The following is a 55987-nucleotide window of genomic DNA, read 5'->3' as shown; positions in this document are numbered from 1 at the left end:
TCTGCTTTGCGGCGCTGTAGATCTGTGCCAGGAGTTGCGCCGGCCCGGGATGCCTGGGCAGCAGGATGCGCAGGCGTTCATAATATGGCGCAACGGAGAGGTCCGGCGCCCCGGCGGCCAGATGGTCTGCGAGAAAGGCCAGGGCGGAGGCGTTCGCAGGCTGGCGCAGCAGGGCCTTCCGCCAGGCGGATTCTGCGCTCCCGGGATGACCGAGGCGCGCCTCTATCTGACCGAGATGGATCAGCGATGCCGTGTCGGTTTCGGCCTTTTCGGAGACCAGGCGAAACAGCTGCGCGGCATCTGCCAGATTCCCGTCTGCAAGCGCCGCCTGCGCCCGTTGGAACGCTTCGGCGGCGCCAAGCATGTGCTTACCCGGCGGCCGGTTTCGGCGGAAGGGCGAGGCGGACGCTGAGTTCCTTCAGATGCTCCGGCGCGGCTTCGCTCGGGGCGCCCATCATCAGATCCTCCGCCCGCTGGTTCAGCGGGAACAGGATGACCTCGCGAATGTTCGGCTCGTTCGCCAGCATCATCACGATGCGGTCGATGCCCGGTGCGATGCCTCCATGCGGCGGGGCGCCGTACTTGAACGCGTTCAGCATGCCGCGGAACTTGTCCTCCAGAACCTCCGGCTCGTAGCCGGCGATATTGAAGGCCTTGTACATGACGTCCGGCAGATGGTTCCGGATGGCACCGGAGCTGAGCTCGATACCGTTGCAGACGATGTCGTACTGGTAGGCGAGGATGTCCAGCGGCTCCTGGGTTTCCAGCGCCTCAAGCCCGCCCTGCGGCATGGAGAACGGGTTGTGCGAGAAGTCCATCTTGCCGGTCGCCTCGTCCAGCTCGAACATCGGGTAATCGACGATCCAGCAGAGCCGGAAGGTGTTCTTCTCGACGATGTCGAGATCGTTGCCGAGTTTCACCCGGGCGGTACCGGCCAGCTTGGCGGCATCGCTTTCCTTGCCGGCGGAGAAGAAGATGGCATCGCCGTCGCCCATGCCGGTCTGTGCTTTCAGTTCTGCGATCTTTTCCGGCGTCAGGCGGTTCGCGATCGGGCCGCGGGCCTCGCCATCACCGAAGATGATGTAGCCCATGCCCGGCGCGCCTTCGCCCTGGGCCCAGGAATTCATCCGGTCGCAGATCGCCCGGCTGCCGCATTTCGGACCCGGCACGGCGCGGACCACGCCGCCACCGGCGATCACCTTGGCGAAGACGGCGAAATCGCTGTCCCGGAAGATCTCGGTCACGTCGGAGATCTCGAACGGAATGCGCAGGTCCGGCTTGTCGTTACCGTATTTGAGCATCGACTCCTTGTAGGGGATGCGCGGGAACGGACCCGGCACCTTCCAGTCGGAGAATTCCTCGAACACGCCCGCCATGACCGGCTCGATCGCCTGGAAGACGTCCTCCTGCTCGACGAAACTCATCTCGACATCGAGCTGATAGAACTCGCCCGGCGAGCGGTCGGCCCGGCTGTCCTCGTCGCGGAAGCAGGGCGCGATCTGGAAATACCGGTCGAAGCCGGAAACCATGATCAGCTGCTTGAATTGCTGCGGCGCCTGCGGCAGGGCGTAGAACTTGCCCGGATGCTGGCGCGACGGCACCAGGAAGTCGCGCGCGCCCTCTGGTGAGGAGGCTGTCAGGATCGGAGTCTGGAACTCCATGAAATTCTGGTCGGTCATGCGCCTGCGGATCGAGGAGATCACCTTGCTGCGCAGCATGATGTTGTTGTGGATGCGCTCGCGGCGCAGGTCCAGGAAACGGTAGCGCAGGCGGGTGTCTTCGCCGGCATCCTCGTCCGCGTTGACCTGCAGCGGCAGCACGTCGGCGGTGGACTGGACCTCGATCTCGTCGATCCGGAGTTCGATATGGCCGGTCGGCAGCCTGTCGTTGATCGTCTCGTCGGTGCGCTTGACCACGCGGCCGGTGATCGTCACCACGCTCTCGACCCGCAGCTTCTCGACTGTCTTGAAGGTCTCGTCCTCGATATCGACGACGCACTGGGTCAGGCCGTAATGGTCGCGCAAATCGATGAAGACCAGCTGACCATGATCGCGGCGGCGATGGATCCAGCCGGAGAGGCGGACCGTTTCACCGACATGATCGATGCGGAGATCGTGACAGGTATGGCTGCGATAACGGTGCATGAGTGATCAATCTTTTCGGAATTGCGCGCGCGGCATCTCCTAACGCGCGCGAGGGCGGCCCGCAAAGAAAAAATGCACGAATACGGGCTGGCAGGAGCTTACACGACCTCGAAAGTTACACTGCTCGAGTCTGAATATCCGATCAGGTCGATCCGGGTTCCGCTGCTGAGATTGATCACGGTGTCGCCGAAGCTGTCCACGGAAACGCTCGTCGCGGTGACGCCGCCCGAGAGCTGGATGGCGTCTTCCGACGCGTAGCCATAGATGTAGTCCCAGCCTTCGTTGCTCGTCGTGTAGAGAAACCTGTCGGCGCCGAGATTGCCGTAGAGGTTGTCGTAGCCGGCGCCACCATGGATCGTGTCGCCGTCCTGGCCGCCGAAAATGGTGTCCGCGCCGGCATCCCCGGCAATGATATCGGCGCCGTGATTGCCGTACAGAATGTCGTTGCCGTCGCCGCCGTAAACCGTGTCGGAACCTTCGCGCAGGGCGAGCGGTGAGCCGCTTTCGGGGCCGTTGTTCTGGCCGCCGAAAATCGTGTCGTTGCCACTGCCGCCGACGATGAAGTCGGTTTGCTTGTTGCCATAGATGAGATCGTTGCCCGCGCCGCCGGAGATGGTGTCGCTGCCGTCAGCACCGCTGATGATATCCGCTGCCGAGCTGCCGAACAGGCTGTCTGCATCGGCGGTGCCGACCGTCGCCGTACTGCTCGCGCCCGATGCCCCGTAGAGCGACTGGATGACTTCGATATCGTAGCTGGTAATGGTCGTCAGTGACGTGTCGAGGAATGTCGACATGATCGAGGGTGTGTGATCGATGTGATTGATGCCCAGGCCATGTCCGGCCTCGTGGATCGCGGTTGTGAAGAAATAGTCCGTATCCGCCTGGTCCATGACGATGAGCACGGAATCCGTTCCGGACACCAATTGGCCATCGGCGCCGACATCGGTGTAATAGGCCGTTCCGAGGACACCACCCGCGCCGTCGGAGTTTGGCTCCCAGCCGATCAGCCAGTCAGCCGTCGCCGCGCTGGTCTCGGTAAAGGTGATGTCTGCGACATTTACCCAGGTTGCTATCGCGGACCGGAAGAGCGCCTGGTAACTGGCATCGAAACCGGCATAGCCGAGGGACGAGGTATCGAAGGAATAGTTGATCGACGTTGTCCAGGAGACACCGGTCAGGTCCGAGGAAAGCACGCTCAACCCGCCCTGGCTGGCACGCTGCAGGTCGATTTGGCGCGTTTCGTCTGCGCCATGGCTGGGCGTGTATTGTCCTTCGAGGCCAACGCTGTGGCCTTCGGTATGGTGTTGATGACCGTTTTCGACACTTGCCATATGCGTGCCCTGAAGCTGTCCGCGTTTCTCGTCAGGCCAGTTTGCCTGAGTATTACTAAAAAAGGCCTGACGGGCCAGAGGCTGTGAGGCGAGCGGGTTTCGCCGGCACGGGCCTGCCGTGTCCTAGAATGCAGGTGTGGGGCGAATGAAACCGACCAGGCTCCCCGCCCAGTTCCGGACTTCCGAAGAACAGGCGGCCTCGATACGGGATTTCTGTTCCTCGTCGATCACGCCAAGCCGGATGAGGATTGCGAGAACGGCGGCATGGGACGCCCGGCTCGCCCCGTCATCCACCTTGATGGCGACGCCGAGCCCTTTTTCCGGCAATGCCGCCGTGTAATAGCCTTCGGCCCCGCCCTTGAGCAGGCAGGTCTGGCCGGTTTCGGCCAGTACCACGGAATTGAAGGCGCCGGTGCCGGACAGCATCAGTGGATTATTTGCACAGGCCTTGACGATGCGGCGGCAGGCAGCGGCGCGATCGGCGGAGAGCCCGTCCGGCGCGGCGAGGCGCGCCATGGCATAGGCAACGCCGCGCAGCGGGGCACCGAAGACCGGGATGCCGCAGCCATCGACACCGCGGGCGGTCCGGGAGAGGTCCATCTCGCCCATCTCCCCGATCAGGTCGATCAGTCTTGTCTGCACCGGGTGGTCGGCTTCCGTATAGCCTTTGACCGGCTCGCCCAGATGGAGCGCGGTGGTCAGCATGCCGGAATGTTTGCCGGAACAGTTATTGTGCGCCCGGGTCGGCTCGATGCCGGCCTTGATGAGGGCGTGTGCGGCGGCCACGCTGGAGGGCAGCTGCGGGCCGCATTCCAGATTGTCGACGCCGAGGCCGAGCCGGGCGAGCCAGGGGATAACCCTTTCCGTGTGGATCGGCTCGCCGTTATGGGAGGCGCAGCACAGCGCGATTTCCGTCTCGCTCAGATTGAAGGCATCGGCGGCGCCGCTTTCGATCACCGGCAGGGTCTGCAGCGGCTTGATCGCGGAGCGCGGATAGGTCGGCCGTTCGACATCGCCGAGGGACAGCACATCCTTGCCCTGCGCATCGACGACGGAAACGATCCCGCGATGCACGGATTCCACCATGTCGCCGCGGGTGACTTCGACGAGCAGCGGAGCCGCATCGGCCTCCGAGATATGGGTGCGCACGATAGGGTCATCAGCGGGAAGGCTGTCCGGGCTCATGGGGCGTCTCCTGGTTGACATGGCTTTTTCCGGCTCTCGCGGCCGATGAATGGGCTTTCAAGGCAACTTGCCTTGGAGCACGGGTTTGTGCAACAGAGACGCCATGCGAGGATATTTCGGAATGGGCGTCGAGGGGATCAGCAAATCCCGCAATGTCGGCGCAATCTACAGAACGGCGCACGCCTTCGGCGCCAGTTTTGTCTTCAGCGTGCAGGCGGCGCTGTCGCTGCACGAGCTCAAACAGACGGACACGTCCGGGACGGCAGGCAGTTTGCCGTTCTACGAGTTCGACACGGTCGGCAACATGTTGCTCCCAAAGGGCTGCGCCCTGGTCGGCATTGAGATCACCGAGGATGCGGTCGAGCTGCCGAGCTTTCATCACCCGAAGATAGCGGCCTATGTGCTCGGCCCGGAGCGCGGTGGTCTCTCCGAAGAGATGGTGGCGCGCTGCGATCACATCGTGAAGATCCCGACCAAGTTCTCGCTCAATGTCGGGCTGGCGGGTGCCCTGGTGATGTATGACAGGCTCCAGTCTCTCGGCAATTTCGCCCGTCGTCCAGTCATGCCAGGCGGGCCGACCGAGCCGCAGCCGGAAAAAGTGCCAAGCTTCGGGCCGCCGCTCTGGGTGAAGAAAGCGCGGAAACGCCGCGCCACCGCTGCGAATGCGGACGAGAGCGCCGGCTAACCCCGGGTCATCCGGTCGAACAGCCGAACCAGCGGGTTGCTGAAGCGCAGCGGGCCGCCGGTGATGGCCAGGCAGAGACAGCCTTCCTTCGGATCGGCCCGTGGCGCGTGCAGGTCCTCCTCGCCATTCACCGCAAGATCGCCGCGCGCGTAGCGGCCAGCGTCATCGCTGAAGGCGCCATCGAGAACGAGCGTCAGCTCGCTGCCTTCGTGGCTGTGGCTCGGCACGCTCCGGCCCGGGCCGAGACGCAGGACCGACATCTCGAAACGGGCGTCCGTCACTGGCAGGCGGTATTCCTCGATACCCGGACCGCGCTTGCGCCAGGCCAGCCCGGACAGCGGTGCTCCGAGATAGGAGCGCAACGGCTCGGGTACGGCCGCGATCGTCTCGGCGTCGGATGTCCTGACAGCGCCGTCGTCGTTCGCGGCGGCCTCGACCGGCGGGCCGGCGGTGTCGATCCGGGTCAGAACGGCATCAAAGGCGCCGTCCGACAGGGCGGCTGGTTCGATTTCCTCAAGCAGATAGCCGCCGACGGCTTCCATCCCGGAGACCGTCCGGCGCAGGTCAGGACGCAGCGCGAGCAGGGTTGCCACCAGCACGGATACCGGCTCCGGCAGGGCGCCGCTGGCATAGTCGAGCAGCAAGTCCTCGCCGGGCATTGTGCCGGCGTCTGGTTTTGCTTCAGCCATGGCTACTCATAATCCTTCATCTCGTGCCTGAGCCGGGTCAGGGCCAGGCGGATGCGTGACTTGACGGTTCCCAGCGGCAGGCCGCGTTCCTCGGCGATCCGGCTGTGGGACTCGTCATCGAAAAAGGCCCGGCGGACCAGGTCTGCCTGTTCGTCCGGCAGGGCCCGCATGGCCGCCGCAATGCGCGTGCGCGCCTCGTCATCCTGCAACTGCCGGTCCGGCGCCGGTTCGGCCGCCGGGACCAGCCCGGGATCATCCGGGTCCAGCTCCGGGCGCCGCTCCCGGCGCAACCGGTCGATGCGCTTGTTCCGGGCGATGGTGAAGATCCATGTGCTGGCGCCGGCCTGACGGCGGTCGAAACTCGCGGCCTTGCGCCAGACTATGACCATCGCTTCCTGCGCGACGTCTTCTGCCATGGCCGGATCGGCACCGAGCCTGAGAAGGTACGATTTCAGTCTCGGCGCAAAATGGTCGAAGAGCTGCCGGAAAGCCGTCCTGTCCTGCGTCCCGGCAATCGCCTCGATCAGATCCTCATGCGTCATGTTCAAATCAAGCCGGTCCATTCCCAAGCGTGCCCGAACCGGTTGTACCGTTTCAGAGCGCACGGACTCAAGGGCGCGGTCGGGGATTTTCAGGCTGACTTGCTCAAACATCTCGGTGACGATACGGTTGGGCCACAGGGACGGATCATTCGGCCGGGATATTTCTCGATTTCGGGCCGGCTTCTCAATCCCGCCACATTCTTTGCATTGAATATTGACCGCCGGGATGGCATCCAAAACATCAGACATGAAAACCGGAATGGCTGGCTCAATCACCATGACGCACTTCCGCTCGCTTTTACTCGGTCTCGCCCTCGTTGTCGGCGCGACCAGCATTGCCGTTGCCCAGGAACCGCAAACCATTGGCCGCAACAGCGACTGGATTGCCTACACCTACGAGAGTGCCGGCAAGACGGTCTGCTACATGGCCAGCACGCCGACCAAGGCGGAAGGCAACTATTCCAAGCGCGGCCACATCTACGCGCTGGTCACCCATCATCCCGACGCGGACAGCCAGGGCGAGTTCAGCATCGTCACCGGCTATACCTACAAGCCGGACAGCGAGGTCGATGTCGAGATCGGCGGGCAGAAATTCTCGCTCTTCACCGACAAGGACCGGGCCTGGGCGCCCGATGCGAAAACCGATGCCTCCATCGTCACGGCGATGATCAAGGGCAGCAAGATGACGGTCAGCGGCATGTCCACGCGCGGCACCAAGACAGAGGATACCTATTCCCTGCGCGGATTCACCGCGACCAAAAAGCTGATCGACGGCAAATGCGGGAAATAGCCGCCGGCCCGGATTAGAGCGACGGCGGCCACGGCGCCTGTGATCCCGGCTCCCGCGATCACGGCCCTTGGCGATGCAGTCATTGCCGGTCTTTCCTCGTCTCTTCCCGGGTCCCCGAGATACGCGCCTCCGGCATGGCTGCTTTCCGCCGATTCGGCTTGCCTTTACAGGTCCGTGCCCGCATTTTACGGCCCATGTCGACACATGCTTTATCCGCTTCCGCCGCCTCCGACCAGCCGGCGATGAAAGATCTTGCCACCAAAGACCTGGTGGGCCTTGACCGCGAGCAGCTCGCGGCCGAACTGGCGACGCTTGGCCTGCCGAAATTCCGTGCGGGTCAGATCTGGCACTGGATCTACCACAAGGGTGTGACCGATTTTGCCGCGATGACGACGCTGGCGAAACCGCTGCGTGAGGAGCTGACCCAGCACTACAAGGTCGGCCGCCCGGAGATCACCCGCGAGCAGTGGAGCGAGGACGGCACTGCCAAGTGGCTGCTGAAATTCGACGACGGGAACGAGGCCGAGGCCGTGTTCATCCCGGACGACGACCGGGGCACGCTCTGTATCTCCTCCCAGGTCGGCTGCACGCTGACCTGCTCCTTCTGCCATACCGGCACCCAGCGCCTTGTCCGCAACCTGACCTCAGGCGAGATGGTCGGCCAGATCCTGGTCGCGCTCGACCGGCTCGGCGGCTTTCCGACGGCGCAGAGCGACCGCAAGCTGACCAACATCGTGCTGATGGGCATGGGCGAGCCGCTGTATAATTTCGACAACGTGAAGCGCGCCATGATGGTCGCCATGGATGGCGAGGGCCTCGGCCTGTCCAAGCGCCGCATCACCCTGTCGACCTCCGGCATCGTTCCCGAGATGGAGCGCTGCGGCGCCGAGATCGGCGTGAACCTCGCGGTCTCGCTGCATGCGGTGACCGACGAGATCCGCAACAAGCTGGTGCCGATCAACAAGAAATACCCGATCAAGGACCTGCTCGACGCCTGCCGGACCTATCCCGGCGTCAACAACGCCCGCCGCATCACCTTCGAATATGTGATGCTGAAGGGCGTGAATGACAGCCTGGAAGATGCGCGCGCTCTGGTGAAGCTGATCGAGGACATCCCGGCCAAGATCAACCTGATCCCGTTCAATCCGTGGCCCGGCGTGGAGTATGAATGCTCCGACGACGAGACCATCGAAAAGTTCGCCCAGGTGGTCCTGAAGGCGGGCTACGCCTCACCGGTGCGAACCCCGCGCGGCCGGGACATCCTGGCGGCCTGCGGGCAGCTGAAGTCCGCGAGCGAGCGGCTCAGGAAGAAAGACCGGATCGCGGCGATTGCGGCGGCGAGCGCCGGGTAGAGACGTCATCATTCGGCTAACGCCGCGCTGATCTCGTTTCAGCTTTCGACCGGCATTTCCCCGAAGAGCGATTGACTTAGTCGCGCCGGCTGCCGCGACTCTTGAACCTGAACGGCAAGTCAAAAGCAGGTATTCCCATGACCGAAACAGCGATGGTTCTTTTCTCCGGCGGGCAGGATTCGGCCACCTGCCTTGCCTGGGCGCTGGACCGGTTCGATCATGTCGAGACCATTGCCTTCGATTACGGCCAGACCCATGCGGTCGAGCTTGAGGTGCGCGAGACTTTCCTCGCGGCACTGCGGGAGCGGTTTCCGGACTGGGGGGCGAAGCTCGGGGAGGATCATTTTATTGATCTCTCGCTGCTCGGCGCGATCAGCGATACCGCGCTGACCCGGGACAAGGAGATCGAGATGAATGAGGCCGGGCTGCCGAACACCTTCGTTCCGGGCCGCAACCTGCTGTTCCTGACCATTGCGGCGGCGGTCGGCTACCGGCGGGACACGAAGCATGTTATCGCCGGGATGTGCGAGACCGATTATTCCGGCTATCCCGATTGCCGGGATGACACCATCAAGGCGTTGCAGGTCGCGCTTACCCTCGGCATGGACAAGCGCTATGTGCTGCACACGCCGCTGATGTGGCTGGACAAGGCCGCGACCTGGGAGATGGCCGAGGGGCTCGGCGGCGCGAATCTCGTGGAGCTGGTCCGGCGGGAGAGCCATACCTGCTATCGCGGCGACCGGACCGTGCTGCACGCCTGGGGCTACGGCTGCGACGATTGCCCGGCCTGCGCTCTGCGGCGGACGGGCTGGGCCGGGTACACCGGAATACGCGCCTCTTAATCCGGCGCACCTCCGCACCGTCGAAACAGATCCAGAAACGCGTTCAGCGCGCCGCTGCGGCTGCGGATCGCCCAGGCCGGGCGCCAGGAAAGGCGCGTTATTGCCGCGCGCCGGGCGTCGCCGTCCGCATCGACAAGCTGCCGGACCTCGGGTTTCGAGAGGTGCGGGCTGCCGTCCCGTGCCATCTCAGTCACCGGCCGGGCGCAAGGCATCCAGCTTTGCTTCCATCCCGGCTTCCATCGAGAACAGCGTGTCGTAATCCCGCAGCAGGTACAGCGCCGCGATCGCCGCCAGCATCGGCCAGGCGGCATAGAACAGCAGGTTCGGCACGGTCCAGGGATCGAGATAATTCGCGACCGGCGCCAGGGTCGAGGCGAGATGCATGAGGAAGACCAGCGCGGTCGCCACGCGTTTGCGGGAGCCGATCAGGAAGGCCAGCACGATCATCCCCTGCACCGTGCCCAGCGCGTAGGAGACCGCCACGCCGATCTCCGGGCTGCCGTAATAATGCTGCAGCACGCCGGAGGTGCCGGCCGGGTTCACGAACTTGTTCAGCACCCACATGCCGAGCACGAGACCGACACCCAGGCGCAGGCCGAACAGGGAGCGGGTGAGGGCGGCTTTCGGTACGGCGACTGTCTGCACGGGCGGGTATCCCTTGTTCCGGCATGAATGACGATGCCGGCCGCGCATGTGGCGCGGCGGCTATGTTCAGATCAGTTATGCCGGAATAAAGCGGATGGCGCGCCTGTCGCAAGATGCGGGCGCGGGAATCACCGGGATGTGTCGGGGATTTATCGGCTGTCGGGGGCTTTGATTTGCGGCGCGAGGTCCGCGGCGGCGTCCCTGGCGATCGCGGCATCGAGGTCCGCGGGATCAATCCAGGCGCTTTCCGAAACACCGGGGCGGGCGTCGGAGGGCTGGAGATGCAGAAGGGCGCGTGTCCGGCGATAGGCGGAGAAGGAAACGCCTTGCAGCAATTCTTCGTCGAATTCCACCTTGTAGGCCCCGGCCGGCTGTTCGTCCTGCAGCCCGGCAAGATGGAACGGGTGCCGGAATGTCACGGTCTGCGTGCTTGTCCTGATTGTCACGGCGCTTCTCCCGGGCCCGCCTCGACGGGATCGGGCGAGGGGAGCCGTTGACGAGGCAATGGATGACGGAGGGGGGGCTACCCCCTCCGCCCTGACGATTAGGACTTGATGGCTGCCTTGACCGCTTCCACAGGCTTGGCAGCGGTGCCGCCGGCCGGTGCCGTGGACGAGACTTTCGCCTTGTCGTCGGACTTCGGGGCGTTCGGTGCCGTATTCTTGTGATCGGTTGACATAATATTTATACCTTTAAGTATTTACGGAATTATATCCGTTCAACACAAATGGTATGGAATCGTTATGGATACAATGGGGTGTGTTTTATTATTAGCAATTTAAAAAATATTCTGTATATCAGTAATTTCCTGAGAGAAAAACTTTACTATGAGAATAATAGTATTTTATTTTTGAATAAATAATTGAAAATTAGAAATAATTATTTAATTTTTATTAGGGAAAAGGTAATCGAAACGCGCGGTTATTCTGAATAATAACCCGTCCGGCGGGTCCGCCGTTCAGGTTTTGGTTTCAGGGCCCGGCTCTCGCCCGGCGTCTCTTCAGTGCGCCGGGATTGCGGTCGTCTTCCGTGCCCCAGCCGAGCGACAGGTCGAGGATGGCGTGGATCAGGGTGGCGTGGGCGGTTTCGACGAAACCGTATTCATCCCCGGCAACATGGAAATTGAGGTCGCCGGAGAGCCGCAGGGGATTGTCCGGTGCGAAGCCCGAGAAGGTGATGACAGTGCAGCCGACTTCCCGCGCTCGGGCGACGCCTTGCAGGATGTTCGGCGAGGTGCCGCTGCTGCTGATGGCGACCAGGATGTCACCGGAGCGGGCATGATAGCCGATCTGCTCGGAGAAAATGGCGTCGCCGCCAATATCATTGACCAGTGCTGTCAGCATGGCGGCGTCGCTGAAGGCAAGGGAGCGCATGCCGCCGTTCTTGCTGAAATCCAGCGCGTAATGCGAGGCCATGGAGGCGCTGGCGCCATTGCCGATGAAGATCAGCTTGTTTCCGGCCTGATGTGCGGCCCGGCCGCGGGCAAGAAAATCGTCGATACCGTCGCCCGGCGTCATTGCCCGGCCCGTGCCGTCGGTCACGCCGGCTTCGCGTGTCAGGCGCGCCAGGGTCTCGAAATAGTTCGTGGTCCGTTCCGCCAGGCTGCTCACAGGTCGTCTTCCTCGGGCTCGATGGGGTGTGCCTGGTCGTCGGTACCAGTTGCTGCTTCCCCAATGTCCGCCTTGCCGGTCGTCACGATCCGGAAACCGATCGTGTCTTCCGGCGGCAGCGTCGACATCTGCTCAAGGATACCCTCTTTGCGCGCGTCGAGCAGCAATCGTCCGAGCGGCTGGAAATGGCTGGTGCCGCCCGCGCCGTCCGGGGCGTCGATCAGGATGCGCACCGAGCGCGGTGCCCGGAACCGGCTGCGTTCCAGCAGTCGCTCCACGGATGCCACCGAATGGGGCTGATCGAGGCCGCGCAGATCCAGCTCGTATTCTGCATCGCTGCTGGCGCGAAAGAGTGGCTTGAGCTCTCCCAGATCGACCATGGCCGGACTCTCTTCAGGTTTCACACAGGTTGATAAAAAGATGTAACGCTATCAGGTCATTTGGGCCATCGTGAAAAGAACTGCAAGTCTTGCGGTTTTGGCTCCGGATTAGGTTGAAAAGTCCGCTGCCCCTCATTATTTCTTCTTTGACCTGTTTTTTGACCTTCGGCTCATTGGGAGTGAGACATGGACTTGGATCGCAAACACATGACTGCCGCCGAGGCGGAGGCCGCACAAATCGACGTCGGCCTACGTTCATATATGCTCGGCGTCTACAATCACATGACTATCGGCCTGGCGCTGACCGGCTTCTTCGCGCTCGGAACGAACCTCCTGGCGATGAATTCGCCGGCCTTCGCGCAGCTCGTTTTCTTCTCGCCGCTGAAGTGGGTGATCATGCTCGCTCCGCTCGGCATGGTGTTCTTCCTCGCTGCCCGCATCCAGTCGATGGCGGCTTCCACCGCGCGTACGACCTTCTACATTTATGCCGGTGCGATGGGCCTTTCGCTCGCCAGCATCTTCCTGGTCTTCACGGGCGAGAGCATCGTGCGGGTGTTCTTCATCACCGCAGCCGCCTTCGCCGGTCTCAGCCTGTACGGCTACACCACGAAGAAAAGCCTCAGCGGCATGGGCTCGTTCCTGTTCATGGGCCTGATCGGGATCCTGATCGCAAGCGTGGTGAACATTTTCTTGGCCTCGACGATGCTGCAGTTCATGATTTCCGTCGGCGGCGTGCTGGTCTTCGCGGGCCTGACCGCCTACGACACCCAGAACATCAAGAACATGTACATGGAGTCGGACGGGCATGAAGTGGCGACGAAGAAGTCGATCATGGGCGCTCTGAAGCTCTATCTCGATTTCCTCAACATGTTCCTGTTCATGCTGCAGCTGTTCGGTAATCGCGAATAGGCAGCCGGTAACGGATCGAAGAGGCCGCGCCGGTATCCCCGGTGCGGCCTTTTTTATTCGGCCGGAGCGGGAATTGCCCGTTAACCGATCATCAAGATTAATTTATGTATAGTTCCGCCGTGCCGGGTGTTCCGGCGGAGCGGGATTAGTTTTTGAATTTTGGGACTATTAGGCAATGGCGGTTCAGACCCTATTCGAGGTGCATACACTGAAGGGCGGAAGCTGGGCTGTCGATTCGACCTACCCTGATCGCGACATTGCCATCGAAACCGCGAAGTCGCTGCATGGCGAGAAGCAGTTCGAGGCCGTGAAGGTGATCAAGGACACCTACGATTCCGCGACCGGCAGCGGTAAGGAAATCGTGGTTTTCGACACCACGTCGAAAGTCCGCAATAAAGCACCGGCGCCAGCGCCGGAGCCGGCGGCGACTCCTGCCGCCGCAGCCGCGCTGAAGCAGGGAACCCCGCCGCGCGGCCGGGCCAAGGCGAAAAAGCCCAGTGGCGACTATGCCATGGCCGTCAAGGTGACGCTCTTGCTGGTGCTGATTCTGGCCGGCGGCCTGGGCACGATCTACCTGCTGCATTATGCCGGCGGAAATTTCCAGAAACTGTTCTGACGCCAGTTCGCGAACAGACCCTCCGCGGATCAGGGCCAGCGGCGGTTCACCCGCTGCATCCCGGACATGCTGAAATACTCATCGAAGATCGTCGGCGGTCCCGCCAGATCGTGGATCAGTCTGGCCAGTCCGTAGCGCAGGACCGGCACCTCCATGCCGGTTTCCGCCCATTCCTCCGGTAGCGGCAGCAGGCAGCGGTTTCGCCCGACATTGACGAGCGTCTCGCGAAAGGCGAGCCGGCCCTCCCAGAAGCAGTCCAGCAGATGTGTCCGGGCGTTCTCGCTGGCAAATGCATTGGGGGACGGGATCTGGTAGTTGGCGATGTCGACCATGCCATAGGCGAGCGTGATGCGGATATCGTGCAGGAAGGTCAGGTGCAGGGGGTGCTGGTCGGCGGCGAGGCCGGTCACTTCGTCCTTGGCGTTCTTTCGGGGGATAAAGCGATGGCGGTAGGTCGGGCGCAGAATCGGCGTCCAGTCACCGATGTCGCTGTCGGCGACGGTCTTGACATAATCCTGCAGGTCCATCGTCGGTCAGCCTTCCAGACGGGTGTCGGATTCGTCCCGCCGGGGCCATTCCGGCAGATCCCGGCCGGTGACTTCGGAGAGCACCGAGCGGGCATTCTCCAGGATCATCTGCGCCCTGGTCTTCAGCCGGTCGGTGCCGAGGATGGCCCCCACGACTTCCGGCTGGGAGACCAGCAGCATGACTTCGTCGAGGCATTCGCAAAGCTCGGCGGAGGCGGCGATCATCTGCGCGTTGCCCTGCCGCTCCATGGCATCGCCGGACCAGCTCATGCTACCGATCTGCGCCGGGGCATTGCCGCGCGCATAGGACCAGAGCTCGCCACTTGTGTTCATGCGCCACGGGCCGGGTGTGTATTTGGGCATGACGGACACTCCTCGGTTTCGGTACTGCAGCTTAATGACTGATCACCGCCAGGGGCAATGCCCGGGACGACGGAGAGGGGGGGGCGGTCTCGGCGCCCGGGGTGTGAACGGGCTGTGAGAACGCGCTCCGAGACATGGGATTCTCAGGACGGCATCCATCTGTTATGATTCCACAAGATATTGTAGGTCCGTTGAGGAATCCGATGAGATTTTCCCTTATGTGTGCCGTCTCTTTGGTGCTCGCTCTTGGCGGGTGCGGTCTTGGCGATCTGTTCGGCAGCGGCACCGAGGAGCTTCGGGTCCGGGCCTATGTGCGGGATGAACTCGATCGTGTCGAGGCGGAACGCGGTCCTCGCCGGCGCCTGTATATAGACGAGAAAATTTCTGATTCCATGGCTGCGGCCGATACCGGCGCTGCGCGCCTGGCCGAAACGGAGCAGAAACTCGGACAGCTGCAGACCGATCTCAGCATTGTCGCCCGCAAGGTCGAGACGCGGATCAAGCTCGGCACGGGTCCAATGGCCGGCCCGGCGGCTCCCGCGGGACCGGCACCGGCGCGCTATGACCCGCAGCAGCTCGCCGGACTTCGGGCAGATGTCGACGCGGCCCTTAGGGCGGTCAGTAAACTGAATGCGGACCAGGAGACGGCCGATGCGCGGAGCAATGCCCGTTTCGAACGGCTTGAACTGCGCACCAGTGAACTGGGCTGGCCGGATGACACGGGCGCCATCGGACTGCATCTTGCGTCCTATCGGACGCATGAATCGGCCTTGGCTGGATGGGAGGTGCTGCGCACCGGGTTCCCCGACCTTTTCAACGGTCAGGACCCGCTCTTTGTCGAAGTCGAAACCGTCGCCGGGCTGTTCGTTCGTCTGATGGTCGGGGTCGGGCGGGACGAGAGCTGGCTGGCGCGCGTTCGCGATCAGGTCCGGGCGGACGGTGAATATGCCATGATCATGCCCGTTCCGTCGGGCCAAGCGCCCGAGATTCCAAACAAGACGATGATTCCGACACCGCCAAAAATCCTCATTCCGGGATCCTGAGTCGAAATATCCGGGCCGGTGCTGTGTTCAGGGAAGTGGTGCCGCAGGAGGGACTTGAACCCCCGACCCCATCATTACGAATGACGTGCTCTGCCAGCTGAGCTACTGCGGCGTACTTGGCAAGGGAACGGCTACTTAAGACGTCCGGGCGGTGGGTGCAAGGGGAAAAACGGCAACGCGTGCCCGGCGCATTGCCACGCATGCGGATGAGACGGCGGTAATCCCTTACACCGGCTCGATCATGATGGCATGCCGGCATGTTCCGCTGAGTGCGAACGGCTCAGTTCTGATATCGGTTTGCGGTACGTTTCTCGGCGCTGGCGAGGGCGTTCAATCCCGGGAATATCTCCGATTCAAGGAATTCGAGCCGGCGCTGGAAACTGCCGCCGCGTGTCGCGAACCGCTCTTCCCACAGATTGAGTTTGACCACGAGGCCGCACAGAACGCTGCCGGTTGCGCTGTGCTGCCCGACAATTTCGGTGCGCAGACTGTGAAAGGACTCTGCTGTCGGGTCTTCCCAGAATGCACTGGAGCTCTGGTCGAAATAGGCGAAACGCTGTTTCACCGAGGCGACGATGTCCTGCAGTGCCTGGAGCCCGTGTGTTGTTCTGGTCAGGAGCGACGGATTGCCCTGCGCGACCGGCGAGCGCAGGAATTCCTGTACCCAGGGATTGAAGAGTTTGATGCGTTTCTGCGATTCGGTCAGGCAACTGCGAAAGTAGGAGAAGCCGAGGAAGGTGTCGCCGTAATTTTCCAGAAACAGCGGGATCTCGGCAACGCTGGTTTCGAGGTCGGCGGCAAGCTTCTCCAGTTCGGTGAGCACCGTGGCGCGGTCCGGGTTGCGCAGATATTCAACCAGGTTTCCGTAGCTGCCGAGCGCGGTCCCGTCCTTCGCGAAGAGCCGGCGAACGATTGGCCTCGTATAATGTTTCATGAATTGCGTGAGCTCGCGGTACTTCTCCGGCGAAAGCCTGAGCGCGTCGTAATTGTCGAACCCGATATCCAGCTCGCGGAGGGCTACGCGCAGCGTGTAGACGTCATAGCTGCCGATGGCGGCGAGGCGTTTCAGGATCGCAACGTCGCTCATCAGTTCCGGTGCCTGCGAATTGAAGTGGTTGGGCAGGAAATCCGGCCGGATCTGTCCGCTGCCGGCGCCACTGTCCCGGAACAGTTCCACGACAGCGTCCAGCTGGGCATTTTTGATCAGGGAATGCCGTTTCAGGGCCGGGGTCTTTAGAGGCAGCAGGCCCAGGGGCAGCCTGTACAGACTGTCCATTTCGGCGGTGTCGATATGCGGGCCGACGGGACCGGTTGCGGTGGCGCCGACCTCTGAGAGAGAAATTGCCATGTACTGGTACTGGCAATTTCAGTGCCGGACGAGGGACTCGTCGAGACTCCAGATACTTATCCGGTGCGGCTCAGCGCAAAGCTGAACTGCGAGCATATTATGTTGCTCGGCAGAAGAACCGGAGTTGCCTAGCAACAGGCAAGAGATTCCGGGCGATCTGTAACGATACGGATGAATGGGTCAGGACACCGGGTGCTGGTGATCCAGTTCCTCGACAAGGTCCGGCACCGAAGTGAACGACTCGCTCTGGGCGTTGACACCGATTTCGGCTGACGCCGGAATCGGCCACAGGCCGAGAAGCAGGTCGTTGACGCTGCTGCCGCCCATTGTCAGCGGCAGCACCATGCTGAAGCAGCGCCTGGTCAATCCCCGGGTGACTTCATAGGCGGCCGTCTGGGCGACTGGCTTCCGGGTTTGTGCGACAGAGCGCATCAGGCGGAACATGTTGGAATGGTGCGGGACTGGCTGGCCGACGCTGGCGGTGGTGCTGCCGGGGTTGAAGCTGCGGGCAAACATACCGATTCGCGCGCCGATGAGTTCGTAGCGATAATCTTCCGGGAGCGTTTTGAGCAGGGCCAGATTGGGCAGAAGGCGGGCGCCAAATCGCAGAGGGTCCAGCAATTTTCGCGGCTTATCGATGGGAAGATCCGCCCAGACATTATAGAGTCTGCAGATACTGTCTCTGTTCACCAGCAAGTGTGCGCACGCATTGGCCACAATCTGCCTCCTGAACCCGAAGAGATACTTCGGTAGAATATCACTAAAATCCAATTTTTCAGACTCGACAAATGAATTCGCGTTTTGCCTCCCGGTGGCAGACGCGGCACCCGGGGCTCTGACGGGGATGCGGAAAGCTGGTTTGTCATGACCGAGGGGCTGGTATAATCTCCGTGGATTACTTTGGTCCCGACAGATACGGAGCGATGTCAGGGAATGGCTGAAGCCAGCATGGAATCAAGGGTTGCCGCCCTGTGCCTTGAAAAGGGACTGAAGATGACGGAGCCGCGCCGAGTGATCGCGCGCGTCCTGTCCGAGGCGGAAGACCATCCAGATGTGGAATCCCTGCATGAGCGGGTCCGCGAGATCGACCGGTCGATCTCGATCGCGACCGTCTACAGGACCATGAAGCTGTTCGAGGAAGCCAACATCGTCACCAAGCGGGATTTCGGTGATGGACGGGCACGCTACGAGGAAATGAATGGTGAGGAAGATCATCACCATCACATGATCGATGTGACGACCGGCAATGTGATCGAGTTCTACAATGAGGAACTCGAGGCCCTGAAGGAATATATCGCTCGTGAACTCGGCTTCGAGCTGGTTGACCACCATCTTGAACTGTTCGGCGTGCCGCTGAAAAAGGCGGAAGCCAAGGCGCCGTCGAAATACAAACCCTCAGCCAAGACCAAGATCATCAGCGGCAAGCTGCCGGTCTGATTGTCGGTCGCCGGCGTTTTCTCGGATCAGAGTTGTTGAAGAGACCGGCCGCTGTCAGAGTCAGGCAGGTTTTGCGCGCGGCAGGATGGCGACGACGCGGTAACGGATGAGCCAGGTCAGGCACAGCAGGTTTACGATGTTGAAGCTGACGCCGACCACGAAGGCCAGCGGATAATAGGCGGTCAGATCGAAGATCCAGCCGCCGAGAACACCGCCGGCCGCCATGCCGACCGTGCCGAAAAAGAAAATCACACCCATCCGCCAGCCGATCTCCCCGTCCGGATAAAGTTCCTTCGCGGCCAGGGCATAGGCAGGGACGATCCCGCCAAAGACCAGGCCGAACAGCGCGGAGACCAGATAGAGCCCCGCAAGGCTGTCCACCAGCGCGAAAAGTGCCAGCGCAAGGGCCTGCATGCCGGCGCCGACGAAGATGGTCTGCAATCCGCCGATCCTGTCAGAAATCCAGCCGAAGCCGATCCGGCTGATTGCGCTGCAGGCGAGGAGCAGCGACAGCATTTCCGCACCGCGGGCGGCTTCGAACCCGAGATCCGTGCAATAGGCGACGATATGCACCATCGGCATCGCCATGGCGACGCAGCAGCCGATGATCGCAAGGCTGAGGATTGCCAGTGGCAGCTCGTGCAGGGCCGCGGCCCGCCGGCCGATTCGCGGGGCGGCGACGGTGGGGGCCTGCAGGGGCGCCGGCGGCCGCCGGCGCAGGATCAGGGTCAGCGGCAGCATGGCGGTCACGGCGAACAGGCCATAGGCCAGCCAGGTATCGCGCCAGCCGATGGTTTCAACGCCGTAGTTGAAGAGCTGCGGCCATGTTGCGCCCGCCAGTGCCTGGCCGCTGGCCACGACCGAGACGGCGATGCCCCGGCGGCGGTCGAACCAGCGGGTGGTGTTTGTCAGCAGTGGGGCAAAGCTGGTCGAGGTGCCGAGGAAACCGATCACCGGCCCGCAGATGAACAGCAGGTACCAGATTGAGTCGGACAGGCTCGCGGCCATCACGCCGGCGCCGGTTACCACGGCCCCGAGCAGGATCGGTTTGCCAAGCCCGGCCCGGTCAGCCCAGAGCCCCATGACGATGCCGCCAAGCCCGGTACCGAGCAGCAGGAAGGCATAGGCCATAGACGGGACCCAGCGCGGCCAGCCGAACTCCGCCGACATCGGTTTCAGGCTGACGACAAGAAGGTATGAGGGGCCGAACGCGACGCAGATAAAGGCCAGCGACGCGGCAACGACGATCCAGCCAAACCGGGTTTCAATGGAGGGCGGTTTCTGTCCGGGGGCAGACGGCGCAGTCATGGGGCGTACCAGCGAGGTCAGGCACCCGACCGGTCGATCAGGTGCATAAAGGATCCGAAGACGGCCCCGTTTCGCCCGCCGATCTTCCCGAGCTCGATGCCGGTGGCATTGGAAATCTGGAACAGCGGCTCGGAAATGTCCGGCCCGACCGTGGAAGCATAGTGGAATTCATGCCCGCGCCAAAGACTTCCCGCCGGCCCGAGCGGTGTTTCCTCCAGCACGGTGGCGACCCGATAGCCGAGATGGCGCATCGGCTCCGCGAAACTGGTCGCGTGCGGCAGCAGGCCTGCCATGGCATGGGCCCTGCCGTCGGCGTCTGTCAGGCTCTTGCCGAGAGCCATGAACCCGCCGCACTCGCCATAGATATGTGTGCCGGCCGCCGCATGTGCGCGCAGGGCGTTCATAAAGGAGGTCGCCGCCGCGAGGCGGGCCGCATGCAGTTCCGGGTAACCGCCCGGCAGATAGACCGCGTCTGCATCGGCGGCGGGTGCTTCGTCGCCGAGCGGGGAGAAGAAGCACAGTTCCGCCCCGGCCCGGCGCCAGCCTTCGAGCACATGGGGATAGGAAAAGGCAAAGGCGGCGTCCCGGGCAACCGCGATGCGCTGGCCGAGCGGCGGCAGCGGCGGGGTGGCAGCACCTGCGCCGGCTGCGCCTGTCGAGGCCGTTGCGATGGCCATGAGGGCATCCAGATCGAGATCGGCTGCCATCCGGTCGGCGGCGGCTCCGAGAAACTCTTCGAGATCCGGATGCTCCCCGGCCTGCACCAGGCCGAGATGACGGCTTGGCCGGGCGATCTGTTTGTCGGACCGGACGGCACCTAGCACGGCATGTCCGGCCGCCGAGAGCGCCTGGCGCAGAATCGACTCGTGTTTCTCGCTGCCGACCTTGTTCAGGATCACGCCGGCGAGCCGGACGCTCGGATCGAACCGGGCGAAACCGCCGGCCAGTGCGGCGACGGACTGCGCCTGCCGGGCCGCGTCGACGACCAGCAGCACAGGCCATCCGGTGAGGCGGGCGAGGCTGGCGGTCGAACCGTCGCTCAGCGGGTCCGGATCGCTGCCGAGATGGGCGCCGTCGAACAGGCCCATGACGCCCTCGACAATGGTGAGGTCCGGTGCGTCATCGAAAGCGGCGGCAAGCGTTTCCGGCCGCATCGCCCAGCTGTCGAGATTGACGCAGGGCCGGCCGGTGGCGGCGGCATGGAAGGCCGGGTCGATATAGTCCGGACCGACCTTGGCGCTGGCGACATCGATGCCGTTGCGCCGGAGGGCGCGCAACAGGCCAAGCGTGATCGTGGTCTTGCCGCTGCCCGAGGCCGGCGCGGCGATGATGAGGCCCCTGGGCACGCCCGCTACCCGGTCTGCTTCGAATCGCCCTTGCCGAGGCCGAGCGGATCGGCCTCCAGGGTCTTGCCGCCCGCGGCGCCGAGCCAGTCGAGCCCGGCGCGCAGCCGGACGATCTCGCCGATGGCGACGATTGCGGGCGGTTTCACGTCATGCAGGCGGATATCCTCCGCCGCCCGGCCCAGCGTGGTTTCGAGCACCTGCATGTCCGGCATGGAGGCGTTGGTGACAAGTGCGACCGGCTCGTCCGCGCTACGCCCGGCAGCCATCAGCTTGTCCGCGATCGCGCCCAGATGCTTGATCGCCATGTAGAGGATCAGCGCCGGGCTGCCTTTGGCGACCGCCTCCCAGTCGACCCCGGTGACATTGCCGGTGGCATCGTGTCCTGTGATCATGGTGATGGCGTGATTGGTGTCCCGGTGGGTCAGCGGAATACCGGCAAAGGCCAGCCCGCCGATCCCGGCGGTGATGCCCGGGCAGATGCGGAACGGGACACCGGCCTGGACGAGAGACAGGGCCTCCTCGCCGCCGCGTCCGAAGACGAAGGGATCGCCGCCCTTGAGACGGAGCACACGCATGTCCTGCTTGGCGAGCTGGATCAGCCGCAGGGTAATGTCGGCCTGTTTCGGCGACGGCTTGCCGCCGCGCTTGCCTGCATATTCGCGCGGCGTATCGGCGGGCGCGAGGGCCAGAATATCCTCGCTGACCAGCGCATCGTATACGATCACGTCGGCGGCCTGCATGGCGGCATGGGCCTGCAGGGTCAGCAGTCCGGCATGGCCCGGCCCGGCACCAACCAGCCACACGCTGCCCGGCGCAAAGTCAGCGGCGAAATCTGTCACGTTTGTCATGGCTCAGACCCTACTCCCGCACCGGGGTGTTTTCCAGCGCGGCGGACGATGATGTTTCACAATGAAAATACCGGCGGGCGAGACGATGATCTACTGCCTCTGCGTCCAGAAGCCGCGTGAATTCGACATGGATGCGCGGCGCCGGACCGGTTAAGAGATTTCATGGCAAGAAAACCGGACGGACCGCTGAGACGAGGCTGGACCACGGGCGCATGCGCAACGGCGGCGACCAAGGCCGCCTACACGGCACTCCTGACGGGCGCGTTCCCCGATCCGGTTTCCATCACCTTGCCGAAAGGGGAGCAGCCGGACTTTGCATTGGCGCGCGAAGCGCTGTCCGACGGTGTGGCCAGCGCCGCCATTATCAAGGATGCGGGCGACGATCCGGACGTGACGCACCTTGCCACCATCGTCTCGACGGTGCGTATAGGCGCCCCCGGAAGCGGTGTGCTGTTCAAGGCGGGCGAGGGCGTCGGCATGGTGACCCGTGAGGGTCTGCCGATCCCGCCGGGGGAGCCCGCGATCAACCCGGTGCCGCGTGAGCTGATGCGTGGCGTCGTGGCGGAGGTTGCCCGGGCGCATAGCGGCAGCGGTGATGTGGAAATCGAGATTTCCGTGCCGGGTGGCGAAGCACTGGCGAAGAAGACCTGGAACCCGCGGCTCGGCATTGTCGGCGGCTTGTCGATCCTCGGCACCACCGGCGTGGTGATTCCGTTCTCCTGCTCGGCCTGGATTCATTCCATCCATCGTGGCATCGACGTCGCCCGCGCCGGAGGCTTCCCGCTGGTCGCCGCCTGTACCGGATCGACCTCGGAAGCGGCGGTGGTCCGGCGGCACGGGCTGGACGAGACGGCCTTGCTGGACATGGGTGATTTTGTGGGTGGCATGCTGAAATATCTGCGCCGTCACCCCTTGCCGAAAGTGCTGATCGGCGGTGGCTTCGCCAAGCTGGCGAAACTGGCGCAGGGACATATGGACCTGCATTCAGGGCGCAGCCAGGTTGATATGGACTGGCTGGCCGAACAGCTTGCGGCGGTGGGCGGTGATGCTGGTCTGGTCACCCGGGCGAAGGTTGCGAATACCGCGCTCGAAGTCCTGAACATGGCGCTCAAGGCGAACCTTCCGCTGGGCGACCGGATCGGGGAGCAGGCTCGCGCTGAAGCGAGCGCGATGGTCGCGGGCACGGAGGTGGAAATCATCGTCGAGGTGTTCGACCGCAAGGGCAACCTGGTCGGCACGGCGGGAGAGGTTTGAGGATGCCACGCGTTCTGGTGCTCGGCGGAACAGACCTCGCCAATGCGTTCGTCACCGCGCTCCAGATGGCGCATCCGGGCCTTGAGATCGTGTTGTCTCTGGCGGGGCGGACCCGTAATCCGAAACTGCCGGATTGTCCGATCCGCACCGGCGGTTTCGGCGGTACTGAGGGACTGGCGGCCTATCTCCGGGAAGAGGGCATTTCCGCGCTGGTCGATGCAACCCATCCCTATGCTGCGCAAATCTCGGCCAATGCCGCGAAAGCCGCGCTTGAGACCGGAACGCCCTGTCTGCATCTGGTGCGTCCGGCCTGGGAGCAGGCATCCGGTGATAACTGGCATCACGCACGGGACTATGAGGAGGCGGCAGGGCATCTGGATGCATTGTCGCAAACCCATCCGCTGACGGTGTTCCTGACTGTCGGCCGGCAGGGGCTGGAGCCGTTTCACTATCTGATGAATTGCACCCATGTCGTCCGCTCGGTCGAGCAACCGGACGAGGCGGAACTGCCGCCCGGCGCCCGGGTGGTGCTGGCGCGCGGACCGTTCAGGGAAGCGGACGAGGCGGCGTTCCTGAAAGAGAACGGGATCGACGTCATCGTCTCGAAGAACAGCGGCGGCACGGCGACCTACGGCAAGATCCTCGCCGCCCGGTCGCTCCGCATGCCGGTGGTGATGGTTGCCCGCCCGCCCCTGCCTAAGGGAGAAGTCGTCGGAGATGTGGAGGATGCGGTTCGCTGGGTGACAGCCCATCATCACCCTTGATCGTCATCCCGGCCGCTGAGCCGGGACCTTTTGACCGTAGGGCGGCGTCCGGCCGCTTGAGATCCCGTTTTGCAACGGAATGACGTGTCTCATGGCGCTGAGAGTTACGCCTTAACCTCCGGCCGCAGGATATGCGTGTGCTCGGCGTCATAGAGCGCACTGTCCCGGAAGTTCTCCTCGCTCAGCACGCGGCCGACCATGATCAGCGCGGTGCGTGTGATCTTTGCCGCCCGCACCTTGCCGCGAATATCCGACAGGGTGCCGCGGATGATCTGTTGGTCCGGCCAGCTTGCCCGGTAGATCACAGCGACCGGGCAGTCCGCGCCGTAATGCGGTGTCAGCGCGCGTTCGATGTGGCGCAGGTTTCGGATCGAGAGATGGATGGCGAGGGTGGCTTTCGAGCGGCCGAGTTCTTCCAGTTCCTCGCCTTCGGGCATGGCGCTCGATTGCATGGTCGTCCGGGTCAGGATCAGCGTCTGGCTGATTTCCGGCAGGGTCAGCTCGGTTTCCAGCGCGGCGGCGGCAGCCGTATAGGCGGGCACGCCGGGGATGATCTCGAACGGGATATCCAGGGCACGCAGACGGCGGATCTGCTCCGCGATGGCGCCATAGAGCGACGGGTCGCCGGAATGCACCCGGGCGACGTCGTGGCCCGCCGCGTGGGCCGCCTCGATGTCGGTCAGGATTTCGTCCAGCGTCATCGGTGCCGTGTCGACAACCTTGGCGCCGTCCGGCGCATGGGCGACGACGGCTTCCGGCACGAGCGATCCGGCATAGAGGCAGACCGGGCAGCGGGCGATCAGGTCCCGGCCCTTGATGGTCAGCAGGTCCGGATCGCCGGGTCCGGCGCCGATGAAATAGACGGTCATTGTGCAGCCTCTGAGTTATTGTCCGCGCGAATAGAGGTGCCGGCCTTCCCGGCATAGCCGCGCGGGGTATAGACGTGCTTGCCGTTGAACCGTGTCTCGCTGGAGCCGACCATGACCAGCGTCAGCATGTCGACCTGATCGACGGACAGATCCTGAAGAGTGGTGACGGTGATTGTCTCTTCGTCCCGGCCGAGCGAGCGGCCGAGGATGACCGGCGTTTCGGGCGGGCGGTGCTGCAACAGCACCTCGCGGGCATAGGCGAGCTGGGTGCGGCGGCGCTGTGACACCGGGTTGTAGAAGGAGATCACGAAATCCCCTTCGGCGGCCGCCTTCACTCTCTGCTGGATTGCTTCCCACGGGGTCAGCAGGTCGGACAGGGAGATGGTGCAGAAATCATGGCCGAGCGGTGCGCCGATCCGGGCGGCGCAGGCCTGCAGGGCGGAGATGCCGGGCGTGACCCAGACATGCAGCCGCTCCCAGTCCTTCCGGCCTGCCTTGTCCAGCAGCTCATAGACCAGTGTGGCCATGGCATAGATGCCGATATCGCCGGAAGAAACCAGCACGACAGATCTGCCCTCCGCCGCGAGATCGAGGGCATAGGCGGCACGTTTCTCTTCCTCGCCGAGGGCAAAATCATGCCGCTCCTTGCCTGCGGCCAGCGGGCCGAGCAGATCGATATAGAGGCCGTAGCCGACAATCACTTCGGCATCCCGGATGGCGGCATCTGCTTCCGGGGTGCGCCAGAAATCCGCGCCGGGGCCGATCCCGACCAGGGCGAGTTGCCCGCGTGCGATGCCGGTGGAGGCCGTGTCGATCAGTGCCGGTGCTTCGGCGATGGCGCAGGTGGCCCGTTTCGATTTCCGCTTCGGCACGATCAGCGCGGCGTCCGGCCCGGCGGCGGCAAGGGCCGCGCCTTCGCTGACGCCATGACAGCCAACTTCCCGGAACACCACGTCCGACGGTGTGGCGAGGCGCGGTGTTTCTTCTTCAAGCCGGGTCGCATCGAAGAACCGGACGGGGCGGCCGAGATGGGCGCCGAGGGCATGAACCGCCGCTTCGTCCATCTTCACGTCGATGGAATAGACACTGGCAATCGCCTCAGGCGCGAGATTGTTCTCGGCCAGGGTTTCCTCGACCAGCCGGATAAGTTCTTCCGGCTCCGCATCCCGCTCGCAGCCGACGCCGAGGGCGAGGCGCTCGGGGTGATAGGTCAGGCTCTTCGGTGCGGCATCGGCGATTTTGACGGAGGCAGCGATCCGACACCCCGCTGCTTGACCCCGCTTAATGTCCGCGTCAGCCAGCCAGTCCAGCGCCGAATCGATGGCGGCGGGCTCTCCGGCCAGCAGGGCTGCGGCGACACTCTTGTAATCGGCGCCGGGGGCGAGGTGCCAGCCAACGGGCGGGTTGTCGAGCGCCACGCCCAGGCTGAGGTCGCTGGCGGTGGTGATCGATGGTGCGATGCCGAGTGCTTGACCGGCCCGGCGGGCCAGATCGTTGGCGCCGTGATGGCCGCCGAGCAGGGGCACGATTGCAGAGCCATCTTCGGCGATGGCCAGCACCGGCGGTTCCGCTTCCTTGTCGGCCAGCAGCGGCGCCAGGATGCGGATCAAGGCTCCGGCGGCCCCGACGAACAGGATAGGCGAGCCGATGGTGAACAGATCGCGCAAGTGCTCTGCGACCTCGCTGAAGATTCTGTCGGCGGGCGCGCTGCGGGCATGCAGCTCCATCTCAAGCGCCTTGGCGAGCTTTTCCCCGGTGTTTCTGCCGGAGGGGGAGAGGACGACGATTGTCATAGGCGGCTTCCCTCAAGGAAGGCCTCACCGCGTTTATGCAGGAGGATCATGGAGAAATAGGGGGCTGCGCTGGCATCCACCTCGGCAAGGGGCAGGCAGCGCTGACTATCCATCGTGGCATGTTCGATATAACGCGCATCCTGGAGCAGGCCGAGATCGGCTAGCAAGGCGCGAACCCGTTCCAGATGGCGACCGACCTTCATGATGACGGCGCCGTCCGTGTTCTCCAGCCGAGCCCGCAGGATGTCGTCCGGCAGGGGGGCGGGCAAAACCGTCAGCACGTCATTGCGGGAGACCAGCGGGGCGCCGAGCGCGGCGGCGGAGGCCATCAGGGAGGAGATGCCTGGCACCACCTCGGCCCGGTGCTTCGGGGCCAGCCGTTCATAGAGATACATGAAGGAGCCGTAGAAAAACGGGTCGCCCTCGCACAGCACGACGACATTCTGGCCGGCGTCGAGCGCTGCGCCGATATGCAGGCTGGCCGCGTCATAGACCTGTGCGGCGGGGAACCGGGATGTCACCATCGGCATGCGGATGGCGTATTCCGCACGGCCTTCCGGGATATGCGGGGCGGCGATCTCTCGCGCCAGACTGTCGCCATCCTCCGGTGCCGGGTAGCAGATCAGATCCGCCGCCTGCAGCCGCTTCAGCGCCTTCAGCGTGATCAGGTCCGGGTCGCCCGGCCCGACGCCGATGCCTGTGAGCAAACCGGTCATACCGCTATTCCGCCTTGTCCGTTGCGGGCTTGGTGACGGCCCATTGGGTGACACTCATCAGCGGCCGCCAGCCCTGATAGGGGCCGACCGGCTCCGCCCGGGAGACGGCGATGCGGGAAAGCAGCCCGCCGAGGCGCGCCTGCGCCGCGAACAGCATGGCTTCGCCTTCCAGCGTCACGACGTTCGCAACCAGTTTTCCGCCGGGCTTCAATGCGGACCAGCTGGAATCCAGCACATTGTCGCCGGTGATCCCGCCGCCGATGAAGATGGCGTCCGGCGCCTCAAGCCCGTCTAGTGCTTCGGGTGCGCGACCTTCCACGATCCTGAGAAACGGTGTCCCGAGAGCATTTGCATTGAGCCGGATGGTCTCGATTCGTTCCGGATTGCTCTCGATGGCGACGGCTTTCGCCAGCGGGTCGGTGCGCATCCATTCGATGGCGACGGAGCCGGAGCCCGCGCCGACATCCCAGAGCAACTGGCCCGGTCCCGGTCGCAGGGCGGAGAGTGTCGCCGCGCGCACCTCGCGCTTGGTCAGCTGGCCGTCGCTTTCGTAGAGATCGTCATCGAGGCCGGGTGTGCTGCCGAGGGCGGCTGGTCTGTCCGGCCGGCAAAGCGTGACGGCAATGGTGTTGAAGTCGGCGCCGGGCGGGTGCGGCCAGTCCGCCGCCTTGCCGTCGAGCCGCCGTTCCGACAAGCCGCCCATATGCTCGAACACGCTCATGCTGCTGGCGCCGAACCCGGCACCGGTGAGATAGGCCGCGACCTGCCCCGGTGTCTCCCGGCTGTCGCTCAGCAGCATCAGTTTCAGACCCGGCTGCAGGGCGGCGGCGAGCAGGGCAAGCGGTCGGCCATGCAGGGTCAGTGTCCTGACTTCGGAGAGTGGCCAGGCAAGGCGCGCGGCGGCGAGGGAGAAGGCGGACGGGCCCGGATGGATCGCCATTTCACTGGCGGGAAGATGTTTGGCAAGGGTGGCGCCGATGCCGAACTGCATCGGATCGCCCGTCGCCAGCACCGTGACCGGGCGGCCGCGCATGGTGAGGATCGCCTCGACCAGCTTGCTGAGCGGTGAGGGCCATTCATGCCGTTCGCGCCCGTCGTCGGGCACCATGGCGAGGTGCCGGGCGCCGCCGATCAGCACCTCGGCACTGTCCACCAGCGCGCGGGCGGTGGGGGTGAGGCCCTCCAGCCCGTCCTCGCCGATGCCGATCACGCGCAGCCAGGGCGTCGTGGAGGTCATCGGCCGATGCCTTTCCCGGCAAGGATCGCCAGCGCATTCACCGCCGCCGCCGCCATGGCACTGCCGCCGCGCCTGTCCGGCAGGGTGAGGAAGGGCGGCAGACCATCGGTCCCCGCCAGTGCCTGCTTGGATTCCGCTGCGCCGACAAAGCCGACCGGAAAGCCGAGAATGACCGCCGGGCGCGGCCCGCCTGCAAGGATGCTCTCCATCAGCCGGAACAGCGCCGTCGGTGCATTGCCGATAGAGACGACGGCGCCTTCCAGGTGCTCCTGCCAGAGGGTTACCTGGGCGGCAGAGAGCGTCGTTCCTTCCGCCTTCGCGAGATCGGACAGGCGTGGGTCGCGGATCAGGCTGATCACCTCATTCCCCGCCGGCAGCAGTTTCGGCGTGACGCCATGGGCGACCATGGCTGCGTCGCAGATGATCGAAGCCCCCGAGGCAAGCGCTGCCCGTCCGGCCGCGACCGCGCCGGGCGAGAAAACCAGATCGGGCGCGATCTCCGGCATACCGCAGGCATGCACAAGGCGCACCGCGACCTCGGCCTCGTCGGCATCGAAGCGGGAAAGATCCGTTTCCGCCCGGACGATCTCGAAGGAGCGCCGGTAGATGGCGGCCGGATCTTTCTCGTAGTCAAAGGCTGGCGCGGACATGGCGGCGTGCCGGATCAGGAATCGGTCAGCGTGCGCGGGCCGAGCGGATGGTCCGCATGGGGATAGGGATGATGGTGGTGGTCATGCCCGTGCCCGTCTCCGTGATCATGCCCATGGCTGTGCCCGTGCTTGTGATCGTGATCGTGGTGATCGTGCCCATGATCGTGGCTACGGCCATCGCTGTCGTTGATGCCTTCGACGTGATGGTGATGGCTTTCCTGCGGCAGGCCGACCTCGTCCTCGAAGCCGAGCACCTGCTGGCGGTACTTGCACATCTGGCAGTTCATGTTGCCGGTACCGTCGGTGATCTCCCGGACCCGGTCCAGGAAGGTCTCGATCACCAGCGGGTGGTCATTCAGATACGGGGCCTTGACGAACTCGATCTCCGGATGCCGGGCCGCGACCTTGTCGACATAATCGTAGATCCGGGTGATCAGGATGCCGGTGAAAAGGAAATACGGGAACACAACGATGCGCTTGTAGCCGAGTTTGGCGGCATGCTCGAGAGCCGGCTCGACCAGCGGGAAGGTAACGCCGGAATAGGCGGTCTCACCCCAGCCGAAACCCATGCCTTCCCAGAGCAGGCGCATCACCTTGGAGACGTTCGAGTTGGCGTCCGGGTCCGACGCGCCACGGCCGACCACGACCAGCATGGTCTCGTGCCGGGAGATATCGTCACCGGCAGCAGCCAGCGCTTCCTCGACGCGGGCCGAGGCGGCGCGGATCATCTTCACGTCGATGCCGAGCTCGCGCCCGTAATGGATATTCATGCCGTCCGACTGGGCCTGGTAGGTGTTCAGCACCGACGGGATGTCGTTCTTGGCATGACCCGCGGCGAACAGCATGCCGGGCACGGCCAGTACATCCGTCACGCCCTGCGCCTTCAGGGCGTCGAGCCCGGTGCGGATGATTGGTGTGGCGAATTCCAGATAGCCGTAATCCACCGGCATGTCCGGCATCTGTTCCTTGATCCGGACGGCGAGTTTCGCGAACTCGTCCACGGCGGCCTGATCGCGGCTGCCATGCCCGCAGACCATTACACCCAGTTTTCCGGTGATTTTTTTATCTGAAACGCTCATCTCATCCCCCACCGCCGCGTGCACGGGGGCGCGGGAACACTGCCATCCCGGCCACGAGCCGCCGCGGATATCCTTGCTGGATCTATCCGGCCCCGGAGATCTCCGGGGCGCCCGTCACGTCAGTGTCCCGGGCCGAAGTGTTCTGGATAGAGGGTCGCGTGGATCGGGGCAAGTCCGGATCGGGCGGATTGTGTTCCGAATGCGGCTATAATATCGCTAGTTTAGGAGGTCGGATGTTCTTCCGTGATCTCGCTCTTTTGTGAGCGCAGTAGGATGCAATATGCTTGGTATAGATATTCCGGAATTACAATCGGGCTAGCGCCTTGACGCTTGCAATGAATGCGCCCTTCTGAGACAAACCGCGATTGTTAAAATAGTTGGTTCCCTAGAATCTAACGGGGTGCGTGTTGTCTCATATTCAAAAATTCCTACATTTAGTAGAGAGGGTTTGTCAGTCTCTAGACACCGCTGAAGTTGAGGAAATGGCCCTTACGCTCAAAGGCGTTCGTGACGGTGGCGGCCGCCTGTTCATCCTCGGTGTTGGCGGCAGCGCCGGAAATGCCAGTCATGCGGTAAACGATTTCCGCAAGCTCTGCGGCATCGAAGCCTACGCTCCGACCGACAATGTTTCCGAACTCACGGCCCGCACCAACGATGAAGGCTGGGAAACCGTGTTCCGTGAATGGCTGAAGACCAGCCGTGCAAAGGCAGAGGATGCGCTTCTGATATTTTCTGTCGGCGGCGGTGATGCGGAACGCGGCGTTTCGATGAATCTGGTTCATGCAATCGATCTGGCGCGCGAGCGCGGCATGGCGATCTGCTCGATTTCCGGGCGCGATCAGGGCCACGCGGCCCGGCACAGCACCCATGCCATCGTCATCCCCCAGGTTGATCCAGGTCTGGTCACACCGATTTCGGAGGCCTTTCAGGGCGTGATCTGGCACGCTCTTGTCAGTCACCCAGAATTGCAGATCGCCGAGACAAAATGGTGATCCAAAAGAATAAAGGTTCTCTTTCAATGGTTTCCATATCCGATCTTTCGATTGCCATCTATGCCGACGGCGCCGATCTCGATACCATCGCGGCGCGTGCCAAGGATCCTTTGATCAAGGGCTTCACGACAAACCCGACGCTGATGCGCAAGAGCGGCGTTCAGGACTATGAACTCTTTGCCAAGGATGCGCTGGTCCTGGTCGGTGACCGGTCAATCAGCTTTGAAGTGTTCGCGGATGATTTTCCCACCATGGAAAAGCAGGCCCGGAGGATTGCCTCCTGGGGCAAGAACGTCTCTGTGAAGATTCCGATCACGAACACCAAGGGCGAATCCGCAACATCGCTGATCGGTACGCTCTCCGCCGAGGGAGTTTCAGTGAACGTCACGGCCATCATGACGGAAGCCCAGGTCGAAGCCGTGGCAGCAGCTCTGAGCGCCGACACATCGGCCATTGTCTCCGTTTTTGCCGGCCGGATCGCTGATACCGGCCGCGATCCGGTTCCGGTGATGCAGCGTTGTAAGGATATTCTCAGAGGCAAGCCCAAAGCCCAATTGCTGTGGGCCAGCCCGCGCGAAGTGCTCAACCTGTTTCAGGCCGATGCGGTTGGTTGCGAGATCATCACCATGACCGACGATCTCCTCAAGAAACTGGGCGGGACCGGCAAGGATCTGGATGTCTTTTCGCTGGAGACAGTGAAAATGTTCTTCGATGACGCATCCTCGGCCGGCTACGACATCGCCGCCGATTAAGTTTTATTAGGTCTGAAGCAGACAAATTCAGGGGAGTGTGCTCGTTGGCAAATCGATTCAACAAGGTCCTGGTTACGGGTGGTGCTGGATATGTGGGAAGCCTGCTGATCCCCCAGCTCCTGGATCTAGGCTATGAAGTGGTGTCCTACGACATCCAGTTCTTCGGCGATGATTTCCTGCCGAAGAACAATCCCAAACTGACCTCGATCAAGGGCGATATCCGCGACACGGCGGCCTTGTCCGAGGCCCTCCAGGGCTGCGACGCGGTGATCAACCTCGCCTGCATCTCCAACGATGCCAGCTTCGAGCTTAACGAATCGCTGAGCGAGACCATCAATTTCGACGCCTTCGAGCCGATGGTGATGGCCGCCAAGGCCGCCGGCGCGCAGCGTTTCATCTATGCCTCCTCCAGCTCGGTATATGGCGTTTCCGATCAGCCGGACGTGAAAGAGGATCATCCGCTGCTGCCGCTGACCCTCTACAACAAGTTCAAGGGCATGTGCGAGCCGCTGCTGTTCAAGCACCAGAGCCCGGATTTCGTCTGCGTCACCATCCGCCCGGCCACGGTCTGTGGTTACGGCCCGCGTCAGCGGCTTGATCTCTCGGTCAATATCCTGACCAACCACGCCATCAACAATGGTAAGATCACCGTGTTTGGCGGTGACCAGCTGCGTCCGAACCTGCACATCCAGGACATGTGCAACCTCTACAAGCTGCTGCTTGAAGTCGAGGACGAGAATATCGCTGGCGAGACATTCAATGCCGGCTATCAAAACCAGTCGATCATGGATATTGCCAAGATCGTCAAGAAGGTGGTCGAGCAGGAAATGCCGGAACTTGGTGACATTGAGCTTGTGACCACACCGAGCGACGACAATCGCTCCTATCACATCAATTCGGACAAGATTGCGAACAAGCTCGGCTTCCGCCCGGCACATTCCATTGAGGATGCTGTCCGGGATCTGGTGAAAGCCTTCAAGGCAGACAAGCTGCCCGAGCCGATGACCGATGATTTCTATTACAATGTCAGAAAAATTAAAGCATTGGGAATCAAATAGAGGGCAAGTCAAAGTGCTGCAAAATACTCAGTCCTCTTGCTTGGGTGTTGTTTTCATCACCTGCAAAATGGTCCTGCTGAAAAGTGAGCGCTAGTTTCCTGTGATGTTGACGCGTAAGTAAATGACTCCGCAGCCTGTCCTTTAAGAAATTGGCGATGCCGTATTTTGTTGGCCGTTGAGACCTGAAAATTCTAACGGAGAACTATTCGTAGTTAGGAATGATTAGACATGGTGTGGGAATAAAAGTAGATGGCTTCTGATTTTACTGAGCGATACAGTCATAAGATTAAGACTGCAGAAGAGATTTCTGAAGTCATCGGCAGATTTCCTAGAAAATCAAAAGCTATCATGTGCCACGGCGTGTTCGATGTGGTTCATCCCGGCCATTTGCGACATCTTGTCTTTGCCAAAAGCAAGGCCGATATTTTGATCGCAAGCTTGACAGCAGATCGGCATATCGCCAAAGGCATTTATCGCCCACATGTGCCGGAGCAATTGCGGGCTCTTAATCTCGCAGCATTTGAAATGGTCGATTATGTCGTTATCGACCAAAATCCAAAGCCGTTGGATAACCTGTTGGCGATCCAACCGGATTTCTTTGCCAAGGGGTATGAATACACGGCAAATGGCCTGCCGCCTAAGACACAGGAAGAACTAGACACCCTTCAATCCTATGGCGGTGAAGTTATCTTCACGCCCGGTGATATCGTCTATTCGTCTTCTAGGCTGATCGATCTGGAAGCGCCGCAGATTCCGATGGAAAAGCTTCTGACCCTGATGGGGCAGGAAGGTTTCGGTTTCGAAGATCTTTCGTCCACCCTGCGTTCAATGGCCGGGCAGAAGGTTCATGTGATCGGCGATACGATCGTCGACAGCTACACCGAAACCTCGATGATCGGCGGCCAGACCAAGACGCCGACGATCAGTGTGCTCTATCAGGATAGGCGTGACTATATTGGTGGCGCGGCGATTGTCGCCAAGCACTTGGCGGCGGCCGGTGCAGACGTGACTTTTTCGACTGTCCTTGGCGATGACGAGTACAAGGATTTCGTGATCGCTGATCTGGAAAATGCTGGGATCAGGCTAAAGCCGATCATCGATCCGACCCGGCCGACCACCAACAAGAACGCCATCGTTGCCGGTGGGTACCGGTTGCTGAAGATCGACACGCTCGACAATTCAAGCATCTCCGATGATATCCGGGATCGTATGGTGGAGCAGATCCGTGAAACACGAGAAGGGGCGGTTGTCTTCAGTGATTTCCGTCACGGCATTTTCAACCGCCGTACCATCCCGTCCCTGACCGAGGCGATTCAGCCAGATCTCTTCAAGGTGGCCGACAGCCAGGTGGCGAGCCGTTGGGGCAATATCACCGAGTTCAAGGGCTTCGATTTGATCACCCCGAACGAGCGGGAAGCGCGGTTCAGTATCGCGGATCAGGATTCGGGTATCCGTCCGCTTGCTTCTCGGATCTATGACGTTGCGCAGTGTCGGACCCTGATTCTCAAGCTGGGTGATCGCGGTGTTCTGACCTGCCGGAACGCGGATCACGAAGCGCTCGATTCCTTCTTTGTTGTCGACAGTTTTGTGGACCGGGTGGAAGACGCGGTTGGAGCGGGTGATGCATTGCTTGCTTACGCGACCCTGGCAATGATGACACGGGCCAGCGCACCGATCGCAACGATCCTCGGCTCCTTCGCGGCAGCCATCGAATGCGAGCAAGACGGCAATATTCCTGTCACCCCGGCGGATGTGCTGAAGAAGATATCCGCCGTGGAGCGACGCGCCAAATTCGAGAGCTAGGACGGAGTTTCGGCCATGCGTGCCCTTGTCGTAGGCCTTGGAATTCAAGGCCATAAAAGACGCCGTATCGCAGGTACGGATTGTGCTGGCACGGTCGATCCGGTTCATGAAGAAGCCGATTTCCGGACTCTCGAAAACGTTCCGCTCGACAGCTATGACGCGGCGCTGGTCTGTACCCCGGACGATCCCAAATTCACTCTGCTGAAATACCTGCTCGGTAACGGCAAGCATGTACTGGTGGAAAAGCCGCTCTGGTTTTCTGACGAAGCCGAGACGGATGTTCTTGCCGGGCTTGCAGCTTCGTCAGGCGCCGTTTGCTACACTGCCTATAATCATCGTTTCGAACCGCATTTTGTCCGCATGCGCGCGCTGATCAAATCTGGCGCACTGGGCGAAATTTATCGCTGCCGGATGTTCTACGGAAATGGCACGGCGCGCCTCGTGCGTGATTCGGCATGGCGGGATACTGGGGCGGGCGTGTTGCCGGATCTCGGAAGTCACCTGCTGGATACCGCACGGTTCTGGTTCGGCGATATCGCCGACGATTTCCACGTCGTTTCCGCAGACCGTTTCGAGAATCTGGCGCCGGATCATGTGGTCATTGCTTCAGAGAGTGCGGGCCCTCGGATCGAGCTTGAAATGTCCCTGCTCTCTTGGCGGAACCACTTCACCTGTGATGTGTTTGCCGAGCTCGGTACTGCCCATATTGAATCGCTCTGCAAATGGGGGCCGTCCCGTTTCACCCACCGCCGCCGCGTGCTGCCAAGCGGCAGACCTCCGGAAGAGGCCGTGACGCTGGTTCAGGACGACCCGACCTGGGAAGCCGAATACACGCATTTCAAAGCGCTTTGCGCCGGCCAGGGCGCGTCCAATCTTGAAAATGACCGCTGGCTCTATCGGTCGCTAGGGCGACTGTCCTCGGAAATCCAGGGAGCGGCGTGAGACATGCCTGATGGTGTGACAAGGCCCGTGATCGGGTTTGCCGGCATGACCCATCTCGGTCTGAATTCTGCCGTCGCCGTGGCCGATCTTGGCTTCGAGGTGATCGGGCTCGCCGAAACCCAGGAAGAGGTGGATCGCCTCGACCGGTCGAAATTGCCGGTGGTGGAACCGGATCTGCCGGAGATGCTGGCCGCGAACCGGCAGCGGCTGACCTTCACCGCGAAGCCCGACGACCTCGGGCGGGCCGATATCGTCTATATCTCGGTTGACGTGCCGACGGATGACGAGGGTCAGTCGGACCTGAGCCGGATCCAGGAATTGCTGAACCGGGTCATCCCCGCTCTCGGGGCCGACGCCTTGCTGGTGATTCTCTGTCAGGTCCCGCCGGGTTTCACCCGTACGCTGGATTTTCCGGCAGATCGTTTGTTTTATCAGGTGGAGACACTGGTCTTCGGCCGGGCGATCGAGCGGGCACGCCATCCCGAGCGCTATATCGTCGGATGTGCCGACGCGGCGCTGCCGCTGCCGGAATCCTATGCGGCTCTGCTCGGCGCATTTGACTGCCCGGTTTTGCCGATGCGCTACGAGAGCGCCGAGCTGGCGAAGATCTCGATCAATTGCTGCCTGGTTGCTTCGGTTTCAACGGCGAATACATTGGCGGAACTATGCGAGCGGATCGGGGCGGACTGGTCGGAAATCGTCCCGGCACTGAAGCTCGACCGGCGGATCGGTCAGTATTCCTACCTCACGCCGGGCCTCGGTCTCTCCGGCGGTAATCTGGAGCGGGATCTCGCGACCGTCATCCGGTTCGCGGGAGCGAATGAAACGGATGCGGGCGTCGTCGAGGCCTGGGTGTCAAACAGCAAGTGGCGCAAGGATTGGCCGTACAGAACATACCGGGATCTTATCCGTCCGATGATCGGTGCTTCCCCGCGTTTTGCCGTACTGGGTCTTGCCTACAAGGAAAACACCCACTCCCTGAAGAATGCGCCCTCTCTGGTGTTGCTGGAAAATCTTGGGGGCGGTGCCAAGGTCAGCGCTTACGACCCGGTGGTGAAGGCTGACGCTCTTCCGGAACTGACCCATTGCGAAAGCGCTCTGGAGGCCTGCCGAGAGGCCGATGTGCTGTTCCTGACTACGCCCTGGCCAGAGTTTCGTGAGTTGGATATCGGCCGGCTTGCGGAGGTGATGCGGGGGCGGGCTGTGGTCGATCCTTACGGCCTGCTTGACGGCGATGTCGCGCGTGCTGCGGGTTTAGCCCATTTCGTGCTTGGCCGGCCGCTGGGAAGCGACTGACAAAACACCATCCGAAAAGGAAGTGTCTGACATGCTGAAACATCTCAACAAGAGCAATGAACTTCCGGGCCGTGTCGCGGTAATCGGCGGGGCAGGCTTCGTCGGGGGAGCGGTGGTCGGCGCACTGGAAAAGGACGGCATTGCGGTAGCGTGCATCGGGCGCTCCGATGTCGATCTTCTTGCGGTGGATGCCGCGGACAAGCTGGCAGGACTACTGCAGCCGGGCGACACGGTCGTCTTCGTCTCCGCCATGGCACCCGTGCGGAACAGCGCCATGCTGCGCGACAACATGACGATTGTCGCGAATGTCATCGAGGCTCTGCGCGCAAAGACCCCGGCATATCTGGTCAATGTCAGCTCGGACGCGGTCTATCGCGATGTGCTCTACCCAATGTCGGAAAGTGCCGCGGCCGAGCCGGCCAGCCTGCACGGCGCCATGCATCTGGCCCGGGAAGTCGCGCTTGCGGCGGAACTCGACGTGCCGCTCGGGATCATCCGGCCGACGCTGATTTACGGTGCGTCCGATCCGCATAACGGCTATGGCCCGAACCGCTTCATGCGGCTTGCTGCCGCCAATCAGGAGATACGCCTGTTCGGAGAAGGCGAGGAGCGGAGGGATCATGTCCTTGTCGATGACGTTGCAGACCTGATCCGGCGGATGGTGCTTCGCCGTAGCTCCGGCGTGATCAATGCCGCGACCGGCGACGTTCACGCCTTCCGGGAGATCGCGGAAACCGTGGTCCGGCTGTCCGGCTCGAACAGCGCGGTGATCGGTCAGCCGCGGCAGGGCGCCATGCCGCATAACGGCTACCGGCCGTTCGATCCGGCCAATGTGGCCCGAGCCTTTCCCGACTTCCGGTTCACGCCGCTTGAAGACGGTCTGAAAAAGACGCTGGCGAGCGGGATGCGCGATGCCTGAGATCGATCTTCTGCGCGCACTACCGAAAACAAAACGGAACCTGCAGCAGCGCACCGTCGGCAAGGACCCGGAGGTTGTCCGGCTCTCCAAACAGTTTGGGGAGCATTATTTCGACGGGCCGCGCGAGTACGGATATGGCGGTTACCGCTATGACGGCCGTTGGCAGCCTGTCGCCCGGGATATTGTTGCGCATTATGGACTGAAGCCCGGCATGCGGGTGCTGGATATCGGCTGCGCGAAGGGTTTTCTGGTCAAGGATCTGCTTGATGCCTGTTCCGGACTGGAGGTGTTCGGCCTCGATATATCGGACTATGCCCTGAAGCAGTGTCCGCCGGAGGTGGTCGGGCGGCTGCATCTCGGAAATTGTGAGGCTTTGCCCTTCCCGGACGGGAGCTTCGATCTCGTGCTTGCGCTGGACGTGATCCACAATCAGAAGCGGGACGGTGTGATCCGGGCTCTCCGCGAGATCGGACGGGTCGGCAAGGGTAAGGCCTTCATCCGTGTGGACTCGTATCACACGCCGGAGCAGAAGGCCGTGTTCGAGGACTGGGTGCTGACGGCCGAGTTCCATGACTACCCGGATGGCTGGCTCGCGCTTTTCGAGGAAGCCGGCTACCAGGGCGACTGGGCCTGGACGATTATCTCGTGAACGTCAGTAAGGCCCGGTGAAGCTCGGGTCCGGCACGTCGTGCCATTTGCCGGTCGCCGGTTCAGTCAATTGAACCTTGGTTCCGAGGGTTGCAGCTGCCGCTTCCGCGATATGGATGGCGCGGGGGTAGAAATGCTCGCTCAGGGCCGGTGATGTCGGTGTCGGCACGGAGGGCAGGCCGATCCGGCGCGGGGCAGATTTCAGGCTCTCCGAAGCGCCCTCGACGGCGGCGCAGACGATCTCCGCGCTGATGCCGAACTCAGCAGTGCCTGTGTCGGCAACAACCAGCCGGCCAGTTTTGCGGACGCTCGCGACAATGCTTTCCCGGTCCAGCGGCGTGATGGTGCGCAGGTCCAGAACCTCGGCGTCGATCCCGGCATCGGCCAGCATTTCCGCCGCTCGCAATGCCAGCAGGCTGGCATAGGACGCGGCCACGATGGTGACATCCTTGCCCGGCCGCATGATCCGCGCCTTGCCGATCGGAGTCTCGTACATTTCTTCCGGCACGGCGCCGCTGACGCCGTAGAGCCAGCGATGCTCTATCGAAATTACCGGCGCGTCGTCACGCACGGCAGAGATCAGCATGCCTTTGGCGTCATGTGCCGTCGTCGGCATGATGACCTTGAGGCCGGGAATATGCGCGAACCAGGCCTGCAGGGCTTGCGAGTGCTGCGGGCCCTGGCCCCAGCCTTGGCCGATGATCATCCGGACTGTCAGCGGCGCCCGCATCTTGCCGCCATACATGTAGTGCCATTTGGCCGCCTGATTGACGAGCGGCTCCATGGAGAGCACCGCGAAATCGACTCGCATATGCACCATGATCGGCCGCATGCCGTTGCTGCTGGCGCCCAGAAGCATGCCGGTCATGGCGTTTTCGGAGGAGGGCATGTCAAAGACCCGGTCCGGGCCATAATCATCGACAAGATTTTTGGTGGTGCCGAACACGCCGGTTGGGCCCGGCACGCCCAGTCCCATGACAACGACATCCCGATCGCTTTCCAGGCATTGCGCCTGGGCTTCGCGCAGGGCTTCGTAATACTTGATTTCCCTGGTCATCGCGGTGCGCTCGTCATTCCGGGTATACGTGGCGGAAGAGTTCTTCCGCGTTCGGGAAAGGGCCGTTCTGGGCGGCGGTGAAGGCGGCTTCGATCTCTTTGTGAAGCGTACTTTCCTCGCTATCAAGCCAGGCTTGATCGACAGAGCCATCCTCGATCAGCCGGTCGCGATAATTGTCGACTGGGCAGCGGGCCTTCCAGCTTTCGAGTTCTTCGGCGCTGCGATAGCCGAGATGGGTATCGTCGAGCGGACCGCAATGTTCCATCCAGCGGTAGGTGTGGAATTCGAGCAGCGTCGGGCCGCCGCCGTTCCGGGCCTTGTTCACGGCATATTCCGCAAGCCGCCAGACCTCTTCCACGTCGTTGCCGTCGCCGTCGAAGCTCTCCATCCCGTTTGGCGGGCCAAGACGCCGCACGGTCTGGTTCTCCGGCTGCCGAGCCTCCAGCAATGTGTGCACCGAATAGAGATTGTTCTCGCAGACGAAGACGACCGGGAGCTTGTTCACGCCGGCAAAGTTCATGGCCTCGTGGAAGGCGCCTTCCTCGGTTGAGCCGTCGCCGAAATAGATCACGATGACACGGTCCTCGCCGCGCCGCCGTGCAGCCCAGGCATCGCCGACACCGACCGAGATCGTGCTGGCGAGGATTGGTGCGGAGCAGATGAAGCCGGCATCGAGATCGATCAGGTGCTGGCTGCCGCCCTTGCCGACCGCACAGCCGTCGGCCTTGCCGTAGATTTCCGCGATCATCGCCGGCATGTCGCCGCCCTTGGCCAGGTAATGGCCATGGCTGCGATGGGCACTGTAGACGTGATCCTGCTTTTGCAGATGGGCCGAGACGCCGGTGGGCGGCGCTTCCTGTCCGATGCAGATATGTACCGGACAGCGCATTTCCTGCTCGGCATAGCGGTCAACGATGGCTTCTTCGACGCGGCGCGTGCGCAGCATGGAGCGATAAAGCTCTTGCCGGATTTCAACCTCCGGGCGGGCGTTTCCGCCGATTGCAGCTTCGGGCGTCATGCTCAACCCCGCAGCGTGTAGCCGGTCGGCCAGTCCTTGATCTGATCCCAGTAGGTGTCGGCCCACTCGACCATTTCTGCGAGGCCCTGCTCCCAGCTGATCTCCGCTTCCCAGCCGACATCGCGCTTGATGGCGCTGCTGTCGAGCCAGTAGCGGGAATCCTGTCCGAGACGTTCACCGGCAACCTCGCAGATATCCTCGAACGGTTTGCCAAGCGCATCGGCGCAGAGCTCGACGACGCGGCGGATCGAGGTCGGCTCGGCGGAGCCCGCATTGTAGACGGTGCCGAGCGGGGCCTTTTCCGCAACCAGATGGATGGCGCGGCCGAGATCGCGGGCATGAATGTAGGATTTTTCCGCCTTGCCGCCGCCATGCAGGGGAAGCTTCTCGCCCTTCTTGGCCATCACGATGGTCCGCGGAATGACCCGGTGCAGCAGCTGGCCGGGGCAATAGGCATTGCAGGGCCGGATGATATTCATCGGGAAGGACAGATGCTTCGAGACGGCCAACAGATGCAGGTCGAAAGCGGCTTTCGAGGCCGAATAGGGGCTCGACGGGCGGATCGGGTCGTCCTCTTTCGCGGCATGCTCCACGGAACCGTAAAGCTCAGAGGTGCCGATCTGGATGAATCGCTCAAGATAGTCCCGCTTGGCCAGTTCCTCTGTCAGATGCGAGAGACCGACGCAGTTGGTCTCGAAGAAGCGCCAGGAATGTTTCCAGGAGACAGCGCCTTCGCCCTGAGCGGCAAAGCAGACCACGACATCCGGTTTCTTCTCGTCCAGCAACTCAAGCAGAAGGTCGAGCTCGTAGGTGATGTGGCGGGCGTGATATTCGTATTTCGGGTGGCTTTCGATCTCGAGCGAGAAGGGTGCCGGACGTAGCGGGTTACGGCCGATGCCGATCACCTTCTTCGGGTCGGCATTGCCGAGCAGATATTTCGCCGCATGGATGCCGAAGCTGCCGCCGCCGCCGAGAATTGCATAGGTCTTTGTCATAATCTTTGTTCTGCCATTACAAGCTGGGGCGAGGAAGGGCCCTCTGAATTATGACACCCTGTCTAACTGCCGGAAATCAGAATGTCTCTCCAAAAAAACGCCTGCCGAGATGCGTCGAGAGCGGGGCGCCGGTGCGATGACGCTGTGGCACGTCGCATCGCTTGCAACGATTAGGCTTGTTGGATAGGGTCGCGCATCTTTGAATGAGCTCTCAATTTTCCTTGGAATGTGGTCTGTAAGGTGGCTGGTGAGGATCGAGTTGCGGTAGTCCTAGGCGGCGGTGCCGATATAGGATCGCATATAGCAAAACGCCTGATTGAAGCTGGAAAGCGCGTTGTCGCCACCTATCGCAGCGAAGCATCCAAGGCAAGGCTGGTAAGCCTTGGTGTCACTCATGCGCTGGAGATGGATGCGGGTGATCCGGACAGTGTCGCCCGGCTGCAGGATAGCTTCGGCGAACTTGGTCTCGAATGGGATATCTTGTTCTCTTCTGTGGGCACCATGGAGCCGATTGGCAAGTTCTTCGATGTGCCGTTTCAGGATTGGTCAAAATCTCTGCAAATTAATGCACTTGGTCAGGTTGGCGCCTTGCATGCCCTGTCCGGCTTTCGCGCCGCGGAGGTCACCAACCAAGTTTGTTTCCTGGCGGGCGGAGGCACGAATAACCCTTTCCGGAATTACTCCGCTTACTGTGTCTCTAAGATTTTTCTCATCAAGATGTGCGAACTGATCGACGACGAGTATCCGGACATTAATTGTTTCATAGTCGGGCCCGGCTATGTGGCCACGAAGATCCACGATGAAACGCTCAGGAACAAAGATACAGCGGGCGAAAACTATATGCGCACGCTGGAATTTCTGGATACACCGGGCACGGATCTGGACAATGTCTATGACTCTATTCTTTGGTGTATGGACCAGGGACGCGCTGTCATGGGGGGACGGAACCTCTCGACAAAGCACGATGCTTGGCGCGACGGCGGCTCGGCGTTGGCAGCCCGCCTAATGTCAGATCGAAATATCTTTAAGCTCAGGCGGGTTGATGTGCTGGAGAAGCCAGGCGGATGAAGCTCTCGGATTACGTTGTTGATTTTCTGGCGCGCCGGGGAGTCGACAAAGCTTTCGCAATCACCGGTGGGGCTTCCATCCACCTAATTCATTCTCTTGGAGAGCATCCTGACGCAGGCTATATCTGCATGCATCATGAGCAGGCCTGCGGAATGGCGGCAGATGCTTATGCTCGTGTCTCTAAGGCCGGGATCGGGGTGGCTATCGCCACGAGTGGTCCCGGTGCAACGAACCTGATCACGGCCATAGGCTGTTCCTGGTTTGATTCGATTCCCGTCCTTTATATTACCGGCCAGGTCACGCGGTTCCGTTTCAAGGGCGATACCGGTGTGAGACAGATCGGTTTTCAGGAAACCGATATCGTTCCAATGGTGCAGCCAATCGTGAAGTACGCCGCCCAGGTGACTGACCCGGCAATGATCCGTTTCGAGCTCGAGAAGGCGCTGCACATCGCCAAAGAAGGCCGCCCCGGCCCTGTGTTGATCGATCTGCCGGACGATGTCCAGAGACTGGACATCGATCCCGCCAGCCTGCAGGGCTTCTCTACGCCGGAGCATGCGAGAGCCTCCGAACTGGACGATTCCATAGACCGCATCCTTGATCTGCTGGCCCATGCGGAGCGCCCCGTTCTCGTAACCGGCGCCGGGATACGCCTTTCGGGTGGCGAATTGGAGATTCGTACATTACAGGAATTGCTGCAGATCCCGGTCGCGCCAAGTTGGGCGACCATGGATATGTGGCCTTCCGACAGCCCGTTCACGATCGGAGGCTTCGGTACCCACGGGACCCGAGCTGGAAATTTTGCTGTCCAGAATGCGGATTTCATCCTAGCGGTCGGTGCCCGTCTTAGCACCCGCGAAACCGGTAGCCCACTGAGCAGCTGGGCGCGCGAGGCGCGGGTTGCAATTGTCGATATCGACGCCGCCGAACTGGCAAAGTTCGAGAGGTTCGGCAAGTCGGTGGACGTCGCCTGCAAAGCGGATGCGAGAGATTTCCTGCAGGCCATGATCGGAAGAGTCGAAAGCAAGAATGATCTGCCGGCCTGGCCGGACTGGGTCCAGCGGATCGCGGACTGGAAGAGCCGCTATCCGGTGGTATCTGAGGACCAGCTCTCTGAGCAGCCGATCAACCCGTATGCTTTCTTTTCCCAGATCAACGACATCCTTGCCGACGATGAGATCATATTTGTCGATACAGGGTGCTCTCTTGCCTGGCTCATGCAGGCTTTCCGCTTCAACGGCCGGCAGCGGGCAATTCATGATTTCAATAACACCGCCATGGGCTATGCCCTTCCTGCTGCTATTGGCGGCTGGCTCGCTGGAGATGGCAGGCCTGTTACCTGTATCGTTGGTGATGGCAGCATGATGATGAATGTTCAGGAGCTGGCTACCGTTGCCAGCTACAAGATCCCACTGAAAATCATCATTATCAATAACAACGGTTACAGCATGGTTCAGCAGACTCAGGAACAGTGGTTGGACAGCAAGTATTACGCGACCTCAAGCGAAGGTGGCCTCCAGTTCCCAGATTTCGTTGCACTGGCCCGTTCTTTTGGGCTTCCCGCCATCAAGGTGGATGCGAACGACAGTTGCATAAAGCGCATTGAGGATCAGTTTGCCTCCAATGAGGCGGCCGTGATCGATGTGCATATCGACCGCTGGCACCGGGTCATTCCCCAGTCCCGCTTTGGACGCCCAATCGAGGATTCCGAACCGCTGCTTGAGCGTTCGGAGTTTCTCGAAAATATGATAGTGAAGCCTTTGGATGTCTCTCTGGAGGGAAAATAGGCCCGTGACTAAACCTGAAATCAAAGCCAATGAGGACGAGGTCCTGTTCTCCCACTTCTTCGATGCGGCAGAAGATCTTGTTCCTACGCTTGTTCCCGGCACACCGGCCTACAGGTTTGCTCATCTTGCCATGAGCGGTGCGGCGCGGCGTTTATTCTCCACTGAGAAAGCGGAGAGGCGGGCGTTCGGGCCGTTCGAGGATTTTTTCTTTCCCTATTTTTCCATGGGATCCGTGGACAGTGTGAACCTTTTCGCCCTTGACGAACTGATCCTGTTCCACATCTACCGGACCTATCTCGGTTGCCGGCAGAAAGTCCTCGATCTTGGCGCCAATCTTGGACTGCACTCGATCGTGCTCGGTCGACTCGGACACGAAGTGCGGAGTTTCGAGCCTGATCCAATCCATTTCGAGCTTTTGCGGCACAATCTAGGGGCTAATGCGGTTTCTGGTCAGGTGACCCCGATCAACGCGGCGGTCGGCCTTGAGGATGGGGAGGCGATGTTCGTTCGGGTGAAAGGCAACACCACAGGGAGTCATCTTGCCGGGATGAAACTGAACCCATATGGCGAGCTTGATGAATTCGGAGTTACAGTTAAGCGATTTCAGCCGTTACTCGACTGGGCAGATTTTGTGAAGATGGACATTGAAGGCGCGGAAGCCGATGTGATCGAAACTACTGATCCATCGAGTTGGGTGTCGAAGCAGGCTGTGATGGAAGTTGGAAGCGAGGCGTCTGCGCAGCGTATTTTTAACTTTTTCCAAGATGTGAAAGTGAATCTCTTCGCGCAAAAAATTGGCTGGCGAAAGGTATCTTCCTTGAAAGACATGCCATTCTCTCATCGTGATGGATCCCTATTTGTTAGCAAGGAAGATAGACTTCCGTTTATGTTGTAAGGATGATTTGATCAGAGTTCAACTAAACGAACTTTATTTCACAGAGTCCTGATCGCAAGAGGTTGGATTAAAAAAATGTCATATTTCTGGATTCTTAAAGGATGAGTTCTGAGAAAGCTAATCCTTTAGTCGTATTTTTAATTACTATTCAACAGTACAAGCGCCCTGTCAGGCTGGCAAAGATCCTTGAAGAAAATGGGGCGAAAATTGCGCTTGTTTTTACTTTTTCCGTTACAGATGACGAAAATTTTAAGAGCAATATGATGGTTTCTGCAAAGAAGACAGTGGAATCTGATGTTTTTGATGCCGGAGATCCAAATTTTTCATTTCATTTTAAAAAAATGATCAAAGAAAATGAAAATATTGTTTTTCATTTATTTGCAGGTCAAAATTTTCACGTGAATGAGAGCATAAAGCCGATAATTCATAAAATTAAAGATTATACAGCAAAGTCAATCAATTCAAAATTAGTGTTGGATTTTTATGATGTTTATTTTGCGCATAAAATAGCATCAGATATTGATGATAATAAGGAAACAAGAGAGTATGATCATTACAAAATAGATTTATTAACTGAAGATAATGCACGTACGCAGGTCGAGTTATACGAAATGTGTGACGGTTTGGTTGCGCGTGATTTACAATGGTGGGTTTTTCGGCGTTGTCAGGGGCTTAAGAAAATCCCGAGTTGTTTTGTGCCAGATCTTCCTGGTAAGATTAATACAAAAGCATTGAAAACTCCGCATCAAGAAAAAATAAAAATAATTCAAGGCGGTAACGTTCCTAATCCAGTCAAGAATGCAGTTCAAAGTATGTATTTTATTGTCAAGTTGCTTTTGCAGGTAAATATTAAAATCTCATTCCTGCTGCCACTGCATTACAGGAGGAGAAATTGGTCCAAGTCAAAAATTTTGGATCAATGGTCGGATATCCTTAGTCTTTCAAAAGAGCGTGGTGATATAACGCTTGAAGCCAGTATCTTGGACTCTGAGGTGCTTGAGCGCAGGTTCTCTACTGCAGATTTCGGTATTCATGGTGTTGACGGTTATGTTCAAGCAGGTATTCCGAAAATAGCACGAGACAAGCCCGTGGTAGCGCTATTTTGTGCCGGTCGTCTAGCAGATTATGCTGAAGCCGGTCTGATTATTCTTGGCCTCGAGGGGTTGAGACTTTCGAGACGGATTTTGCAGGAACACACTACTTGGGTGAACTTGGAAAGTGCCCTGAAAATAGCTGAGAACGGTGAAGACCTTCATGATTATCTTGCCGGTGAGCGGAGTCGGCATGAGGAAGCAGCCTTTGCAAATGCAGTGACGCAAAGGAGAGTGATGGCTCAGAGACTCATCGGGTTCTACGAGTCTCTTTTCTCTAAAAATGCTTAGCGTTAGAAATAATTCTTGCTTGTCCAGTGCGCTTAATTGTCTGCCATTATTTCGAGATCAAAAACTTGATGCCAAGTGCACCGGTAATGCGACTGGGTCTTGTTTCATCCCATTTGATGTTTAGGCTGCATCGGGCAGCCAGGTATGCATCTGGAAGATAAATTTGCCCGGTTGCGGGCTCGCTTGACTCCCCGTAAGTTTTATTAATCCGCCAATCGAATCGAGGCAATTGGTTCGCAATTGGGCGTCTAATTTGGAGCTGCTTCTGATGACGGCAACGATTTCGAAAAAAACCAACAACTACAGGAAATTTTTACACTCCTGGTATGGGTTTTTATCCAATATCGGGCGCATCAATCTTGAGGGTAGTCAGAATTTTACCGAGAATAAACCGATCCGGGAGGCTTATGAGGCGCGCGGTTACGTTGCATTTTCACTCACACATAAAATTGGCCAAGCGTTGCTTGGGTATTTCGATTCAACAAATACCACGCAGTTCAGCAATGCGGATTGTACGCAGAACTTTTTGTCTGAGAATCACGACGACAAAACGGTTTCTATGCTGAATGAAAACCTTATCTTTTTTGGTCCGCCACAACAGAAGTTCAGAAAACTTCTTAAAGCAATTATTGGTGAACTCGCCGAAACGATCGAAACAGCGATCGGCAGCCCCTTCAAAGTGACAAATGTGAGAGCCTGGGTGACGAATCCGGATTCCTCCAATTATGGTCCAACCGCTATGCATGCTGATGGGCTGTCACGATATGTCCGAAAAGTTATGATCTATCCGATGCCGCCGAACGAGATTAGCGGGACTATTGAGATAGTTGGACGAGACGGAAAGCCCTTTATCCTCAATTCGCTGGACACGCCAATGGCGCTGCTGGCGGATGTTGGTGTTCTTCAGCACCGTGGAATCCCACCTAAAGGCGCTACGGCCCGTCCAGCGATTGAAGTTACGCTTATTCCCTCCCTGAAAACGGAGCTCGATATGGACGCAACAGGTCAGAATTCAAGGGTGCCGTTTCTTTCGGATAAAGACTTCGACGAGCTTGCGGAGCTGTTTAGAACCACTCAAGAGAGAGAGCTTCCCTGGGATGACGCGCGGCGCTTGATTGACACGGAAGGGCGCGCCGTGAATATCGGCGGCGGAGTACATTTTGATTATCCGGGCTGGATCAATCTTGATGAATTTAGCCCCAGAATTCCTTGGAGAATGAGTTTTTCGCCATCTGTCCGGCTCCCGATCAAAGATGCGGAGGTCCCTCTAGTCTATAGTTCTCATTGTTTTGAACATCTGTCAGACGCGACGGTCCACCAGCTTCTGAGTGAGGCTTACCGAGTTCTCAAGCTAGGCGGCCAGTTGGTTGTAAAGTTGCCGAGTTTCGACCGGGTCCTTGAACAATATCTGGATGGAACGAGCAGCGGAATTCTCGAGCCGAAACAGTGGGGCCTTCCCGCTCTCTTTGACATGTGGAAAAGGCGTGGAGTTTCACCTGGTATCACTTCATACGCTTCGATGATTTTCTGTGGCTTCTGGAACAAATCCTACGGCATGGAATTCAATGGAGACAGAGGACAGCGGGATTCAGAAGCGTATCATGGGCCAGCCTGTATATCTGAAGAGCAGGCAGATAGAATTCTGAGATCCTCCACCTCACCTCATTTTATCGCAGCGCAACTAAAATCAGAGGTCCTCCGTTCCGAAGAGGGTATTACCTTCAATCATCAGAATGCTTGGTCTTTTGAAGAATTCGTCGCCGTTGCATTGATCCACGGGTTCGAGCGCGCGGATGAAGGTGATGTTGTCACAGCTTATCGTGAGAAGATCCCCACACTGGAATTGCTGCAGCCGATCAGCAATTACTTTGTTTTCACGAAGAAGCCCTAGATAGGCTTCTCAGGAAGAAGTGATTTCTGGCTGGTAGAGAGCGATACTTGACCCACTGTAGTCGATGCCAATCGATACTTCAGTTAGACTGGATAGTGCTCGCCGGATTTTGGCTCTCTTTTCCGGCGGGGCGAAAAAGAGAATGAAGCCGCCGCCGCCGGCGCCAAGGATCTTGCCGCCGATCGCGCCCGCAGCGCGTCCGCGCAGGTAGATTTCGTCTATCGCCTCTGTGGTCACTTTTTTGCTGAGTTCGCGCTTGAGTGACCATGACTGGTGCAGCATTTCACCAATATCTTCGATCGGTGCGTCGGATTGCAGGCAATTGAGTGCATCGTCGACGAGCCCGCGCATGCGTGTCAGGTGTCCGTGCTTCGCTTCCAGATTTTCGATATGGTCCTTCGCAATCTCTGAAGAGATTCGGGAAAATCCGGTGAAGAATAAGAGTAGGTGATCGAGCAGCGCCGCTTGGCGCTTCTGGGGCATGATCACCGGCTGTATCGAATAGGAACCGGAATGGTGGAAATCAATTCTGTTGAACCCCCCATGGGCAGCCCAGATCTGATCCTGGGATCCGACATTCTCTCCAATGACATTCTGTTCGATGTGGATTGCGGATTGTGCCAGAACATCTTTCCCAACATGCTGGCCACGATGGGCGTGCATTGCGTTTAGCAGTCCGACAGCAAATGACGAACTAGATCCGATTCCGGAGCGGGCTGGCAAATCTGCATCGCAATGGATTTCCAGCCCATGATCAACGGGCATCTCGTTAAATATCGCGCGCACCGCAGGATGCTGAATTTCGGCCGTTTCCGTCACATTTTCGACGCGGGAGTAGACGATCCTGTGCTTATGTTCGAAGAACGGCGGCAACCTGCGGATGCTGATATAGCAATATTTGTCTATGCTGAAGCCGAGCACCGCACCTCCGTTCTTATGATACCAAGCCGGATAATCTGTTCCACCACCGAAAAGGGAAACGCGGAATGGCGTTCGGCTTATGATCATTGTCAGGCTCTACCAGTTTGTTTGTGCTTGTTGCCGGCAATCTCAGGGACCCGCTTTTGTCCCCATGCAAATCGTTCTGCTGTTCCGATATCGATGAAGTCGGATGCGGAAGCATTGCAATAAAGCGTCTCCGCTTCCAGGCGGCACAAATAATCTTCTTCCAGAGAACGAGGATTTTCTGCCGCGATGTGGTCAAGACAGTCCGATGAAAAGAGATAGACGCCGCAGCTGACAAGTCCGGCCCCCTGAAACGTTGGGTCTTTCTCGTGGAAATTTACCACATAACCGGCCTCATCCGTTTCGATCCTGCCATAGTCGGCCGCATCCGTGACGGTGGCACAGAGAATGGATGCGAAGTGATCGCCGTCGACATGCTGCGCAACGAAACCTTCCAGATCTGCGTCCGCGAGGGAATCCCCGTTCAGAACCAGTACCGGGTCGCCGTCGAGCGCATGGCGGGCATAGGCAATCGCTCCGCCCGTGCCGAGCGGCTCGGGCTCTACCACACAGTCGATCTGCATCGTCTCGCGCGGGTTGGAGCGCACAAAAAAAATGACCTGATCTGCCAGGTGTCCGAGTGACAGGAGGACTCTCCTGATTCCGTTTTTCTCGAGCCAGTCGAGCAGATGGCAAAGAAATGGTCGGCCATCAATCGGGGCAAGTACTTTCGCCACTTCGCCGGTAGTCGAGCGAAGACGCGTTCCGAAGCCACCAGCCAAGACGAAGGCTGTGAGCTCCCCAGTTGCAGAACGCGTCGATTGCGACATCAGGTGTTGGAATACTGATTGTTGCGAATCATACGAAAACCTTTGACCAGTTCTTGGATGCCGAGATCCAAGGAGTGTTGTGGCATATATCCGGTTTTTTCGATCTTCTCGTTCGATACGATATAATCGCGTTTGTCGGGGTCCTTGCCGATTGGCGCTTCGAATATTTCGAGGTCGGGCAGATGTTCCCGGATTTTCTCGCACAGCTCCCATTTCGAAATGTTCGCATCCGAAAGGCCAACATTGTAAACGTTGTTCCGAAGAACTTCGAAATTGTTCAAGCCATGCAGGAAGGCGCGGGCAACGTCGCGGACGTGGATATAATTGCGTTTGAAGTGGCTTTCGAACAGGACGATGGATCGATCGTTTAACGCGCGATAAACGAAATCATTGACCAGCAGGTCCAGCCGCATCCGTGGTGCCATACCGAAGACGGTGGCCAGACGAAAGCTGATTGCATTGCCCCGTTCAAGCACCATCGCTTCCGCGGCAACCTTGTCCACGCCGTAGCGCGATATCGGTCGCAATGGAGACTCTTCCGTACAGAATGAGCCGTGCTCGCCAACGCCGTAACCGCTGTTTGTTACTGGCAACAGGATGGCCTGTTCCCGGCTTGCGAGGTCAAGCAAGGTGCGGACGGCGTCGCGGTTGGTCGAGGTTGCGCCGACCGGGTCCTTGTCGCAGAGCGGTGCGCCGACCAGGGCAGCGAGCGGGATGATAATGTCGGCCTTGGCGACCAGTGGCTTCAGCGTGTCCGAGTTCCTGGCATCGCCATGAACGATATCGAAAGCCGGATTGGCGCAGCATGCCGACAGAGAGTTCTGCCGCCACATGAAATTGTCGAGCACTGTGACGCTGTGGCCGACATCGAGGAGCGCAGGGACCAATATCGATCCGAGATAACCTGCGCCGCCGGTTACCAGAATGTTCGTTGTCATGCACAGGACCTCTTTGTTGCGCTCGAATTGAGATCGGCACGGGGCCGGTTGATCGGTTTTCGTTCGCTGTCGACGCTTGCCGACTACGCCAGATGTTGTTTCATATACCGAACCATTCTGGAAAGCCCATCCACAAGTTCGGTTCGCTTCAGGTCGGGACGGAGATTTCGGAGCTTGCTGATATCCAGTGACTTCGATTTTGCGCCCGTATACTTGCTCGTATCGTACTGGAAGTCGTCAGCATCAATGCCGATGAGATTGGCAAGAATCCCAGCGAATTCGCGAATTGAATGGTCTGTACCCGCACCTATATTGACGACTTCGTCATCTACATTACCGGTCAGATACAGCATGTCGTCGATGAAGTCGTCGACATATATCAGTTCCCGCCTTTGGTGCCCATCGCCCCACAGGACCACACCGGGTCCGCCGTCTCTTGAGCGCAGCATCTTGGCCGCGAGGTCGAAGATGAAATGCATCTGCTTGCCATGCAGTGTATATCCGGGCCCGTACAGGGTCGAGGGAACCACCGTGAGGTGTCGGAGGCCGAACTGCTTCGCTAAGCTGCGCTGGCCGATCAACATCATGCGTTTGGTCATTGCATATGTGTAGAGGCTGTCGATTGGATGCCCCTCCATGTACTGGTCCTCAACCAGTTTGCGGCCCTCTTCGTAGACGCAACTCGTCCCAATCGAGACCAGTTTTGGTCGGTCGGGATGGCCAGCCCAGAATTTCAGCGCCGTGGTGTTGATCAATTGGTTGTTGATCCACTGCTCGCCTGGATGTCTGAGGCAAAAGTCACCTGCCTGGGTCCAGGCCGCCAGATGGAAGATTCTGTCCAGCGGTTGATCCAGAAAACGGTCGAGGCTGCGGACATCGAGAAGGTCCGCGTCTTTCGAACCGAGCGCTATGACCTGGTCACCATCCTGGCGCAGTCTCGCTGTAAGCGCCCGCCCGAGGAATCCAGTCGCGCCGGTCACCAATGTTCTCGTCATCTTTCCTGCGCTCCTCGGTTCGTCATTCACTTGGATCTGTTGCTTCCAATCAGCGTAGGTTCCGGAATCGGTACAAAAACCAAGCCGCCTGCATCGAAAAACTCGGACATTTTCGATAGGATCTCATCGCGAAAATTCCACGAGAGCATCAGGTAGGCGTCGGGCTTTGCGACCGTGTCCTGATGGTCGACTGGGATGCGTGTTCCGGGAAACCAGGTGCCGCATTTCAACGGATTGACCTCCACGGCCCGTTCGATCTCTTTTTCGGTGAGGCCACAAAAATGCATGATGGTGCATCCCTTGACCGGAGCGCCGAGGGCTTGGATGGTCTTTTTCTGCTTATGCATGTCATTGACGAACCGAAGGACCGCGGCCCTTATCTCTTCGGCTCTTTGAGCGAAGTTGAGATAGGGAGTGATAGTTTCGTAACCGGCATCGGATTCGCGGCTAAGAAGCTCTGTCAATCTTTCGCTGGGAGTGGCCTGTTCACGATGCGTTGCGGTTGCGATGCAACTACCGCCGTGGATCTTGACCAGCTCGGCGTCGACAAGCGCCAGCCCGTGTCGTTCCAGTAGCCGGTTTAGTGTATGAAGCGTGTAGTAAACCAAATGCTCGTGATAGATCTGGTCGAATGCACCGCCTTCGACCATAGCGGGCAAATAAATGAACTCGATCACCACCCGGCCGTCCGGAGAGAGGAGGGTCTTGACGCCTTCAAATGCCGAGTGAAGCTCTTCCAGATGAAAGAACACGCCCGACCCGTGAATGACCTTCGCTGGGCCGTGCTCCAAGAATATTCTCTCTGCCGATTCTTTGTTGAAAAACGTATTCAGACAGGGGACGCAGGCTTCCTCGGAGCGTTCCGCTTGCAGGATGCCTGGATCGATGTTCAGGGATGCAATACCCTGATCGACGAAGAATTTCAGGAAAGTTCCGTCATTTCCGCCGACGTCGAGGATGTAGTCCCCGTCCGCGAACGCAACTTTTTGCAGAATGGAACGTCCCACCATCTCGAAATGCTGTCGCAGAGAGCTGGTCGTACCCGAGACATAGGAGTGATTTACGAACATGATCTCTTTTGGAACGGTGTGGCCGATCTGGACCAAGTTGCATTTTTGGCAGAAATACAACTCTAAGGGGTATGTATTGCTCGTTGCGGGTGTGTCCCGCCGGGCAAAATCATTGCCCCAAGGCTGCATCCCCAGGTCCAGGGTAAGGGCCAAGTCTGTACTTTCGCAGTTGCGGCAATGGATCATTTATCTCTGGCACAATAGCTGTTTTGGTTGGCAACTGGTTCGGCGTAGACCCCGCACCACGGCCGCTCGACTATACGGAATTTGGACGGTTTTGCTCGATGGTACCAAAGATTTTTTTCCAGAAGTTCGCCGACGTGAACTCTTTCTGAGCAAGTGCCCTGCCGGCCTCTCCAATCCTGCGTTGTTTCTCATCGTCTGCGAGTAGATCGCGGATCTGTTTTTCCATATCGTCAGGAGTTGTGAATGGGACGTAGGTCGCGCCTGGCGTGAGAACTTTGGCTATTTCATTGTTGGCGGTTTCGAGCAGGACAGCACCCGCGTGGAGAATTTCGTATACACGGCCTTTGACATGATCTCCGGATTGGCCCCCGGAAAGATATTCCTTGGTCACCGGATGCCGATCCCAGATCGAGGAAATAGCGAATTTCGAAAAATTTAGAATGATCTTCGAGCGGCGCATCACTTCTGCATACTTGTCATGTGAGATGTATCGTCCATGGTCCGGCCCAGCGACGAAATGCTCGACGCCCATTCCCTCCAATCGTCTAATATATGGCTGTCGATCCTCGTAATTACCTGTAATCTGCCCGACAAAGGAGACGTCGATATCTTTGGGCTCACTCCGATCAGCGAGCTCTGTTTCATTCACAACATGCCAGAGATTGAGGCATTTACTCGGATATGTCGCCGCGACATGGGGGGCTATTTGCGCATCGCAAGCGGCCATGGCATCAGTGAACGGGGCATAGGATCTTAATAATGGCGAAGACAAAGGTTTCGCCATGTCGATCCAAAGTGCCGCCAGTCCGAAGTTCAATTTTTCCTTGGCAAACCCCAGGATTGCCGGCGTGACATTGCCGCCAACTTGCGTCAGGCCGCAACTGAACAGGATCACTGTTTTAGGACGCAGATCCAAACACAAAGCGTAGACAATCCGGTTGATATCTAGCTTCAGAACTGTCCGCAGCTTCGGAAGGCATGCGATAAGCAGGTCATGGCCAGAATTATTCACAAAGCTGCTTGTCAGGTTGGCTTCAATCTTGTCCGTGAAGCCGCATAGCCAGAGGCTTAGCGGTGCGTCAAAACTGCCGCAACGGCGAACATAGAAAAACTCGTCCAAGTGCGAGCTCTGTATCTTCGGCAATTGGGCATCTATCTCGTCGTCGGACCAGTTCGTTATTTCACAGAAAGCCTTGCGCAAGGATAGCTCACCAGGATGCGCCTTGATCTTACCTGCTATCAGCTCTGCCGCCTCGCGTCGGCGACCGGTTTGGGAGAGCAATCTGGCGGCGCGGAAGAATGAATCAAGTTGTTCCGGCTGCAGATAATTAGTCAGCAAAAGGTAGAAAATGGCCTCGTCGGCTCTCTGCACGGCAGTATACTGATCAGACAAGGTAGATACTTTATCGGTACTGAAGGTCATATTCATTGACCACGCTCACCTCTAATTTATTGGGGCGTCGCATTCCACCGCTCAGTGTTGCATGACAAAGGCCTGTCGCCTTTGTGGGCGAATCTCGCTGGTAGAATCCTTACTGAAAGGCATTGGAAATTAAACAAAAGCCTTGAAATTCAACTCTTAAGTCTGGTCGCCAAGCCAGCGGACGTTGATATCAGCATGGATGGGGGCATGCAAATAAAATAGTCTCGCACACGGCGAGCAAAAGGTCCGATAAACCCTAAGCTTCTAGCGGCTTTATCGGACGTCCCCAATCTGAGAAAGACTTGGATAACGGTTGGATGCGGCCGACGATTAGCAAAGCCTTTTGTAAATACCAGCTTGCTTGTCGCAGCGGCTATTCAGAAAGGTTGCGGCGTCGTCATCAGCATGTGCATTTCCTGTCGAGGATCGCCAGCGCGTTCACCAGTGCCGCGAACGTTCTTCTCGGATCTATCCGTCCGCGGGGTGTCTCTCACGTCAGCGTCCAGAGCCCCTCAACGAGGACCCCGCGGCGGTGGTGACCTGAGCCCCGAGTTTCCTCCGGCTATTGGTAGAGCCCGGTGATCAATTGATGGCTTGTTGTTAATGTGATGGCAAGCAGGTCCGGGGCATGCCCCGGACCTGCTTGCCTGGCGGTCTCTGAAGGCGTTCTGCCTCCCAGACTCGAGTGCGGCCTGACAGTGTTGTAGTCCTCCTTCCAGTTGCTGAGCACGGCACAGGCGTGGCCCAGCGTGCCGAACAGGGTCTCGTTCAGGCACTCGTCCCTGAGGCGTCCGT

Annotated in this window: 58 protein-coding genes and 1 tRNA gene (1 of these 59 cut by a window edge); 23 read left to right on the top strand and 36 right to left on the bottom strand. The window is 59.9% G+C overall.

Going from position 1 to position 55987, the window contains the following annotated elements; genetic code table 11:
* From RH950_RS00295 to RH950_RS00280, 4 genes are all read right to left on the bottom strand, one after another.
* A protein-coding gene (locus RH950_RS00295) for a glycosyltransferase (RefSeq protein ID WP_350052526.1) crosses the window boundary here: on the bottom strand, nt 1-364 show its 5' portion. Its footprint begins 2306 nt before the window's first position; only the first 364 of its 2670 coding nucleotides appear in the window; the start codon lies at nt 362-364; the stop codon falls past the left edge of the window.
* 4 nt (nt 365-368) lie between these two features.
* Complete coding sequence (gene aspS, locus RH950_RS00290; RefSeq protein WP_350052524.1) at nt 369-2144, bottom strand: aspartate--tRNA ligase; 1776 nt, start codon at nt 2142-2144, stop codon at nt 369-371.
* A 98-nt stretch (nt 2145-2242) separates the two neighbouring features.
* Nucleotides 2243-3475, bottom strand: a complete 1233-nt coding sequence (locus RH950_RS00285) for a calcium-binding protein (protein ID WP_350052522.1) — start codon at nt 3473-3475, stop codon at nt 2243-2245.
* A 123-nt stretch (nt 3476-3598) separates the two neighbouring features.
* Entirely contained in the window at nt 3599-4660 is a 1062-nt protein-coding gene (locus RH950_RS00280; protein ID WP_350052520.1) for an asparaginase, read from the bottom strand.
* Between the two features lie 103 nt (nt 4661-4763).
* On the opposite strand from RH950_RS00280, the gene RH950_RS00275 reads away from it, so the two are divergent.
* Nucleotides 4764-5345, top strand: coding sequence for an RNA methyltransferase (locus RH950_RS00275; protein ID WP_350052518.1), 582 nt, complete (start codon nt 4764-4766; stop codon nt 5343-5345).
* On the opposite strand, the gene RH950_RS00270 is transcribed toward RH950_RS00275, so the two are convergent.
* Together RH950_RS00270 and RH950_RS00265 are read right to left on the bottom strand one after the other, a co-directional pair.
* Nucleotides 5342-6034, bottom strand: coding sequence for a ChrR family anti-sigma-E factor (locus tag RH950_RS00270; protein ID WP_350052516.1), 693 nt, complete (start codon nt 6032-6034; stop codon nt 5342-5344). The two genes, RH950_RS00275 and RH950_RS00270, sit on opposite strands and share 4 nt — an antisense overlap.
* 2 nt (nt 6035-6036) lie before the next feature.
* Nucleotides 6037-6576, bottom strand: coding sequence for a sigma-70 family RNA polymerase sigma factor (locus RH950_RS00265; protein ID WP_350052514.1), 540 nt, complete (start codon nt 6574-6576; stop codon nt 6037-6039).
* A 259-nt stretch (nt 6577-6835) separates the two neighbouring features.
* Here RH950_RS00265 and RH950_RS00260 point away from each other — a divergent pair, with 259 nt between their 5' ends.
* The 3 genes from RH950_RS00260 (at nt 6836) to queC (ending at nt 9560) form a co-directional block, all read left to right on the top strand.
* Complete coding sequence (locus RH950_RS00260) at nt 6836-7366, top strand: invasion associated locus B family protein (RefSeq protein WP_350052512.1); 531 nt, start codon at nt 6836-6838, stop codon at nt 7364-7366.
* Nucleotides 7367-7608: 242 nt separating this feature from the next.
* Nucleotides 7609-8718, top strand: coding sequence for a dual-specificity RNA methyltransferase RlmN (gene rlmN, locus RH950_RS00255; RefSeq protein ID WP_350052510.1), 1110 nt, complete (start codon nt 7609-7611; stop codon nt 8716-8718).
* Between the two features lie 137 nt (nt 8719-8855).
* The gene (gene queC, locus RH950_RS00250) at nt 8856-9560 is read left to right on the top strand and encodes a 7-cyano-7-deazaguanine synthase QueC (RefSeq protein ID WP_350052508.1); all 705 of its coding nucleotides are present in this window, start codon (nt 8856-8858) and stop codon (nt 9558-9560) included.
* On the opposite strand, the gene RH950_RS00245 is transcribed toward queC, so the two are convergent.
* The 6 genes from RH950_RS00245 to RH950_RS00220 all read right to left on the bottom strand — a co-directional run bounded on the left by RH950_RS00245 (nt 9557) and on the right by RH950_RS00220 (nt 12195).
* Nucleotides 9557-9745, bottom strand: coding sequence for a hypothetical protein (locus tag RH950_RS00245; RefSeq protein WP_350052506.1), 189 nt, complete (start codon nt 9743-9745; stop codon nt 9557-9559). The two genes, queC and RH950_RS00245, sit on opposite strands and share 4 nt — an antisense overlap.
* Before the next feature lies 1 nt (nt 9746).
* Nucleotides 9747-10205 carry a hypothetical protein gene (locus tag RH950_RS00240; RefSeq protein ID WP_350052504.1) on the bottom strand — a complete coding sequence of 153 codons (459 nt, stop codon included), beginning with the start codon at nt 10203-10205 and terminating at the stop codon, nt 9747-9749.
* 149 nt (nt 10206-10354) lie between these two features.
* Entirely contained in the window at nt 10355-10651 is a 297-nt protein-coding gene (locus RH950_RS00235) for a hypothetical protein (RefSeq protein ID WP_350052502.1), read from the bottom strand.
* Nucleotides 10652-10749: 98 nt separating this feature from the next.
* Nucleotides 10750-10884 (bottom strand): hypothetical protein, encoded by a 135-nt coding sequence (locus RH950_RS00230; protein WP_350052500.1) that lies wholly within the window; start codon nt 10882-10884, stop codon nt 10750-10752.
* A gap of 292 nt (nt 10885-11176) precedes the next feature.
* Nucleotides 11177-11815 carry an SIS domain-containing protein gene (locus tag RH950_RS00225; RefSeq protein WP_350052498.1) on the bottom strand — a complete coding sequence of 213 codons (639 nt, stop codon included), beginning with the start codon at nt 11813-11815 and terminating at the stop codon, nt 11177-11179.
* Nucleotides 11812-12195 (bottom strand): hypothetical protein, encoded by a 384-nt coding sequence (locus RH950_RS00220; RefSeq protein WP_350052496.1) that lies wholly within the window; start codon nt 12193-12195, stop codon nt 11812-11814. Before RH950_RS00220 ends, RH950_RS00225 begins: the two co-directional genes overlap by 4 nt.
* Nucleotides 12196-12381: 186 nt before the next feature.
* Between RH950_RS00220 and RH950_RS00215 the strand changes: the two genes are divergently transcribed.
* On the top strand, nt 12382-13104 hold the full coding sequence (locus RH950_RS00215; protein ID WP_350052494.1) for a Bax inhibitor-1/YccA family protein: 723 nt from the start codon (nt 12382-12384) through the stop codon (nt 13102-13104).
* 175 nt (nt 13105-13279) lie between these two features.
* Entirely contained in the window at nt 13280-13720 is a 441-nt protein-coding gene (locus tag RH950_RS00210; protein WP_350052492.1) for a hypothetical protein, read from the top strand.
* A gap of 29 nt (nt 13721-13749) precedes the next feature.
* Here RH950_RS00210 and RH950_RS00205 read toward each other — a convergent pair whose 3' ends face one another.
* The gene (locus tag RH950_RS00205; protein WP_350052490.1) at nt 13750-14247 is read right to left on the bottom strand and encodes a hypothetical protein; all 498 of its coding nucleotides are present in this window, start codon (nt 14245-14247) and stop codon (nt 13750-13752) included.
* A 6-nt stretch (nt 14248-14253) separates the two neighbouring features.
* Nucleotides 14254-14610, bottom strand: a complete 357-nt coding sequence (locus tag RH950_RS00200; RefSeq protein WP_350052488.1) for an XkdD/Y8K6 family phage-associated protein — start codon at nt 14608-14610, stop codon at nt 14254-14256.
* A gap of 203 nt (nt 14611-14813) precedes the next feature.
* On the opposite strand from RH950_RS00200, the gene RH950_RS00195 reads away from it, so the two are divergent.
* Entirely contained in the window at nt 14814-15653 is an 840-nt protein-coding gene (locus RH950_RS00195; RefSeq protein WP_350052486.1) for a hypothetical protein, read from the top strand.
* 36 nt (nt 15654-15689) lie between these two features.
* Here RH950_RS00195 and RH950_RS00190 read toward each other — a convergent pair.
* The 3 genes from RH950_RS00190 to RH950_RS00180 all read right to left on the bottom strand — a co-directional run bounded on the left by RH950_RS00190 (nt 15690) and on the right by RH950_RS00180 (nt 17772).
* Nucleotides 15690-15765: transfer RNA gene (locus RH950_RS00190), tRNA-Thr, on the bottom strand.
* 168 nt (nt 15766-15933) lie between these two features.
* The gene (locus RH950_RS00185; protein WP_350052484.1) at nt 15934-17001 is read right to left on the bottom strand and encodes a hypothetical protein; all 1068 of its coding nucleotides are present in this window, start codon (nt 16999-17001) and stop codon (nt 15934-15936) included.
* A gap of 180 nt (nt 17002-17181) precedes the next feature.
* Nucleotides 17182-17772: a PAS domain-containing protein gene (locus RH950_RS00180; RefSeq protein ID WP_350052482.1), complete on the bottom strand. Its 591-nt coding sequence runs from the start codon at nt 17770-17772 to the stop codon at nt 17182-17184.
* 177 nt (nt 17773-17949) lie between these two features.
* Here RH950_RS00180 and RH950_RS00175 point away from each other — a divergent pair, with 177 nt between their 5' ends.
* Nucleotides 17950-18438 (top strand): Fur family transcriptional regulator, encoded by a 489-nt coding sequence (locus RH950_RS00175; protein ID WP_350052730.1) that lies wholly within the window; start codon nt 17950-17952, stop codon nt 18436-18438.
* A 60-nt stretch (nt 18439-18498) separates the two neighbouring features.
* Here the strand turns inward: RH950_RS00175 and RH950_RS00170 are convergent, their stop codons facing one another.
* From RH950_RS00170 to cobA, 3 genes are read right to left on the bottom strand one after another with little or no spacing between them, the layout of a single operon-like run.
* Nucleotides 18499-19746, bottom strand: a complete 1248-nt coding sequence (locus RH950_RS00170; protein WP_350052481.1) for an MFS transporter — start codon at nt 19744-19746, stop codon at nt 18499-18501.
* Nucleotides 19747-19763: 17 nt separating this feature from the next.
* Nucleotides 19764-21092 carry a cobyrinic acid a,c-diamide synthase CobB gene (locus RH950_RS00165; protein ID WP_350052479.1) on the bottom strand — a complete coding sequence of 443 codons (1329 nt, stop codon included), beginning with the start codon at nt 21090-21092 and terminating at the stop codon, nt 19764-19766.
* Nucleotides 21093-21097: 5 nt separating this feature from the next.
* Complete coding sequence (gene cobA, locus RH950_RS00160) at nt 21098-21940, bottom strand: uroporphyrinogen-III C-methyltransferase (RefSeq protein ID WP_350052477.1); 843 nt, start codon at nt 21938-21940, stop codon at nt 21098-21100.
* Nucleotides 21941-22102: 162 nt separating this feature from the next.
* Between cobA and RH950_RS00155 the strand changes: the two genes are divergently transcribed.
* Together RH950_RS00155 and RH950_RS00150 are read left to right on the top strand one after the other, a co-directional pair.
* Nucleotides 22103-23194, top strand: coding sequence for a cobalt-precorrin-5B (C(1))-methyltransferase (locus RH950_RS00155; RefSeq protein ID WP_350052475.1), 1092 nt, complete (start codon nt 22103-22105; stop codon nt 23192-23194).
* Between the two features lie 2 nt (nt 23195-23196).
* The gene (locus RH950_RS00150) at nt 23197-23958 is read left to right on the top strand and encodes a cobalt-precorrin-6A reductase (RefSeq protein ID WP_350052473.1); all 762 of its coding nucleotides are present in this window, start codon (nt 23197-23199) and stop codon (nt 23956-23958) included.
* Between the two features lie 104 nt (nt 23959-24062).
* Here the strand turns inward: RH950_RS00150 and cobM are convergent, their stop codons facing one another.
* From cobM to RH950_RS00120, 6 genes are read right to left on the bottom strand one after another with little or no spacing between them, the layout of a single operon-like run.
* The gene (gene cobM / locus RH950_RS00145) at nt 24063-24827 is read right to left on the bottom strand and encodes a precorrin-4 C(11)-methyltransferase (RefSeq protein WP_350052471.1); all 765 of its coding nucleotides are present in this window, start codon (nt 24825-24827) and stop codon (nt 24063-24065) included.
* Nucleotides 24824-26620: a precorrin-3B C(17)-methyltransferase gene (gene cobJ, locus RH950_RS00140; protein WP_350052469.1), complete on the bottom strand. Its 1797-nt coding sequence runs from the start codon at nt 26618-26620 to the stop codon at nt 24824-24826. Before cobJ ends, cobM begins: the two co-directional genes overlap by 4 nt.
* Entirely contained in the window at nt 26617-27336 is a 720-nt protein-coding gene (cobI, locus tag RH950_RS00135) for a precorrin-2 C(20)-methyltransferase (RefSeq protein ID WP_350052467.1), read from the bottom strand. Before cobI ends, cobJ begins: the two co-directional genes overlap by 4 nt.
* Nucleotides 27337-27340: 4 nt before the next feature.
* The gene (gene cbiE, locus RH950_RS00130; protein WP_350052465.1) at nt 27341-28573 is read right to left on the bottom strand and encodes a precorrin-6y C5,15-methyltransferase (decarboxylating) subunit CbiE; all 1233 of its coding nucleotides are present in this window, start codon (nt 28571-28573) and stop codon (nt 27341-27343) included.
* A complete protein-coding gene (locus RH950_RS00125) occupies nt 28570-29223 on the bottom strand; it encodes a precorrin-8X methylmutase (RefSeq protein WP_350052463.1) in 654 nt (217 codons plus the stop codon). The genes cbiE and RH950_RS00125 overlap by 4 nt, the downstream gene beginning before the upstream one ends.
* Before the next feature lie 14 nt (nt 29224-29237).
* Nucleotides 29238-30302, bottom strand: a complete 1065-nt coding sequence (locus RH950_RS00120) for a sirohydrochlorin chelatase (RefSeq protein ID WP_350052461.1) — start codon at nt 30300-30302, stop codon at nt 29238-29240.
* A gap of 404 nt (nt 30303-30706) precedes the next feature.
* Between RH950_RS00120 and RH950_RS00115 the strand changes: the two genes are divergently transcribed.
* From RH950_RS00115 to RH950_RS00080, 8 genes are all read left to right on the top strand, one after another.
* Entirely contained in the window at nt 30707-31294 is a 588-nt protein-coding gene (locus RH950_RS00115) for an SIS domain-containing protein (protein WP_350052459.1), read from the top strand.
* 26 nt (nt 31295-31320) lie between these two features.
* A complete protein-coding gene (locus tag RH950_RS00110) occupies nt 31321-32046 on the top strand; it encodes a transaldolase (protein ID WP_350052457.1) in 726 nt (241 codons plus the stop codon).
* A 44-nt stretch (nt 32047-32090) separates the two neighbouring features.
* Entirely contained in the window at nt 32091-33104 is a 1014-nt protein-coding gene (locus RH950_RS00105) for an NAD-dependent epimerase/dehydratase family protein (RefSeq protein ID WP_350052455.1), read from the top strand.
* A gap of 249 nt (nt 33105-33353) precedes the next feature.
* Nucleotides 33354-34907 (top strand): PfkB family carbohydrate kinase, encoded by a 1554-nt coding sequence (locus RH950_RS00100; RefSeq protein ID WP_350052453.1) that lies wholly within the window; start codon nt 33354-33356, stop codon nt 34905-34907.
* 15 nt (nt 34908-34922) lie between these two features.
* The gene (locus tag RH950_RS00095; protein ID WP_350052451.1) at nt 34923-35849 is read left to right on the top strand and encodes a Gfo/Idh/MocA family protein; all 927 of its coding nucleotides are present in this window, start codon (nt 34923-34925) and stop codon (nt 35847-35849) included.
* Between the two features lie 3 nt (nt 35850-35852).
* The gene (locus tag RH950_RS00090; protein WP_350052449.1) at nt 35853-37145 is read left to right on the top strand and encodes a nucleotide sugar dehydrogenase; all 1293 of its coding nucleotides are present in this window, start codon (nt 35853-35855) and stop codon (nt 37143-37145) included.
* A gap of 31 nt (nt 37146-37176) precedes the next feature.
* Complete coding sequence (locus RH950_RS00085; protein WP_350052447.1) at nt 37177-38064, top strand: NAD-dependent epimerase/dehydratase family protein; 888 nt, start codon at nt 37177-37179, stop codon at nt 38062-38064.
* Nucleotides 38057-38713, top strand: a complete 657-nt coding sequence (locus tag RH950_RS00080) for a class I SAM-dependent methyltransferase (protein ID WP_350052445.1) — start codon at nt 38057-38059, stop codon at nt 38711-38713. The genes RH950_RS00085 and RH950_RS00080 overlap by 8 nt, the downstream gene beginning before the upstream one ends.
* 3 nt (nt 38714-38716) lie before the next feature.
* Here the strand turns inward: RH950_RS00080 and RH950_RS00075 are convergent, their stop codons facing one another.
* From RH950_RS00075 to RH950_RS00065, 3 genes are read right to left on the bottom strand one after another with little or no spacing between them, the layout of a single operon-like run.
* The gene (locus RH950_RS00075; protein ID WP_350052443.1) at nt 38717-39769 is read right to left on the bottom strand and encodes an alpha-ketoacid dehydrogenase subunit beta; all 1053 of its coding nucleotides are present in this window, start codon (nt 39767-39769) and stop codon (nt 38717-38719) included.
* Between the two features lie 13 nt (nt 39770-39782).
* Entirely contained in the window at nt 39783-40787 is a 1005-nt protein-coding gene (locus tag RH950_RS00070; RefSeq protein WP_350052441.1) for a thiamine pyrophosphate-dependent dehydrogenase E1 component subunit alpha, read from the bottom strand.
* A 2-nt stretch (nt 40788-40789) separates the two neighbouring features.
* Nucleotides 40790-41782, bottom strand: coding sequence for an NAD-dependent epimerase/dehydratase family protein (locus RH950_RS00065; RefSeq protein ID WP_350052439.1), 993 nt, complete (start codon nt 41780-41782; stop codon nt 40790-40792).
* A gap of 240 nt (nt 41783-42022) precedes the next feature.
* On the opposite strand from RH950_RS00065, the gene RH950_RS00060 reads away from it, so the two are divergent.
* From RH950_RS00060 to RH950_RS00040, 5 genes are all read left to right on the top strand, one after another.
* Nucleotides 42023-42850, top strand: a complete 828-nt coding sequence (locus RH950_RS00060) for an SDR family NAD(P)-dependent oxidoreductase (protein WP_350052437.1) — start codon at nt 42023-42025, stop codon at nt 42848-42850.
* Nucleotides 42847-44637 (top strand): thiamine pyrophosphate-binding protein, encoded by a 1791-nt coding sequence (locus RH950_RS00055; protein ID WP_350052435.1) that lies wholly within the window; start codon nt 42847-42849, stop codon nt 44635-44637. Before RH950_RS00060 ends, RH950_RS00055 begins: the two co-directional genes overlap by 4 nt.
* Nucleotides 44638-44641: 4 nt before the next feature.
* Nucleotides 44642-45532 carry an FkbM family methyltransferase gene (locus RH950_RS00050; protein ID WP_350052433.1) on the top strand — a complete coding sequence of 297 codons (891 nt, stop codon included), beginning with the start codon at nt 44642-44644 and terminating at the stop codon, nt 45530-45532.
* Nucleotides 45533-45633: 101 nt separating this feature from the next.
* On the top strand, nt 45634-46914 hold the full coding sequence (locus tag RH950_RS00045) for a hypothetical protein (protein ID WP_350052431.1): 1281 nt from the start codon (nt 45634-45636) through the stop codon (nt 46912-46914).
* Nucleotides 46915-47182: 268 nt separating this feature from the next.
* Entirely contained in the window at nt 47183-48805 is a 1623-nt protein-coding gene (locus RH950_RS00040) for a class I SAM-dependent methyltransferase (protein WP_350052429.1), read from the top strand.
* Nucleotides 48806-48814: 9 nt separating this feature from the next.
* On the opposite strand, the gene RH950_RS00035 is transcribed toward RH950_RS00040, so the two are convergent.
* The 7 genes from RH950_RS00035 to RH950_RS00005 all read right to left on the bottom strand — a co-directional run.
* Entirely contained in the window at nt 48815-49813 is a 999-nt protein-coding gene (locus tag RH950_RS00035; protein ID WP_350052427.1) for a GHMP family kinase ATP-binding protein, read from the bottom strand.
* Nucleotides 49814-49815: 2 nt separating this feature from the next.
* Nucleotides 49816-50580 carry a sugar phosphate nucleotidyltransferase gene (locus RH950_RS00030; RefSeq protein ID WP_350052425.1) on the bottom strand — a complete coding sequence of 255 codons (765 nt, stop codon included), beginning with the start codon at nt 50578-50580 and terminating at the stop codon, nt 49816-49818.
* Complete coding sequence (locus tag RH950_RS00025) at nt 50580-51518, bottom strand: NAD-dependent epimerase/dehydratase family protein (protein ID WP_350052423.1); 939 nt, start codon at nt 51516-51518, stop codon at nt 50580-50582. The genes RH950_RS00030 and RH950_RS00025 overlap by 1 nt, the downstream gene beginning before the upstream one ends.
* 83 nt (nt 51519-51601) lie before the next feature.
* Complete coding sequence (locus RH950_RS00020) at nt 51602-52513, bottom strand: NAD-dependent epimerase/dehydratase family protein (protein ID WP_350052421.1); 912 nt, start codon at nt 52511-52513, stop codon at nt 51602-51604.
* Nucleotides 52514-52539: 26 nt separating this feature from the next.
* Complete coding sequence (locus tag RH950_RS00015) at nt 52540-53769, bottom strand: class I SAM-dependent methyltransferase (protein ID WP_350052419.1); 1230 nt, start codon at nt 53767-53769, stop codon at nt 52540-52542.
* Nucleotides 53770-53839: 70 nt separating this feature from the next.
* The gene (locus RH950_RS00010; protein WP_350052417.1) at nt 53840-55198 is read right to left on the bottom strand and encodes a glycosyltransferase family protein; all 1359 of its coding nucleotides are present in this window, start codon (nt 55196-55198) and stop codon (nt 53840-53842) included.
* A gap of 556 nt (nt 55199-55754) precedes the next feature.
* Nucleotides 55755-55987: integrase core domain-containing protein (locus tag RH950_RS00005; protein WP_350052415.1), on the bottom strand; the 233-nt coding region annotated here is incomplete at its 5' end.

The organism is Nisaea sp. (assembly GCF_040217065.1).
Taxonomy (GTDB): domain Bacteria; phylum Pseudomonadota; class Alphaproteobacteria; order Thalassobaculales; family Thalassobaculaceae; genus Nisaea.
This window is presented reverse-complemented; position numbering and strand designations above follow the sequence as displayed.

Coding starts and splice junctions, on each gene's coding strand:
- RH950_RS00110 (WP_350052457.1), top strand. CDS start 31,321: ATGGTTTCCATATCCGATCTTTCGATTGCCATCTATGCCGACGGCGCC.
- RH950_RS00265 (WP_350052514.1), bottom strand. CDS start 6,576: ATGACGCATGAGGATCTGATCGAGGCGATTGCCGGGACGCAGGACAGG.
- RH950_RS00155 (WP_350052475.1), top strand. CDS start 22,103: ATGGCAAGAAAACCGGACGGACCGCTGAGACGAGGCTGGACCACGGGC.
- RH950_RS00185 (WP_350052484.1), bottom strand. CDS start 17,001: ATGGCAATTTCTCTCTCAGAGGTCGGCGCCACCGCAACCGGTCCCGTC.
- RH950_RS00045 (WP_350052431.1), top strand. CDS start 45,634: ATGAGTTCTGAGAAAGCTAATCCTTTAGTCGTATTTTTAATTACTATT.
- RH950_RS00170 (WP_350052481.1), bottom strand. CDS start 19,746: ATGACTGCGCCGTCTGCCCCCGGACAGAAACCGCCCTCCATTGAAACC.
- RH950_RS00245 (WP_350052506.1), bottom strand. CDS start 9,745: ATGGCACGGGACGGCAGCCCGCACCTCTCGAAACCCGAGGTCCGGCAG.
- RH950_RS00015 (WP_350052419.1), bottom strand. CDS start 53,769: ATGATCCATTGCCGCAACTGCGAAAGTACAGACTTGGCCCTTACCCTG.
- RH950_RS00035 (WP_350052427.1), bottom strand. CDS start 49,813: ATGATCATAAGCCGAACGCCATTCCGCGTTTCCCTTTTCGGTGGTGGA.
- RH950_RS00195 (WP_350052486.1), top strand. CDS start 14,814: ATGAGATTTTCCCTTATGTGTGCCGTCTCTTTGGTGCTCGCTCTTGGC.
- RH950_RS00125 (WP_350052463.1), bottom strand. CDS start 29,223: ATGTCCGCGCCAGCCTTTGACTACGAGAAAGATCCGGCCGCCATCTAC.
- RH950_RS00275 (WP_350052518.1), top strand. CDS start 4,764: ATGCGAGGATATTTCGGAATGGGCGTCGAGGGGATCAGCAAATCCCGC.
- RH950_RS00090 (WP_350052449.1), top strand. CDS start 35,853: ATGCCTGATGGTGTGACAAGGCCCGTGATCGGGTTTGCCGGCATGACC.
- RH950_RS00025 (WP_350052423.1), bottom strand. CDS start 51,518: ATGACAACGAACATTCTGGTAACCGGCGGCGCAGGTTATCTCGGATCG.
- RH950_RS00285 (WP_350052522.1), bottom strand. CDS start 3,475: ATGGCAAGTGTCGAAAACGGTCATCAACACCATACCGAAGGCCACAGC.
- RH950_RS00085 (WP_350052447.1), top strand. CDS start 37,177: ATGCTGAAACATCTCAACAAGAGCAATGAACTTCCGGGCCGTGTCGCG.
- RH950_RS00210 (WP_350052492.1), top strand. CDS start 13,280: ATGGCGGTTCAGACCCTATTCGAGGTGCATACACTGAAGGGCGGAAGC.
- RH950_RS00280 (WP_350052520.1), bottom strand. CDS start 4,660: ATGAGCCCGGACAGCCTTCCCGCTGATGACCCTATCGTGCGCACCCAT.
- RH950_RS00220 (WP_350052496.1), bottom strand. CDS start 12,195: ATGGTCGATCTGGGAGAGCTCAAGCCACTCTTTCGCGCCAGCAGCGAT.
- cbiE (WP_350052465.1), bottom strand. CDS start 28,573: ATGACCTCCACGACGCCCTGGCTGCGCGTGATCGGCATCGGCGAGGAC.
- RH950_RS00215 (WP_350052494.1), top strand. CDS start 12,382: ATGGACTTGGATCGCAAACACATGACTGCCGCCGAGGCGGAGGCCGCA.
- RH950_RS00175 (WP_350052730.1), top strand. CDS start 17,950: ATGGAATCAAGGGTTGCCGCCCTGTGCCTTGAAAAGGGACTGAAGATG.
- RH950_RS00065 (WP_350052439.1), bottom strand. CDS start 41,782: ATGACAAAGACCTATGCAATTCTCGGCGGCGGCGGCAGCTTCGGCATC.
- queC (WP_350052508.1), top strand. CDS start 8,856: ATGACCGAAACAGCGATGGTTCTTTTCTCCGGCGGGCAGGATTCGGCC.
- RH950_RS00100 (WP_350052453.1), top strand. CDS start 33,354: ATGGCTTCTGATTTTACTGAGCGATACAGTCATAAGATTAAGACTGCA.
- RH950_RS00030 (WP_350052425.1), bottom strand. CDS start 50,580: ATGTCGCAATCGACGCGTTCTGCAACTGGGGAGCTCACAGCCTTCGTC.
- cobA (WP_350052477.1), bottom strand. CDS start 21,940: ATGACAAACGTGACAGATTTCGCCGCTGACTTTGCGCCGGGCAGCGTG.
- RH950_RS00120 (WP_350052461.1), bottom strand. CDS start 30,302: ATGAGCGTTTCAGATAAAAAAATCACCGGAAAACTGGGTGTAATGGTC.
- rlmN (WP_350052510.1), top strand. CDS start 7,609: ATGAAAGATCTTGCCACCAAAGACCTGGTGGGCCTTGACCGCGAGCAG.
- cobI (WP_350052467.1), bottom strand. CDS start 27,336: ATGACCGGTTTGCTCACAGGCATCGGCGTCGGGCCGGGCGACCCGGAC.
- RH950_RS00230 (WP_350052500.1), bottom strand. CDS start 10,884: ATGTCAACCGATCACAAGAATACGGCACCGAACGCCCCGAAGTCCGAC.
- RH950_RS00080 (WP_350052445.1), top strand. CDS start 38,057: ATGCCTGAGATCGATCTTCTGCGCGCACTACCGAAAACAAAACGGAAC.
- RH950_RS00095 (WP_350052451.1), top strand. CDS start 34,923: ATGCGTGCCCTTGTCGTAGGCCTTGGAATTCAAGGCCATAAAAGACGC.
- RH950_RS00040 (WP_350052429.1), top strand. CDS start 47,183: ATGACGGCAACGATTTCGAAAAAAACCAACAACTACAGGAAATTTTTA.
- RH950_RS00205 (WP_350052490.1), bottom strand. CDS start 14,247: ATGGACCTGCAGGATTATGTCAAGACCGTCGCCGACAGCGACATCGGT.
- cobM (WP_350052471.1), bottom strand. CDS start 24,827: ATGACCGTCTATTTCATCGGCGCCGGACCCGGCGATCCGGACCTGCTG.
- RH950_RS00200 (WP_350052488.1), bottom strand. CDS start 14,610: ATGCCCAAATACACACCCGGCCCGTGGCGCATGAACACAAGTGGCGAG.
- RH950_RS00075 (WP_350052443.1), bottom strand. CDS start 39,769: ATGACCAGGGAAATCAAGTATTACGAAGCCCTGCGCGAAGCCCAGGCG.
- RH950_RS00070 (WP_350052441.1), bottom strand. CDS start 40,787: ATGACGCCCGAAGCTGCAATCGGCGGAAACGCCCGCCCGGAGGTTGAA.
- RH950_RS00010 (WP_350052417.1), bottom strand. CDS start 55,198: ATGAATATGACCTTCAGTACCGATAAAGTATCTACCTTGTCTGATCAG.
- RH950_RS00055 (WP_350052435.1), top strand. CDS start 42,847: ATGAAGCTCTCGGATTACGTTGTTGATTTTCTGGCGCGCCGGGGAGTC.
- RH950_RS00260 (WP_350052512.1), top strand. CDS start 6,836: ATGGCTGGCTCAATCACCATGACGCACTTCCGCTCGCTTTTACTCGGT.
- aspS (WP_350052524.1), bottom strand. CDS start 2,144: ATGCACCGTTATCGCAGCCATACCTGTCACGATCTCCGCATCGATCAT.
- RH950_RS00150 (WP_350052473.1), top strand. CDS start 23,197: ATGCCACGCGTTCTGGTGCTCGGCGGAACAGACCTCGCCAATGCGTTC.
- RH950_RS00020 (WP_350052421.1), bottom strand. CDS start 52,513: ATGACGAGAACATTGGTGACCGGCGCGACTGGATTCCTCGGGCGGGCG.
- cobJ (WP_350052469.1), bottom strand. CDS start 26,620: ATGACAATCGTCGTCCTCTCCCCCTCCGGCAGAAACACCGGGGAAAAG.
- RH950_RS00270 (WP_350052516.1), bottom strand. CDS start 6,034: ATGGCTGAAGCAAAACCAGACGCCGGCACAATGCCCGGCGAGGACTTG.